The sequence below is a fragment of the Nonomuraea sp. NPDC054003 genome, assembly GCF_055585125.1.
Window position 1 is genome coordinate 500,069 of record NZ_JBVJKR010000003.1, and the last position, 55,093, is coordinate 555,161.

Sequence of the window (55,093 nt, forward strand, 5' to 3'; positions counted from 1 at the left end):
CTGTTGCGCTTCTACGACAGCGCCGTCGCCCTGGTCCGGCCCAAGGTCGCGGGGTGGCGGCGCATCTGGGAGACCACGGTCGCCGCCGGGACCCGGGACACCGCCGAGGTGCTCGACGCCCTCGGCCGAGGCGACGGCATCCACCTGCGGCACGCCATGCTCCTGGAGGCGCCGCCGCAGGAGCGCTGGGGCATGTGCGGCCACCTGCGCGCCCACGACGTCACCCGCCCCATCGTCCACGCCCCCGTCCATCCCTCCACGCACCCACCCATCAAGCCCTCCGCGCACTCACCCGTCTCTCAACCCACGCACTCACCCGTCGATCCACCCGCTCACGCGCCCGTCCATCCGCCCGTGCGCCCGGCGTCCGGCCGTGATGCTTGACGGGTCTGAAGGGCCGGGCGTGATGCCTGACGGGGCCGAGGGGCCGGGCGCGGTGACCCTGCATGACGTGGCGCGGGAGGCGGGGGTCTCCGTCGCCACCGCGTCCCGCGCGCTCAACGGCAGCGCGCGCAACGTCCGCACCGAGAACGCCTCCCGGGTCCGGGCCGCCGCGGCCAAGCTCAACTACCGGCCGCACCTGTCGGCGCAGGCCATCGCCAGGGGCCAGACCAGGACCGCGGCCCTGGTCGTGGGCGACGTGGCCGACCCGTACTTCTCCGCCATCGCCGCCGGGGTCACCGAGGCCGCGGAGGCGGCCGGGCTGATCGTCACCATGGCGGTGGCCGGCCGTTCCCCCGAACGCGAGCTGGAGATCATCCGCACGCTGCGCGGCCAGCGCCCCCGCCTGATCGCCGTCGCCGGCAGCCGCATCGACGGCGCCGCGACCAGGGCCGCGCTCTCCGGCGAGCTGGAGGCGTACCGGTCCGCCGGGGGCCGCGTCGTCATGATCAGCCAGCGCGACCTGCCGTTCGACACGGTGACCATCGACAACGCGGGCGGCGCGTACCAGCTCGCCCGCGCGCTGGCGGCGGCCGGTTACCGGCGGTTCGCGCTGTTCCGCGCGCCCGTCACCGTGCGCACCTCGCGTGACCGGTGCGCCGGCTTCCTGGCGGGACTGCGCGAGCTGGGCCTGGCCGTCGAGGACCGGTTCGTGGTCGAGACCGAGTTCACCCGCGCCGGCGGCTACGAGGCCGCGCGCCGCCTCGCCGAGCGCGGCCTGGACGGGGTGGAGGTGGTCTTCGCCGTCACCGACGTGATGGCGATCGGCGCCATGTCCGCCTTCCGCGACGCCGGCCTCGTCCCCGGCAGGGACATCGGCGTCGCGGGTTTCGACGACATCGACTCCGCCGTGGACGTGACGCCCGCGCTCACCACCGTGGCCGTGCCGCTGCGCGAGGTGGGGCTCACCGCGATGCGGGTCGCCCTGGCGGACGACCCGGGGCCGGTGAGCGTGCAGACCTCGACGACGGTGCTGCTCCGCGAGAGCACCCCGGTACGCTCCCGGACCCGCTGACGTCTCCGGCCGTGCCGCAAGAAAAGGGGTACGGTGCCCTGACGGTGGCAGAAAGGCAGACATGCGGAAATTTGTGATCATGGGGGTGCAGGGGAGCGGCAAGGGGACGCAGGCGGCGATGCTCTGCGACGACCTCGACCTCGTGCACATCAACGTGGGCAACATCTTCCGCTGGCACGTCAAGAACCACACCAAGATCGGCGCCCAGGTCCGCCGCCTCGTCGCGGCCGGTGAGCTGGTCGGCGACGACCTGGTGGAGGACGTCGTCCGCGAGCGGCTCCAGCAGCACGACTGGAACTTCGGCTTCGTCGTCGACGGCTTCCCGCGCAACCGGCGGCAGACCGAGTTCTTCCTGGAGAGCTACGACATCGACGGCGTCATCCTGCTCGACCTGCCGGACGACGAGGTGCGCCGCCGGGTGCTGGCCCGCCGCCTGTGCTCGCGCTGCGGCATGGACTACAACCTCATCGCGCACCGCCCCGAGACCGAGGGCCGGTGCGACGTGTGCGGCGGCGAGCTGGTCACCCGCGCCGACGACACGCCGGAGGCCCTGGCCCGGCGGCTGCGCGACTACCACGGCAAGACCGACCCGGTGATCGACCTGTTCCGCCGCAAGGAGTACGTGGTGGTGGTCGACGCGCGCGACGACCAGGCGACGGTCCAGCAGACGATCAGGGACCGCCTCGGGCTGCCCGCCTACCGCGCCGGTTCGAGGACCTGAGCCGGGAACGGTCATCAGGTGGCCGCGCCGGGCGCGCTCTCGTGCCCCGGGAGGCCGCGGGTGCGGCGGCGGGCCTTCATCTCGGCCTCGTAGACGTGCGTGCGCCCGCCCACCAGCCGGTCGCGGGCCTCCGCCTCCAGCCGCTGGAACGTCGCGTAGTAGCCGGCGTCGTACTCCTCGACGACCTGGAACGTCCACCGGCCTTCCAGCACGTTCAGCCCGATCAGCTCCCGTTCGATGCGCCCGGCCAGCTCGCCGTGCCCGGCGCCGCGCAGCAGCTCGGCCACCTCGTCGAGGGCGTTGTCGGCGCCGCCGGTGAGCTGGTGGAAGGCGTAGAGGTGGCCACGCGCCCGGTGGATCTTCTCCAGGGCCTCGCTGAACAGGCCGAGCGCCTCGACGACCTCGTCGGTCACGCCCGGCGGCCGCCGGTGCGCGGGGTCGGGGTCTCCGCTGACGTGCTGATCTGCCATGTCCTGGCGCTACCCGCTAGAGGCCCGCCAGCACGTCCGGCCGGTTGGTGATGATGCCGTCCACCCGGTACGAGACGAGCCGCCGCATGATCTCCGGGTCGTCCACCGTCCAGGTGAAGACCTGCATGCCGAGCTCCTGGACCGCCTCCACGTAGCCGGGGGTGAGGTCCCGGTACGGCGGGTTGACCTGGCCCGCGAACTCGGCGAGCCCCGCCAGCTCGTCTGCCGTGGGCGTGCCGAGCAGGCCGACCGGCACGTCCGGCATCAGCCGGTGGAAGGTCCGCATCGAGTCCCAGTCGAACGACTCCACCACCACCGGGCCCGGCCACGAGCGGCGCAGCTCCAGCACCGTGCGGCGCTCGATGCCGGGATAGAGCTCCGGGGCCTTGATCTCCAGCAGCAGGCCGAGGCCGGTGCGGTTCATCGCCTTCAGCGCCTGCCGGAGGGTCGGCACCCGCGTGCCCGCGAACGAGGGGCCGAACCACGAGCCGGCGTCCAGCCGGCGGATCTCGGCGAGGGTGAAGTCGCCCACCCGCCACGGCGACCGGTCGGGGAACACGGACTCCACGTCGGTGGTGCGGGTGAGCGTGGTGTCGTGCATGAGGATCAGCGCGCGGTCCTTGGTCTCCTGGACGTCGAGCTCGAACATGTCGGCGCCCTGCCGGGCGGCCAGCTTGAGAGCGCCGATCGTGTTCTCGGGAGCGTAGGCGGAGGCCCCGCGGTGGGCGACGTTGGAGACCCCGGCGGGCGGCGCGGCACCGGCCGGGACGGTGAACGGGCTGGTGACCAGGCTGGTGACCATGGCCAGGGCCACCAGGACGGTCATGAGGACGGTGCGTGTGCTTCGGGACATGGGTCTCCTCGATAGCGGGGAGTCGCCTACGCACCGAACCTGACGTGCCGTCATGACGAAGTGTTGACGCGGAAGTGGACGTCCGATGGACCTTGCGGATCAGCTCTCCGTCAAGAGCGGCCGCACCACGTACCTCATCGTGGCCCAGACCACGTACAGCAGCGGCGCGAGCGCCAGCAGCAGGCCGAGCACCGGCTTGAGCAGCACCACCGCGACCGCGAGCGCGAGCACCGCGAGCGTCGGCGCCGTCAGGTACCAGCGGCGGGCCACCAGGTACAGGCACGGCCGCACCAGCTCGCGCACCCGGCGCGGCGACTCAGCCACCACCACCAGCACCGCCACCGTCACGGCCACGACCAGCGCGGCCCCGGTGGCGAAGAACGGCACCAGGGCCGCACCCCACGAGGCGCCGGCGACCACCACCGCGTCGACCGCGAGCACGCTCACCGCGACCGCGCCCGCCAGCCACGCGGCCAGCGCGCGCGTCGCGGCCCGCCGGTAGCCGGACCAGAAGGCGCGCAGCACCGCCGTCGAGCCGTCGTCCAGCAGGGCGAAGCACTGGAACGCGCCCGCCAGCGCCGGCGCGCACACCGCCGACAGCACCGCGAAGAACGGCCACGACAGCAGCGGGTCGCGCACCAGCGCCAGCGCGGCCAGCAGCGGCGCGCACGACAGCGCCAGCAGCACGTTCGTCATCAGCCCGACGTAGACGGTGCCGAAGACCTTCTCGTACGTCTCCTGCCGAGCCGGACGCAGCAGGCCGCGCGCCGCGCTCATCCTTTCAACCCGCTCGTCGCGATGCCTTGGATGAAGTAGCGCTGCCCGAACAGGAAGATGACCATGACCGGCAGCACCGACAGCACCGCGCCCGTCATGATCATGGCGTAGTCGGCCTGGTACTGCCCGACGAAGGAGCGCAGGCCGAGCTGCACGGTCCACAGCTCGTTGCTCGTCAGGTAGATGAACGGCCCCATGTAGTCGTTCCAGGTGCTGACGAACGTGAGCAGGGCCAGGCTCGCCAGCGCCGGCTTGGAGAGCGGCAGGATGATCCGCCGGTAGATGCCGTACTCGCTGAGCCCGTCGATCCGCGCGGCCTGACACAGCTCGTCCGGGATCGACATGTAGTACTGCCGCATCAGGAAGACGCCGAACGCGCCGAACGCCTGCAGCAGGATGATCGACAGGTGCGTGTTGATCAGGTCGGCCCGCTGCATCATGATGTACTGCGGCACCATGTAGGCCTGCCACGGCACCGCGATCGTGGCGATGTAGGCCAGGAAGAGCCCGTCCCGGCCGGGGAAGCTCACCTTGGAGAAGCCGTAGGCGGCGAAGCTGCCGGTCAGCACCTGCAGAAACGTGATGACGACCGACAGGTAGAGCGAGTTGCCCAGGTAGGTCGCCATCGGGATCTGCTCCCAGATCTCCACGTAGTTCGACCAGCGGAACTCCCGCGGGATCCACTCGATGGGGATCGTGAAGACCTCGTTGTTCCGCTTCAGCGACGAGGTGACCATCCACCCGAGCGGCAGCAGCACCAGCAGCGTCACCGCGACGAGCGACACGTACGCCAGCGTCCTGCGGAAGATCCTGGGCCCGCGCGGCGGCGGGCCGGCCTGGCTCGCGCCGGGGCCGGCGGCCGGGGGAGCCTCGCGCAGCGTGGTCATCAGGAGCTCCTCCGTTCGTTGATGCGGAACTGGACGACGGTCACGGTGAACACCAGGAGGAACAGCACCAGCGCGATCGCCGACGAGTAGCCGAACTCGCCCTCCCTGATGCCCTCACGGAAGATGAGCTGGGCCAGCACCAGCGTGCTGCGGCCCGGCCCGCCGTCGGTCATGACCACGATCAGGTCGAGCACCTTGAAGCTCTGGATGGTCAGCATGACCAGCACGAAGAACGTGGTCGGCCGCAGCGACGGGAGCGTGATGCGCCAGAACCGCTGCCAGGCGTTGGCCCCGTCGACCATGGCGGCCTCGTAGTACTCCTTGGGGATCGTCTGCAGACCGGCCAGATAGAGCACCATGTAGTAGCCCATGTCCCGCCACACGCTGGTGGCGATGACCGCGGGCATCGCCCAGTCGGTGCTCGCGACCCAGCGCGGCGGGTCCTGGACGCCGATCGCCTCCAGGAACAGGTTGACCGGCCCCGCCGTGGGGTTGAACAGCATGTTCCAGACCACGGCCACCGCGACCAGCGAGGTGACGTACGGGAAGAACGCCGCGGTGCGGAAGAACTCGACGCCGCGCAGCCTGCGGTTCAGCGCCATGGCCAGCCCGAGGGCGGCGGCGAGGGTCAGCGGGATGTGGCCGGCCGAGTAGTAGATGGTGTTGCGGAGCGCCACGTGGAAGTTCTCGTCGTTCCACAGCCGCGCGAAGTTCTCCAGCCCCACCCATTCGGGGTCGTTGGCGGAGTCCCATTCCATGAACGCCAGCGCGAACGCGGCGAGCACCGGGACGAGCGTGAACAGGGCGAAACCCAGGAAGTTCGGCAGGATGAAGCTCCACCCGATCAGGGTGTCGCGCCAGGCCCGCCGACGGCGGGGCGCCTGCGATCCGCCCGGCGCCGGGTGCGTCATTACGTGCGCCATGGTGTCCCTCTATGGCTCCTTTCGCGAAGACTCCTTCGCGAACCTGATGCGGGAGCGGCGGGCGCCCCCCTGCGCCCGCCACGGCGTCCCTTAGTTGAGGACTTCGCTCTTGACGCGGTCGTTCATCGACTTGATCCCCTCGGCCACCGACTTGTCGCCGACCATGATCAGCTGGTGCTCCTCGTTGAGGATGGTGTCGACGTCGGAGGTCTTGTCGCTCACCGGCATCTCCAGCACGACCTTGTCCGGCTCGAACGCCTTCTTCGACAGGTCGTCGGCCGGCATGCCCTTGAGGCCGAAGTACGCCTCGGTGATCGCCGGGTCCTGCAGCGCGGGCACCACGCCCACCTTGGTGATCGCCTCCGCGCCGGCCTTGCTCGCGGCGAACTGGACGAACTTCCTGGCCAGGTCGGCGTTCTCGCTCCGCTTGTTCACCGCGAACGCCGTCGGCGAGCCGAACGTGGTGACATCGGTGGCGCCCGGCCGCTGCGGCATCGGGGCCAGCGCCCAGTCGACCTGGCTCTCGCCCTTCTCCTTGGCCTCAAGAATGCCGGAGATGTACCAGGTGCCCATGGGCATCATGGCCGTCGCGGCGGTCTCGAACATGGTCCGGTAGTCGGCCTGCTGGGCCGTGGCGGTGCCGAAGTCCAGCGCGTTGCCGCCCTTCTGCAGCGACAGCGCCATGTTGTACTGGTCGGCGAAGAAGTTGTAGTCGCCGCTGAGCTGGTCGCCGCCGGTCTGGGCCGCCGAGATCGCCTGGATCACCGACCGCCAGGTGTGGTGGTAGGTGCCGTAGACCTTCTGGTTACCGTCGCCCTGGCTGAGCTGCTGGGCGTACTTGGCGTAGTCGTCCCAGGTGATGGGGCCGTCGAGCTTGATGTTCGCCTTGTCGAACATGGCCTTGTTGTAGTAGAGCAGCCAGAAGTCCTGGCGGTACGGCAGCGCGAAGTAGCTGTCGTTGACGTTGAACGCGTCCAGGCCGGCGAGCTTGGAGGTGTCGGTCGACTTGACCATGTCCGTGATGTCGAGGAGCTGCCCGCGGGCGGAGTAGCGCGAGTAGTCCGTCACGTTCTTCATGGTGATCACATCGGTCTTGTCGCCACCGGCCAGCATCGTGGTGACCTTCTCGGGATAGTCGTCCGCGAGAATGTCGGCCGGCTTCACCGTGACCCCGGGGTTCGCCTTCTCGAAGGCGTCGAACAGGGCGGTGAACTCCGGCGTCTTGGCGAGGTTCCACACGGTGATCGTGAGGGTGGTGCTCCCGCCGCCTTCGGCGGTCTCACCGGAGCCGCCGCCACCGCACGCGGCGACCGCGAGGGCGAGCGCGGCGGCCACTCCCGCGGTCTTCACAAGATGGCGGCGCACTCTGGCCTTGGGGGGGTTCGAAGGGATCATTGATCCGGTCTCCTTCCATGAAGCCGGGCTCAGGCGCTCACGCTGATCTCGTCGGCTGTGACCGGCGCCCGTGGCGGCAGGCCGGACAGGTAGCGTTCGAGCTCGTCGAGGGCGCTCTCACTCATCCGCCGGGTCTCTGATCCCAGAGATCCGGCGACGTGGGGGGTGATCATGACGTTGTGCAGGTCGTACAACGGCGAGTCGGCAGGCAGCGGCTCCGGGTCGGTGACGTCGAGGATCGCGTCGAGCCGCCCCGTCACGCACTCGCTCTCCAGAGCGGCGGTGTCGAGCACGGACCCACGCGCCGTGTTGATGACGGTCGCGCCGTCCCTCAGCAGGGCGAGCTCCGCCGCCCCGATCAGGTGACGCGTTTCGGGCAGCGCGGGCACGTGCAGGGTGAGCACGTCGCAGCGCCGCAGCAGGTCGGGCAGCTCGACCAGCCTGCCGCCGGCCGCGCGCACCTCGGCCGGGTCGGCGTACGGGTCGGCCACCAGGATGTCGACCTCCAGGCCGCGAAGCCTTTCGGTGACCCTGCGGCCCACCCGCGAGAAGCCGACGACGCCGATCGTGCGCCCGCGGTTGGACAGCTCGCCGCGCCCGGCCGCGTAGGACCAGTCGTCGCGATGTTTGCGCGCGTCGTGGGCCAGGAACGGGGCCTTCTTGCCCGCGAAGATGATCGCGGCGAGGGTGAACTCGGCGACCGGTATCGCGTTCTCGTCGGCGGCGTTGGTCACGAGTATCCCGCGCCGCCATACCTCGTCGGTGACGAAGGAGCGTACCGTGCCCGCGCAATGGAAGATCGCCCGGAGCTCCGGCGCACCGGCCAGCAGCTCCTTCGTCAGCGGCGGGCAGCCCCACGAGGTGACGAGCACCTCGACCTCGCGCAGCCTGCGCCGTACGAGCGGGTCGTCGAAGTTCATGGTCGAGATAGGATCGGTGAGTTCGACGAGTTCGTGCAACCGTCGTAACTGCGGCTCCTGAAACTGCACCCCGAAGTGCGCAGGATCCATGACCAGCAGGGCCTGTGGTCGACGACGGTCTCTCACCCGGGTCCTTTCGGCAGCAAGCGCTTACCAGTGTCGCTGATCATGTCCGATCATTTCAATCACGTCAAGATCTCTTTAGGGCGCTATACGATCGTTATCGATCGTCAAGGTCAGGCTCGGCGGCGCATTTCGGCGTGAAGGCTGATCGAAGTGAGCGCTTTTGATCAGTGTTTGCTTGACGTGTTCGCTCGGTGATGCCAGCATCGCCTGAACTCATCGCTGACTGGGAGGCCCGATGCGCTGGCTGCGGGAGCTGGACGACCGGAAACTCTCGCCCCACACCGGCTGGACCCGCGACCACTGGGCGGCGCTGGCCGACCACCTCCTGCTGTCGGCGCGGCGCCACGCGTCCCCGTCCCACGCGCGGATCTCCTTCCCCGGCGAGCCGGGCGGCTATGGCCCCGACGTGGACGGGCTGGAAGGCTTCGCGCGCACGTTCCTGGCCGCCGGGTTCCGGGTGGCCGGCGAGGGTGGCCGCGACCCGCACGGCCACCTGGAGTGGTACGCGCGCGGCCTGGCCGCCGGCACCGACCCGGGCTCCCCCGAGCGGTGGGTGCGGCTGGACGAGCACGACCAGGCCAAGGTCGAGGCCGCCTCCATCGCGCTGGTCCTCCACCTGACCAGGCCGTGGCTGTGGGACCGGCTCGACGACGGCGTCCGGGAGCGGGTGGTCGCCTATCTGGCCCCGGCGATCGGGTCCTGGTATCCGCCGATCAACTGGGTGTGGTTCCAGATCGTGGTCGAGCAGTTCCTCGCCTCCGTCGGCGGGCCGTGCTCTCCCGCCGACATCGAGGCCGGGCTCGCGCTCACCGACGGGTTCGCCCGCGAGCAGGGCTGGTACGCCGACGGCGACAAACGCGCCTACGACCACTACGTCGGCTGGGCGCTGCACTTCTACCCGCTGCTGTGGACCGAGATGGCCGCCGGCGACCCGGCCGCCGACACCCGCCGCCCCGCCTACCTGTCCAGGCTGGAGCGCTTCCTGCGCGACGCCGTCCACCTCGTCGGCGCCGACGGGTCGCCGCTCATCCAGGGCCGCAGCCTCACCTACCGGTTCGCCGCCGCCGCCCCGTTCTGGGCGGGCGCCAGGGCCGGCGTCGGGTCACCCGGCCTGCTGCGCCGCGCCACCTCCGGCATCGTCCGCCACTTCGCCGAGCACGGCGCCCCCGATGACGACGGCCTGCTGACGCTCGGCTGGCACGGCCCGTGGCGGCCGATCGCCCAGTCCTACTCCGGCACCGGCTCGCCCTACTGGGCCGCCAAGGGCCTGTACGGCCTGGCGCTGCCCGCCGACCACCCCGTGTGGACCGCCGTCGAGGAGCCGCTGCCGGTGGAGGAGGGCGACTTCCAGCTCGCGATCCGGTCACCCGGCTGGCTGGTCTCCGGCACCCGCGCCGACGGCGTCGTCCGCGTCGTCAACCACGGCACCGACCACGCGCTGCCCGGCGACCAGCTGTCCGACTCCCCGCTCTACGCCCGCCTGGGCTACTCCACCGCCACCTCGCCCGTCCTGGCCGGCCCGCACGCCGCCGACCCGCTCGACCAGTCGGTCACCCTCCTCGACCCGTCGGGCCGGCCCAGCCACCGCACCGGCTTCGACGCCCTCCTCGCCGACCGCCTCCCCACCGGCACCGCGCTCGGCGCCTCCCGCTGGCGGGCCCACTGGGTCGAGCCCGGCCTGGACGCCCCGGACCACGGCTCGGGCCGCGCCGGCGCCGTCACCCCCGGCCCGACGCTCACGGTCGTGTCCGCGCTGCGCGGCCCCTGGGAGGTCCGGCTCGTCCAGGTGGCCGCCCCATGCACGTCTCCTCTGCGGATCGGCGGCTGGCCGGTCTCGTCGGCCTCCGACTCCCTGATCGTCCCCGGCCCCGGCCTCGACCTGGCGGACGTCACCCGCGCCGACGACGCCACCCCGCTGTCCCCGGAGACCTTCATCCCCTGGTGCGGCACCACCGCCGCCGCCGAGCCCGGCCGCTGGTACGTCGCCGGCGTCCACCTCGGCACGGCCGCCTCCCCGGCCCCCGAGATCGCCTGGACCGCCACCACCGCCCGCATCACCTGGCCGGACGGCGTCACCGACACCCTCGACCTTCCCGCCCTCCTCCGCTGACGGGACGGCGGTCAGGCGGAGGAGGAGGAGCGCACGATCAGCCGGGGCTCGACGACCACGCGGTGAGCCGGGCGGTGCGGGTCCCGGTCGGCCAGACGGGCCGCCAGCAGCGCGAACGCCGCACGCCCGATGGCCGCCTTCGGCGGACGCACCGCCGACAGCGGCGGGTCGCACAGCTCGGCCACCTCGTCGTCGTACGTGACCACCCCCAGGTCTCCTGGCACCCGCAGGCCGCGTTCCTGGCAGCGCTCGACCAGGCCGATCGCCTCCGGATCCGGATGGACGAGCAGCGCCGTGGTGCCCGTGGCGAGGCAGGCGTCGAGGATTTGGTCCAGGGCCGCCGTCCAGCCGGGATCACGCCGGTCGACCACGGTCAGGTCGGGGGCGCCCTCCAGGCCGAGCTCCTCGCTCGCCTGCCGCCACCCGCGCCGCACGTGCGGCGCGGTCGGGCTCTGCTCGGTGGTGATGACGCCGATCCGGCGGTGCCCGAGCGCGGCCAGGTGGCGCACGGCCATGGCCGCCCCGAGCGCGTGGTCGCTGACGACGGACTCCATGGCCTCCTGGTAGGGACCGATGGTGGCGGCGCGTTCGACGAGGACGACGGGGACGGGCGCCTGGCGCAGCCACCGCACCAGCTCCTCGCCGTCGTCGCCGGTGGTCGTGGGCGCGACGAGCAGCCCGTCCACGCCCACGAACTCCACCAGCCACGACAGCTGCCGCCGCTCGTCGGCCGCCTGGTAGGAGGCGCCGCGCAGGACGATCCTGGCCCCGGCCGCCGCCGCGGCCTGCCGGACGCCGCGGATCACGTCGGGCCAGTAGTAGTCGAGCGACGGCACGACCATCCCGATCGTGAGCCGCCGCGCCTCGCCGCCGTTCTCCTCGGGGACGGGCTGCGGCGGCGCGGCCCCTTCCGGCTCGCCGACGAGCGCGCCGCCGTGCAGCACGGCCCCGCCGCGCACCCGCCGGATCACCCCCTGGGAGGCGAGCAGCGCGATGTCGCGGCGGATGGTGATGGCGGAGACGTCCAGCTCCTCGGCCAGGTCGGTGACGCGCACCACGCCGCGCTGCCGCAGCAGCTCGACCACCTGGGCGCGGCGCTCGTCCGGCAGCGGCGCCGGCGAACCGGTCCCGGTCATCCCCGCACCCCCACCCGCACCAGGACCGACCCTTCGGCGGTGCCGGGCAGGGCCAGCTCCAGCCGGGTCAGCCGGTCGCCCCACACCGCGGTGAGCATCGGGTCGTCCAGCTCGCGCACGGTCAGCGAACCGGCCGCCCGCTCCGGGTCCCACGTGAGGACCGCGGCCCGCCCGCCGCCGGGCGGCCGCACCTCCACCTCCCCGGGCCCGTCCTGCCGCACCTCGCCGGCCAGCAGGAACCGCAGCGCGCTCGGCTCCCCGTCGCCGGTGAAGCGCCAGGCGTCCTCGATCGTCACCTCGCCGGACGAGCGGTCGAGCAGCGCCGTCCGCCACCACCGCTCCAGCCCGCCGACCGGGTAGGCGGCCGCGAGGTCCAGCCGTACCCGGAAGAGGCCGGGCTCGTCGGCCACCTCGACGTCCCTGGCCCGGTAGGACGCGCCCGCACGCTGCGGCGTGCCGCGGACCTCGGGCACGTTGTGCCAGTCACCGCGCATCGTCCAGATCGCGTAGCGGTCGGGCCCGAACGTCTGGGCGGTGTACGTGGGCCGCCCCGCGTCGACCACGGCCGGCACCCCGTCGACGGCCACGATCACGGAACCGACGTCGTTGTGGTTGTGGTTCTCCGCGTTGTGCCCGCCCTTGACCACGAGCGCGAGCCCCCGGTCGGTGCCGCCGGCCGCGCGCGCGACGCCCATCTGGGTGCCCGGCAGCCACGCGGAGGCGACCAGCGGCGGCCCGGCGGCCTCGGCCGCCAGCCACGCCGGGTCGCCCAGCGCGGTCATGACCCGCCCCAGCTCGGCGGCGGGGGAGACGGCGGCGGCGCGCTGGGCGGCCGCGTGACGGACCCCCTCGGGATCGCCGACCCGCCGCGCCCACCGGTGGAGCACGTCCCAGGGCTGGCCGGCGGGCGGCCGCGCGCGGGCGTCGGCGACGTTCACGTACCACCCGCCGCCCAGATGCATCAGGTACGGGAAGCGCACGGTCGCGCGGACCACCGGCGCCCCGGCCGCGTCGAGCACCCCCGAGGTGGCGTGCGCCAGCACGTCGAGCGCCTCCAGCGCGCGGCAGGCGCCGTTCCACCAGTATTCGTAGCCCTCGTCCACCGACCCGTCGGGAGGCAGCGCCGCCAGATAGCGGTCGACGCCCTCGACGGCCAGCGCGACCTGCAGCGCCCGCTCCTCGCCCGGCTCGGCCAGGCGCAGCGCGGCGACCAGCACGTTGCCGCAGATCCACGGGCACCAGTTGTGGACGTGACCGTCGAGTCCGAGCCAGTGCCAGTCGCGCCGCCGGGTGAAGGGCTCCAGCACCCGCGCCCGCACCTCGGCGCGCACCCGCTCGCGCACGCCGGGGAAGCGCTCGTCCAGCCGCTCGCCGATCGCCTGGTCGGCCCAGGCGAGCTGGGCGGCCACGTCGCCGGCGCCGAGGTCGAGGCAGGGGACGGCCGGGTCCGGCAGCACGGCGCCGCGCGGCCGGCAGGACTCCTCGTGCGCCGGCCAGCACCACGAGCTCTGCTCGCACAGCAGCACGATCCCGTCGGCGGCCTCGGCCAGCCACCCGTCGTCGCCGGTGGCCGCCGCCATGAGCACGGCCCGGGTCAGCCGGTCCTGGCGGTCGAACACGTTGCGCTCGTAGACCGTGCGGTCGCCGTCCTGGAAGTAGCGCGCGTACTGCGAGGCGAGCGGCTGCGGCCACGGAGAGCCGCGCTCGGCCTCCGCCCGCTCGCGCACCGGCTCCAGCGCCCGCCGCGCCGGCTCGCCCGCCAGGTCGGGGGCGGGCAGCGCGCGGCCGGGATCCAGCAGGACGCGGGCCAGCGCGCCCGGAGAGGCGGCCGCTCCCCAGAGGCTGAGCAGTGGGCCGGGACGGGCGGTCTCCGCGGCCCGGAGGGGCGGGCCGGTCGCCGTGTTCGTCATAGTCCCTCCTCGGGAGCCACCTCATAGTACCGATCGAACCTGATCGAAGATGATTCACCCGCGAACCTCCATGGAGCAAGTGATCGAACCCTTACACTCCTCTGGATCATGAAAAGAAAACTGTGGGCCGCCGTGGCGGCGCTCGTCCTCGTAGCCGCGTGGGGCTGCTACGAGCTGGTCAACGCACGCACGTTCCAGCTCGCGGGGAAGCTGGTCGACCGGGTGGAGACGGCGGAGAAGGTCGTCGCGCTCACCTTCGACGACGGTCCCGACGAGCACACGCAGGAGATCATCGACGTGCTCGCGAAGGAGCGGGTGCGTGCCACGTTCTTCGTCGTCGGATCGGAGCTGCGCGCCCGCCCCGAGCACGCCGCCGCGCTGGTGCGGGCCGGCCACCAGCTCGGCAACCACACGTTCACGCACCGCAGGATGGTGTTCGTGTCCGGCTCGACCGTGGCCGAAGAGGTGGAGCCGACCGACGCGCTCATCCGCGCCGCCGGGCAGCGCGGCGACATCCCGTTCCGGCCGCCCACCGGCAAGAAGCTGCTCGCGCTCCCTCTCTACCTGGCCGAACGGGAGCGGGTCACGGTGATGTGGGACGTCGAGCCCGACTCGGGCCGCACCCCCACCGCGGAGCGGATCGTGGCCGAGGTCCGCGAGCAGGTGCGGCCGGGCTCGATCGTGCTGCTCCATCCCTGGTACGAGAGCGGCGCCCGGACCCGGGAGGCCATCGGCGGCGTCGTCTCGGGGCTGCGGGCCGACGGGTACCGGTTCGTGACCGTGGCCGAACTGCTCCGCCAGGAGTGAAAGCCGGAACCGAGGGGAAGAGGGGAGCCTTCGCGGACGGGAGGCCGGATGGGGACGAGCGCCGAGCGGCGGGTGGAACGGGTGGCCAGGGAGGCCCTCGGGCTGGACGAGCTGCGGCCCGGCCAGCCCGAGGCGATGGCGGCGCTGACGGAGGGCCGCGACACGCTCGTGGTCATGCCGACGGGAGGCGGCAAGTCGGCCGTCTACCAGGTCCCCGCGCTGCTGCTGGACGGGCCGACGCTGGTGGTGTCGCCGCTGATCGCGCTCCAGCGCGACCAGGTGGAGGCGCTGCGCGAGCGTGACGAGCAGGCGGTCAGGCTGGACGCCGGCACCTCGAAGGGCGAGCGGGAGTCGTCGTTCGAGTCGCTGCGCGCGGGCGAGACCGAGTTCCTGTTCTGCGCGCCCGAGCAGCTCGCCAGGCCCGACGTGGTGCGCGAGCTGGCCGCGGCGAAGCCGTCCCTGCTGGTGGTGGACGAGGCCCACTGCGTCTCGGCCTGGGGCCACGACTTCCGGCCCGACTACCTGCGGCTGGGCGCCGTCGCCGACGCTCTCGGCCGGCCGGTCGTGGCCGCGCTGACCGCGACGGCCGCGCCCCCGGTGCGGGCCGAGATCGTCGAACGGCTCCGCATGCGCGACCCGCTGGAGGTGGTGTGCGGCTTCGACCGCCCCAACATCAGCCTGGAGGTACGGGGGACCACCGGCGACGGCGAGGACGTGGCCGAGGCCGTCGAGGCGCTGGCCAAGCCAGGACTCGTCTACACCGCCACCCGCAAGCGGGCCGCCGAGCTGGCCGGACTCCTGGGCGAGCGGGGCGTGCGGGCGGCCGCCTACCACGCCGGGATGCGGCGGGCCGACCGCGACGCCGTCCAGGAGGCGTTCATGGCCGGGGAGCTCGACGTGGTGGTGGCCACCAACGCGTTCGGCATGGGCATCGACAAGCCGGACGTCCGGTTCGTGGTGCACGCCCAGGTGCCCGGCTCGCTCGACTCGTACTACCAGGAGATCGGCAGGGCGGGCAGGGACGGCGAGCCCGCCGCGGCGGCGCTGTTCTACCGGGCGGAGGATCTGGGGATGCAGCGGTTCTTCACCGGCGGGCTGCCGGACGAGGACGCGCTGGCCGCGGTCGCCCGCGCCATCGGCGAGGAGGGCGGGCGGACCGACCGCAAGCACCTGCGCGAACGGCTCGGCATCACCGCCCGCCGCGTCACGTCGCTGCTGAACCTGCTGGAGAAGGCGGGCGCGGTCCGGCTCGGCACCCGCTCCGTCGCCGCCGCCGAGGACGCGCCCGCCCCGGAGGAGGCGGCACGGGCCGCCCGCGAGGTCGCCGAGCGGCACCGGGAGGTGGAGCGCACCCGGCTGGAGATGATGCGCCGCTACGCCGAGACCCGCGACTGCCGCCGCGGCTTCCTGCTCGGCTACTTCGGCGAGCGGCTGCCCGGCCCGTGCGGCGCCTGCGACACCTGCCTGGCCGGCACCGCGTCCCACCCGGAGCCGGCCGGCGACGTCCGGTTCCCGATGCACGCCCGCGTCGAGCACGTCGAGTGGGGGCCGGGCGAGGTCATCCGCCGTGAGGAGGACCGGCTGACCGTGCTGTTCCACGAGGGCGGCTACCGCGAGCTGCTGCTGTCGGCCGTCACGGAGGAGGGCCTGCTGCGCGAGGCCGGGTGACCGGGCATCCCGCCCGGTCGTGCACCATGGAGACGTGACCGTAGCAGAAGGCACCGCGCTCGGCAGGCTGGCCGGGCTGGTGGAGTGCGGCGGGGTGGTGGTGCTCAGCGGGGCGGGCCTGTCCACCGAGTCGGGCATCCCCGACTACCGCGGCCCGACCGGCCGGTCCCGCAACGCCCAGCCGATGACCTACCAGCGCTTCGTCGGCAGCGAGCAGGCGCGCCGCCGCTACTGGGCGCGCAGCCACGTCGGCTGGCGGCAGATCGGCGCCGCACTCCCCAACGCCGGGCACCGGGCGGTCGCCGCGCTGGAGCGGCGCGGCCTCCTGGCCGGCATCGTCACCCAGAACGTCGACGGGCTCCACCAGGCGGCCGGGGCGCGGCAGGTGATCGAGCTGCACGGAGGCCTGGACCGGGTGGTCTGCCTGTCCTGCCGCGAGCGCACCCCTCGGGCGGAGCTCGACCTGCGGCTGCGCGCCGCCAACCCCGGCTGGGCGGCCGACGCGGGGCAGATCAACCCCGACGGCGACGCGGTGCTCAGCGACGAACAGGTCGAGGGCTTCCGGCTGGTCGGCTGCCGCTCGTGCGACGGCGTGCTCAAGCCCGACGTGGTGTTCTTCGGCGAGAACGTGCCGCGCCCGCGCGTCGAGCGGTGCTTCGAGCTCGTCGGGTCGGCGCGGGCGCTGCTCGTGCTCGGCTCGTCGCTGGCCATCCGCTCCGGCCTGCGCTTCGTGGACCGGGCCGCCGCGCTCGGCCTGCCCATCGCGATCGTCAACAAGGGGGCCACGGGCGGCGACCACCACGCCACCTTCACCGTCGACGCCCCGCTCGGCGCCACCCTCACCGCTCTCACCGCGACCACGTCGCCGCTGCGGGCACAATAGGGTCATGCCCGCCACCTGCCACTGCGGCCTGCCCGCCGCCTACGCCGACTGCTGCGGCCGGTTCCACCGCGGCGAGGCCGCCGCCGCGACGGCCGAGCAGCTGATGCGCTCGCGGTTCGCCGCGTTCAGCGTCCGCGACTCCGCCTACCTGATGCGCACCTGGCACCCGGCGAGCCGCCCGCCCGGCATCGACCTGGAGCGGAAGACGCGCTGGGTGCGGCTGGAGATCCTGGAGACCACCGGGGGCAGCGTCGTCCACACCGAGGGCACGGTCCGCTTCCGCGCCCACTACGTCCACCGCGGCAAGCCGGGCGAGATGGAGGAGCACAGCCGGTTCGTCCGCCACGAAGGCCGCTGGGTCTACTCCGGCGCCCTCTAGGAGGCCCGCCCGCGCCGCCCCGGCCGGTCCCTGCGGGTGAGCGCGGGCACCAGCCCCTGCGGCAGGAACAGCACGACTCCGATCAGCACCAGCGCGTACACCGCGTACGACAGCACGCTCGGCGCGTAGGTCGGCATCCCCGGCAGCGCGGCCAGCCGGTCGAGCCCCTGCACGAGCAGGGTGATCGCGCTCGCCCCCGCCAGCGCGCCCCACACCGTGCCCAGCCCGCCCACGACCGCCATGACGATGTACTGGATCGAGATCAGCACCGGGAACGACCCCGGCGCCACGTATCCGGTGTAGAAGCAGTAGATGCCGCCCGCCAGCCCCGCGAACGCGGCCGACAGCGCGAACACGACCAGCTTGTAGCGGCCCACCGGGATGCCGGAGGAGGCGGCGGCCGTCTCGCTGGTGGCCAGCGCACGCAGCGCCCGTCCGGGCCGCGAGGCGATGACGTGGTGCGTGACCAGCATGACCAGCCCCAGCGCCGTCCACGTCAGCCAGGCGTACGCGGCCGCGCTGTCCATCTCCCACGACCCGATGCCGAACTGCGGGATGCCCTGCAGCCCGATGTCGCCTCCGGTGAACTCCAGCTGCCCCGCCAGCGACAGCAGGATGAGCTGCACCGCCAGCGTCGCGAACGCCAGATGGTGGCCGCGCAGCCGCAGCAGCGGCATCCCGATCAGCACCGCGAAGACGGCCGCCATCAGCGGCGCGGCCACCAGCCCCAGCAGCGGCGGGAACCCGTTCAGCGCCAGCAGAGCCGCCGTGTACGCGCCGACGCCGTAGAACGCGCCCTGCCCGAGCGAGACCTGCCCGGCGAACCCCATCAGCAGCGACACCCCGACGGTCACGATGGCCGCCAGCCCGAGCAGCACGTAGACGGCCAGCGCGCTGTCGTCGAGCACCAGCGGCAACCCCAGCGCGACGGCCACAGCCAGAGCCGCGGCGGCGATCCTCCTCACACCGCCTCCTCATGGATGGCCGACCGGCGGCTCGCCTGCACGATCATGACCACGAGCATGAGCCCGAGCGCCACCTCCAGCTGGTGGGAGCCGTACCCGTACCCGGCGGCCATCGTCTCGGCCACCCCCAGCAGCAGCGCCCCGCCGAGCGCGACGACCGGGCGGGTGAGCGCGCCGAACACGGCCGCGGCGAACGCGTTCACGATCAGCGTCACGTCCGTGTCGAACGAGATCGGCCGCAGCGGCGTGATCAGCACCCCGGCGAGCCCGCCGAGCAGCCCGCCGAGGGCGAACGCCAGCAGCCCCATCCGCCGGGTGTCGATGCCGACCACGCGGGCCGCGTACGGGTTGGAGGCGCACGCGGTCAGCGCCTTGCCCAGGTAGGTGCGCCCGAAGAAGAGCGCGAGCAGCACGAACGTGGCGGCGGTGACGGCGATGACGAGCAGGTGCTGCGTCTGGATCCGGGCCCCGGCGATCGTCACCGACCCAGCCAGCCCCGGCGCCGAGCGCGGCTGGTCGCCCCAGAGCACGATCTCGACCGCGTACGCGAGCACCCCGACCCCGAGCGTGATGATCAGCGACGAGAGCGGCGTGGTGCCCGGCCGGCCGATCGCGGCCAGCCCGGTCAGCAGCCCGGCCACGCCGGCCAGCAGGACCGCCGCCGCCTCGCTCACCCCGTGCGGCACCCCGAGCCCGAGCAGCGAGGACGTGCACAGCCCCGCGACCACGGCGAACGTGCCCTGCGCGAAGTTGACCACCCCGGTCACCCGGTGGATGGCGACCAGCCCGCTGGCGATGAGCGCGATCGCGCACCCCACGGCCAGCCCGTTCAGCAGGTACGTCAGGAACGCGCTCATGTGATCGCCCCGCCCAGGTAGGCGCTGGCCACCCGCGGGTCGTCCGCCAGCTCCGCGCACGCCCCCTCCGCACGCACCTGGCCCGATTCGAGCACGTACGCGCGCGAGCACAGCTCGAACGCCAGCCGCGCGTTCTGCTCGATGAGGAGCACCGCCAGCCCCTGCTCCCGGTTGAGCGTGGCCAGGTGGGCGGCCAGGTCGGCGGTGATGTTCGGGGCCAGGCCGAGCGACAGCTCGTCCACCACGAGCACCTGCGGCCGGGACATCAGCGCCCGCCCGACGGCCACCATCTGCTGCTCGCCGCCGGACAGCACGCCCGCCCGCCGCCCGGCCAGCTCGGCCAGGCGCGGCAGCAGGTCGTAGACGGGGGCCGGGTCGCGCTGCCCGGAACGCCAGCCGCCCAGCGCCAGGTTGTCGGCGACCGACATATCCGGAAAAAGCTGGCGACCCTCCGGCACCAGCGCCAGCCTGCCCTCCACCCGCACCGTGCCAGAAACCGTGCCCGACGCCGGAGCCAGCAGCCCGGCCAGCGTGTTGGCCAGCGTCGACTTGCCCGCCCCGTTCGGGCCGAGCAGCGCCACCATCTCGCCCTTGCCCACCGCGAGCGTGACGTGGTCGAGCGCGATCGCCGTGCCGTACGAGACCACCAGGTCCGTGACGTCGATCATGAGGCCTGTCCGAGGTAGGCGGCGAGCACGAGCGGGTCCTCGCGGATCTCGGCCGGCGGGCCGTCGGCGATGACCCGCCCCAGGTCGAGCACCACGACGCGGTCGGCCAGCCGGGTCACGAACCCCACGTCGTGCTCGATGAGCAGGATCGTCAGCCCGTCCGCGCGCAGCTCCTCCACCAGCGCGGCCAGCCGCTCCCGCTCGTGCCCGCGCAGCCCGGAGGCGGGCTCGTCGAGCAGCAGCAGCCGGGGCCGCGCGCACAGCGCGCGGGCCAGCTGCAGCGCCCGCTGCTGGCCGATCGGCAGCCGGTCGGCCGGCCGTCCCGCCCACTCGGCCAGCCCCACCCGCGCCAGCGCCGCGTCCGCCTCGCGGCCGATCTCCCGCTCGTCGCGCCGGTGGCGGGGCAGCCGCAGCGCCGCCGACACGAACCCCGACCGGGTACGGCCGTGCATGCCGACCATGACGTTCTCCCGGACCGTCATGCCGCGGAACACCCGCGCGCCCTGGAAGACGATCGACATGCCGAGCCGGGCCCGCCGGTGCGGCGCCAGCCGGTCCACCCGGTGCCCGAGGAAGGCGATCTCCCCGTGGTCGGCCGCCAGGTGGCCGGTGACGAGGTTGAACAGCGTCGACTTGCCCGCCCCGTTCGGCCCGATGATGGCGCACAGCTCGCCCTCGGCCACGGCGAGCGAGACGTCCCGCACGGCGTAGACGCCGCCGAAGGAGCGCGACACCCCGGTGACCGCCAGCACCCGCTACCCCAGCCCGGCGACAGTCTTGGTCAGCTGCTCCCGCGCCCACTCGGTCGGCACGAACGCGCCGTCCCGCACCGTGTTGACCGAGATGTACTCGGGCGTCAGGCCGGAGTGGTCGGTGGGGGAGTAGCGGAAGCGGCCGTTCGGGGTGATCAGGTCCATCGTCTCCAGCGCCTGCTGGACCTTCTCCTTGTCGGTGCCGCCCGCCTTCCTGATCGCCTCGAACAGCAGCAGGCTCGCGCTGTAGCCGTCCTGCGCGAACTGCGGCGGCGGGTAGCCGTGCTTCTCCTGGTAGGGCTTCGCCATCTGCTCGATGACTTGCTTCTGCTTGCCGTCCGGCAGGTGCTCGCCCACCACGCCGATCGCGCTCTGCACCGTCATGCCCTCGGCGGCCTCGCCCATCGGCTCCAGCCACAGCTTGCTGGCCTGCGACGCGGTCAGGAACAGCGGCGTCTTCAGCCCGGACGCCGCGTACTGCTTGGCCGCGGTCACGCCCGGCGCGCCCGAGCCCCAGAACACCAGCGCCTCCGCCTCCGAGTCGCGCACGTGCTGGAACACCGGGCTGAAGTCGGCGGTGGTGGTCTCGTACGGCTCGTCCACCGCGATCGTGACCCCGTACTTCGGCGCGAGCGCGACCATGGACTCGTGCCCGGAGACCGAGTAGGCGCTCTTGGAGTCCCAGGCCACCGCGATCGTCTTGATGCCCTCCGCCTGGATGTACTGCAGGTAGCGCTCGGCGTACATGCTCGACAGCGCGGGCGTGACGAAGATGTACGACTTGATCGGCTCGACCTGCTCGACGGCCGGGGCCAGTGACAGGTAGGGCATCTTCTCGCGCTGCGCGAGCGGCTCGATGGCCAGCGCCGAGTTGGAGAACACCGGGCCGATGAGCGCGTCGATCTCGCCCTTGATCTGGTTGTAGGCCACGATGCCCTGGTCCGGCGCGGTCTTGTCGTCCCGCACGACCAGCTCGACCTGCCGCCCGAGCAGCCCGCCCTGCGCGTTGACCTGCTCGACGGCCAGCTCGACCGCCTTCTTGTCCTCGCTGCCGAGCGGCGTGTAGTTGCCGGTGAGCGAGACGATGAGGCCGACCCGGATCGGGTCCTGGGCGCCGGAGCCGCCGCCGTCACCACCGCCGTTGCCGCCGCACGCGGCGAGCGCCACGGCGAGACTTGCCAGGAACGGTAGAAGCTTGCGCATCAGGACCTCCTGGTGGGAGTGGCCCGAATGTAGGCAGGTACATTACGGCTGTCAAGACAATGCCTAACATTGCGGCGGAGCGGGCTGTGGTGGAACGGGACGGCGGCGTGCGGCCGCAATCGGTGATCCTGACCTTTCTCGGCGATCACGTGTACGGCCGACGCTCCTGCGTGTTCTCCGGCAGCTTCATCGAGGCGTTCGGCCGGGTCGGCATCTCCGAGGAGGCCACCCGGTCCACCCTCACCCGGATGGTCCGGCGCGGCCTGCTGCGCCGCCAGCGCGCGGGGCGGCGCATGTACTTCGGGCTCACCCCGACCAGCGCCGAGGTGCTCAAGGACGGCGAGCGGCGGATCTGGCACACCGGCGTGGTCAACGACGCCGCCGGCGACCGGTGGACGCTGGTCGGCTTCTCGCTGCCGGAGTCGTGGCAGCGGCAGCGGCACGAACTGCGCTCGCGGCTGATCTGGGCCGGGTTCGGCCCGCTGCAGAACGGGCTGTGGATCGCTCCAGGCGAGGTCGACGCCTCCGGCCTGATCGACGACCTGGCCGGCGTGAAGGTGTTCTCCGCCGAGCCCCGGCATCCCACCGACATGCAGGCGCTGGTGGCCGACGCCTACGACCTGGCGGGGCTGGGCCGGCGCTACGAGGGGTTCCTGCGCCGGTGGGACCGGCCCGACCCGGTGCCGGCCGCGCCCGACGACCTGGCCCGCTCGCTGCTGCTGCTCACCGAGTGGCTGCAGATCATCAGGACCGACCCCCGGCTGCCGCTGCGCCACCTGCCGCCCGACTGGCCCGCCGAGAAGGCCCAGCGGCTCTGCCACGCGCTGCACCGGCGGTTCAAGCCGGAGGCGACGGCGATCGCCGACGAGCTCCTCGACACCGTTCCCGATCTATGTTGGGCAGAACCGTGACAGCCGTTGCATAGTGGCCTAACTTGATGGCGAGAACGTCGAGGAGCGCGATGCGGAATCAGGGGCTGGGCTCGTGGCCGGCACGCAGGACCCGGATGACGCCCGACGGGGTGGCTCTCACGTACCGGGATGACCGGCGCACCTACCGCGAGCTGGCCACGCGGGTGGACCGGCTCGCGTCGGCGCTGCGCGCGCTCGGCGCGCGGCGCGGCGACCGGATCGCCTACCTGGGCGCCAACCACCCGGCGCTGGTCGAGACGTTCTTCGCGGCCGGGGCGCTGGGCGCGGTCTTCGTGCCGCTCAACACCCGCCTGGCCGCGCCCGAGCTGGACTACGTCCTGCGCGACGCCGGCGCGGAGATCCTGCTGCTCGGCGAGGGCCACGACGGTGCCGGGCTGCCCGGTCGGCACATCGGGGCGGGGGAGTACGAGGACCTGGTGGACTCGGGCGACCCCGCGCCGCTCGACGAGCCCGTGGCCCAGGACGACATGTGCCTGATCATGTACACCTCGGGCACCACCGGGCGGCCCAAGGGCGCCGTGCTCACCCACGCCAACCTCATCTGGAACACCTTCAACCTGCTCGTGGACGTGCCCTTCCGGCATGACGAGGTGACGCTGATCAGCGCCCCGATGTTCCACATCGCCGCGCTCGCCCAGACGCTCGTCCCCACCGTGCTCAAGGGCGGCCGGGTCGTCCTGGAGCCGTCCTTCGACGTCGGCCGCACCTTCGACCTCGTCGAGGCCGAACGCGTCACGGTCATGTTCGGCGTGCCCGCCATGTTCACCTTCCTCGCCCAGTCGGACCGCTGGCCGCACGCCGACCTGACGAGCCTGCGCCACCTGTTGTGCGGCGGGGCCCCGGTGCCCGAGCCGCTCATCCGCCTCTACCAGGACCGCGGGCTCACGTTCCTGCAGGGCTACGGCATGACCGAGACCGCGCCCGGCGCGCTGTTCCTGGCCGCCGAGCAGTCGATCGCCAAGGCGGGCACGGCCGGCGTCCCGTGCTTCTTCTCCGACGTCAAGCTGGTCGCCCCCGACGGCTCTCCCGCCGCGCCCGGCAGTCCGGGCGAGGTGTACGTGCAGGGCCCGAACGTCACGCCCGGCTACTGGAAGCGGCCCGAGGAGACCGCCGAGGTGCTGTCGGACGACGGCTGGTTCCGCTCCGGCGACGTCGGGGTGGCCGACGAGGACGGGTACGTGCGCATCTCCGACCGGATCGGCGACATGTTCATCTCCGGCGGCGAGAACGTCTACCCGGCCGAGGTGGAGAGCGCCCTTTACAGCCATCCCGCGGTCGCCGAGGTCGCCGTCATCGGCGTCCCCGACGACAAGTGGGGCGAGGTCGGCAAGGCCCTCGTCGTGCTCCGCGCCGGCACGGGCGCGCGGGCCGACGAGCTGATCGCCCACCTGTACGGGCGGCTGGCCCGCTACAAGATCCCGAAACACGTGGAGTTCGTGCCCGAGCTGCCCAGGAACGCGGCCGGCAAGCTGCTCAAGACCCGGATCAGAGCCCTTTACGGCGAGGCCGGCTCCGGCCCGCCCGATCCCCGTGACACGAGGAGATGACCCCGCATGCGCACCTCACCGCCGTTCCGCGCGGACCACGTCGGCAGCCTGCTGCGACCCCAGCGGCTGCTCCAAGCCAGGGAGACCCTGTCCGGGGAGGCGCTGCGCGAGATCGAGGACGAGGCGATCCGCGAGGTCGTGCGCAGGCAGGAGGAGATCGGCCTGCAGTCGGCCACCGACGGCGAGTTCCGGCGCGCCTCCTGGCACATGGACTTCATCTACCGGCTCGGCGGCATCGGCCAGGCCTCGGACGAGCACATCACGGTCCGCTTCCACAACGAGCGGGGCGACATCGAGTTCACCCCCGCCGCTCTGCGCGTGCACGACAGGATCCGGCTGGAGGAGCCGATCTTCGCCGGAGACTTCGCGTTCCTGCGCGACACCGCCACCACCGCGGTGCCCAAGCTGACCATCCCGTCGCCCAGCATGGTCCACTACCGCGGCGGCCCCGCCGCCATCGACCCGGACGTCTACCCGGACGTGGAGGAGTTCTGGGCCGACCTCAGCGCCGCCTACGCCGAGCAGGTGCGCCGCATCGGCGAGCTGGGCTGCACCTACCTGCAGTTCGACGACACCAGCCTGGCCTACCTGAACGACCCCGCCCAGCGCGCCGAACTGGCCGGACGCGGTGACGACGCCGATCACATGCACCTGCGCTACATCAAGCAGATCAACGCCGCGCTCGCCGCCAAGCCCGAGGGCATGACCATCACCACCCACATGTGCCGCGGCAACTTCCGCTCCTCGTGGGCCGCCGCCGGGGGCTACGACTTCGTGGCCGAGGCGCTCTTCTCCGAGCTGGCCGTCGACGGGTTCTTCCTGGAGTTCGACGACGAGCGCTCGGGCGGCTTCGAGCCGCTGCGGTTCGTGCCGCCGGGCAAGATGGTGGTCCTCGGGCTCGTCACCACCAAGCGTGGCGAACTGGAGTCGAAGGACACCCTCAAGCGCCGCATCGACGAGGCCGCCAAGTTCGTCGACCTCGACCAGATCTGCCTCTCGCCGCAGTGCGGCTTCTCCTCGACGGTGGAGGGCAACGTGCTCACGTCCGACCAGCAGTTCGCCAAGCTGGCGCTGATCGCGGAGACCGCCCGGGAGGTGTGGGGCTGACGGCCGGTCCGGACGCCCCCGCCATCCCTTTTTCGATGAGGGTACGGCTGGACGCCGTTATCTTCTCTGTGAACGAGAGGGTGTTCATTTATCCGTTTTTATTGTGATTAATTTCTTGAGGTACTCCGCCGCCGGGCAACGGGCCGATCTGACCCGCACCCTCCCTGACCGGGCCCCGCCACCGGGGCCCGGTCTTCCCGTGCGCGTCAGAGGCGGGGCTCCGCGCGGTTGAGCACGACCACCACCACGGGGCGCCCGGCCTTCCCGGCGCAAGGGCCGGCGGCGTGTTCGGCGGGCGCGGCGAAAGGGCGGGCGTTGACGAGGCGCCCGCACTCGGGACCGCCGGACTGCCGGTCGCACGAGGGGCGGGCCGGGAGGCCGAGCGCGGTCATCAGCGCGTGGGCGCCGGTGTTGGTGAGGCTGACCGGAGGTCCTGCCACGGCCTCCGGGCGCGCACCGCGGGCGGCCTTGCCGCGCCGGGGCGGTGGCTCGCCCCTGGCCCGGAGCAGGCCGAGCATGGTGAGGAGCACGACGAAGCCGCCGATGACGCCGGCGACCTCGTCGGCCGCGTCCGTGCCGCGCACGAGGACGGTGACGCCCAGATACACCAGCCCGACCGAGGCCAGGACGGCGGTGAAGACCTTTATCGCTCGATTTTTACAGTTTTTCGGCATCGGAATCGTGTCTCGGCTTTCCCTTTAAGCGGTCGTTTCACCGTGATCTGACGAGGGTCAGCCGAGTTTCGCCGAAGTGTGGTCGTCACGATTCCGCAACGTTGAAAGTTGTACGAGAAATGCTGGGCGACATTTCGAGAAATGTCAGGTTGTCGAGCATGAAAGGGCGGGCGCGGTATTCGTGCCGTTCCATGACGCCAGGAAACCGAAACTCGTCGACCCGCCGGGGGAGAGGAGGGCGTTCCAGCCGACGTGCGTCACGGTCACGTTCGCGCCGGAGGCCGCCAGGGTGCCGTTCCAGATCTGGGTGACGCGCTGCCCGTCGGCGAACGTCCACGACACCCGCCACCCGCTCGTCGCGGCGGCGCCCGTGTTGGTGACCGTCACCTCGCCCTGGAACCCGCCCTGCCACTGGTTCGTGTTCCGGTACACGGCGGTGCAGCCGCCCGGCGGCGTGACGGTGGGGGTAACAGTGGGCGTGACGGTGGGCGTGACTGTCGGCGTGACCGTCGGCTGCGGGCCGGACAGGACGTCCACCAGCGCCGGGTACCACCGGTCGGCGATCTTGCGGTCGCCCGCCGCGTTCGGGTGCACCCCGTCGTAGGTGTCGGCGCTCGTGCTGAACCCCGTCCACTGGTCGACCACCACCACCGGCGACTGCGAGGTGGAGATGCCCGCGGCCCAGGCCGGGATGGCGTTGTTGAAGGCCACGACCCGCTGCGCGCACTCGCCGCAGGTGCTCGGGTTCATCGGGATGATCTGCGCGACCAGGATCCTCATCGCCGGGTTGCTCGCCCGCATCTGACCCACCAGCGTGGTGAACGCGCCGAGGATGGTGGCGGGCGCGACGTTGCTCCACACGTCGTTCGTGCCGAAGTGCATCAGCACGACGTCCGGCCTGGTGGCCGCCAGCCAGCCCGGCAGCTGGTTCTGGCGGGCCACGTTGGTGACGAGCGCGCCGCCGTGCCCCTCGTTGTCGCCGTCGTACGCGACCGAGCAGCCCTGCGGGGGGAGGGTGCCGACGAAGTCGACGTCCTGGTAACCGGTGTCCTGCAGCCGGTTCCACAGCAGCGCACGCCAGCAGCCGGGGGAGCCGGTGATCGAGTCGCCGAGAGGCATGATCCGGGTCGCGGCCGCGCCCGCCGCGGTCCCGTTCGCGGCCACGAGCATCGCCGCCACCAACGCCAGCACCGCCACCAGGATGACCCGCGCCCTCGCCATCGCCCGCTCCCGTCGTCGCCTCCGCAGATCGTAAGGAGCCCGATCCGCCCCGGAAAGGCGGCCGGCCACCGCAAGGGCGTGACCTGCGCGGATGGGCGGGGAAGCGCTGTAACTTTCAGGATCCGCGCCGGTGGGGAGGCCGTTCCCTCGTCCGGTTGACGGGTAAGGGGACCCGGAGTCATCGGAAAGGGGGACTGATGATGAGCGGCATGGGCGACTGGGCCAAGAAGGCCGAAGACCTGGCCAAGAAGAACCCGGACAAGGCCGACGAGATCCTCGAGCGCGGCGAGCAGGCCGCCAGCGAGAAGACCGGCGGCAAGTACGACGAGCAGATAGGCAAGGGCGTGGACGCCGCGCAGCGCCGCTACGGCGGCGGCAAGGGCGAGGGCGAGGACCAGCCCGACCAGCAGCAGGGCTGACGACCCTCCGGGACCCACCCTTTCCACGGTGGGTTCCGGCCTGTCCGGGACCCCGGGAACGGGCCGTCACAGCGAGGAGAGCCGGTGAGCACTGTCACGGTCTTACCTGTATGGCTACAAGGCGGACGGCGCTTCCTCGCCGCCGTCGAGCGCGGAGATCACCGACCCGAGAAGATGTCCTCCGGCAGCAGCGCCGACACCAGGAAGCTGGGCACGTCCACGAGCTGGCTGACCCGCAGGTCCACCGCCACGCTGCAGATCGCGTACGCCTGCTGCCTGTCGAATCCCCGTTCCCCGAGGTGGTCGATCATCTCCAGGAGGGCGTTGCGTGCCGCCAGGGTGAGGTCTTCGGCGGCCACCTCGCCGTCCCGGCTGACCGACATGCCGGTGGTGGCGTAGAAGGAGCGCGGGGCGGCGAAGGGGGCCGCGACCCAGTAGTCCGAGCGGGCGAACCGGGGCCCGCGGATGCCCTTGGCCGCGGCCTCGCCGGTGTGGACGGTGAAGCGGACGCGCAGGGTGGCGCGCATCTCGATGGCGGTGCCGCAGGTCTCGCTGTCGCCCTGGGCGTAGTGGGCGTCGCCGGCGGAGAAGAGGGCGCCGGGCGTGTCCACCGGGATGTAGAGGCGGCTGCCCGCGCCGAGCTGCTTGATGTCGACGTTGCCCGCCTGCTCGCGGGGCGGGATGGTGCGCAGGGCGCGGGTGGCGATGGCCGGGTCGCGGGGGACGGCGCCGTCGGCCGACGGCGGGAGGACGAAGCCGCCGCGCTCCATCGACGCCTGCTCGCGGGCGGCGGTCCTGGCGAGGCTCTGGTGACCGGGGGACAGGCCGATGGTGCCCATGAAGGGCGCGGCGGGGATGCGGACGCCCGGCAGGCCGGGGGAGTACGCCCAGCCGTCCGACAGGTGCCAGCGCACGATGTACGGGTCGGGGAACACGTCGCGGAGGAAGCCGAAGCCGGGGACCTGCACCGTGTAGCCGTAGGTGCCGGGCACGACCTCCAGGATCTCGATCTCCAGCAGGTCGCCAGGCTGGGCGCCGTCGACGTAGACGGGGCCGGTGAGCGGGTGGACGACGTCGAGGTCGGGGGAGCCGACGGTCTTCAGGGTGGCGTCGGGGCCCATCTGGCCGTCGAAGGCGTCGCGGGTCTCCATGACGACCTCGTCGCCCGGCTGGACACGCAGGATGGGCGGGATGTCGGGATGCCACCGGTTGTGGCCGGTGGCCGGCTCCTCGGCGAGGGTGCGGTTCGGGTCGATGCGGATCTCGTGGACGGCCATGTCAGGACCCCCTCAGGGTACGGGGACGGCGGGGATGGTCACCGGGCCGGGCAGCGGGTTCAGCACGTCGGCCTGGGAGACGCCCGCCGGCAGGACGACGTCGAGCGCCTTCGGCACCGCGCCAGGGGCGGACGAGCAGATGGGCTCGGCGCCGCCGGGCGCGCACACGCCGAACTGGAACGGCTGCGGCGTGGGGGCGAAGCCCCTGGCCTGGTCGGCGCTGAAGCCGTCCTGGCCGGTGAGCACGACGGCGAAGCGCCAGCCCGGGCCCGGCGTGCCGAACGACGCCCGGGGCAGCGCGACGGTGATCGTCCTGGTGGCGCCCGAGGCGCGCACCGCGGCGCCCGGCACCGCGGTCCCGCCGGCCGTCACCCACACGGGCGCGGCGAACCCCTGCGCCTCCACCCGCTGCGTCCACGGGTCGGCGAGGCGGTGGTTGCGCTGCGGGAACGCGGCCTCGGCCGACCGCTCGGCCACCTGCGGGTCCTGGACGTAGACGTCGAGCAGCTGGGCGCCCATCTGGTTGCCGAAGGTCGGGGTGAGGTCGCGTACCTCCGCCCGGAGGTAGACGGTGGTCTCGTCGGTGATCACCTGGAAGCGGCGCAGGTCGAACGCGCCGTCGTGGAAGTCGGGCGAGGTCGGGTAGGCGTACGTGCCGGGCCCGTGGTCGTCGCCGTCCGGGTCGGTCACGTTGAGCACGGTCGTGGCCCCGGTGATGTCGCCGACGACCGAGCGGCGGGCGTAGGTGGTGCGGTCGTCCGCGGTCGCCGTGACGACCAGCGCGACCTCGCCGAACGAGACCGGCGCCGCGGCGGTGAACGAGCCGTCGGTACGGGCGCGTACCGACACCAGGCGGGCGGGGGCGCCCGTGTCGACCGGGGTGGCGGCGACGTCGACCCGCGCTCCCGGCGCGGTGGTGCCGGTGACGGTGACGGAGGTGCCGGAGGGGGTCGCGCCGTCCTCGGGGGCGGTGACCGTGAGCGGGACGGTTCCCGGCATGCCGCGGTCGGCGTAGCGGCGGCGGACCACCTCGGGCTGCTCCAGCGGGCGGCCCTCGGCGAGTGACAGGATCAGTCGCAGCTCCTGGGCCTGCGCCCAGGTCAGCGGCGAGGCCGAACCCGCGGGCCCGCCGGCTGTGAAGCCGATGGAGGCGGTCGCCGGGTCGGACCCGTACGGGGAGGCGGGCAGCGCGGGGTTCTCCCACGTCTGCTCGGGGACGAGGCCGGTGCCGGACGCCATGGCGTGCATGGCGTCCAGCAGCGATCGGGCGGTGGCCCGGTCGCCGGTCTGCAGCGCGTGCTCGGCGCGCTCGCCGGACAGGACGGGCCACAGGTGGCCGGAGCCGGTGTTCGTGGTGGGCCACGGGCTGCCGGTGGGCGCGCAGGCGGTCGGGTCGGGTTCGTAGCAGTCGCCGTAGCCGTCCTCGGTGCCCTCGGTGCCGGAGCCGTACCGGTACCAGCCGGGGCCGTTCGGCGTGGTCCGCCGGATGACCCGGTCCACCACCTGGAGACTGGCCAGCACGTCCGGGTCGCCGGGCGGCAGGACGCCGAGCCTGGTCAGCTCCAGGAAGCCCGCGTCGACGACCCGCCGCTGGTCCTCGGTCGGCGCGCCGTTGCCCAGGTTGTAGGTGTCGGCGGCGTCCGGGTCGCCGTGGCGCGACAGCCGCAGGAAGTAGCGGTCCGCGTACGGGCCCGTCGTGGTCACGGTCCAGCCCTTGACCGAGCGGGCGAAGTGGTCGGCGGTCGCCCGGTAGAGCCTGGCCCTGGCCGGGTCGTCCTGCCGGGAGGCGATCTCCCCTGCGGCGACCAGCCCGGCGATCTGGGAGGCGATCGTGGACGGGGAGTGGCCCGACTGCTCCTCCCACCGCTCCACGCCGAACGCCGGCCCGTGCGCGACCACGAAGTCGGCCGCCGCCCGCACCCGGGGCCACAGCTTCCGGTCGCCGGAGAGCCCCGCCTGGTAGGCCATGAGGATCGGGAACGCCGTCTCGTCGAGCTGGTCGCCGCCCGAGTCGGGGGCGAGCCTCCCGTTGATCAGCGAGTTGCGCGGCATCCGGCCGTCGGGCAGTTGCTGGCGCTCGAACAGGAAGCGGGTCACGGCCCGCGCCGTGGCCAGGTCCCCGGCGGTGAGGAACCCGGTGAACGTCTCATACGCGTCGCGGGCGAACACCTGGCGGTACGAGCCGAAGTAGACGGCCCGGCCGCCCACCTCGGCGCCCGCGTCGACGGCCTGCCCCCACGGGCTGCCCAGCGAGGCGACGACCGCGCCGGGGAACGTCTTGTCCTCGCTGGCCTTGAGCACGTTCGCCGACAGCCGGTAGCGGTCGGCCAGCGGTCCCGGCGGGCGCCGCAGCCCGGCGTCGTAGACCGTCCAGCCCGCCTCGTACCGGGCCAGCGTCGCCGCGAAGGGACGCCCGGCCGCGTCGCCCGCGGTGCGCAGCGCGGCGGCCTTGGTGCGGCCGAAGCCGAGCGCGAACGTCACCTCGCCCGACCGGTCGAGCGGCAGCCGGGCCGCGGCCACCACGTTGCCGTCCGGGGCGGCGGTGTACGGGGTGAGCGAGCGTGCGCCGTCGAGCTGGACGGCGCCGTCGCTCCCGGTGCCCGCGTAGCCGACGCTCGCCTCCGGCAGCCGCCGCTCGGCGCGCAGGGCCAGGTGGGTGGGCACGGCGTAGTCGCGGCCGGGCGCGGACGTCACCGTGTTCACGTCGGAGACCACCGGCGCGCCGGTGGCGGCGTCGACCGTGCCGCTGTCGGCGCCGCCGTTCGCGGTCCCGCCGCCGCCGTTGCCGTTCACGCTCGCGTCCAGCAGCGCGTACAGCCGCAGGTTCGCGGGCCGCAGCCGGGCGCTGACCACGACGGCGTCCCGGTCCGGGTCGGTGACGTACGTGGTGGTCAGCCGGTAGCGGCCGGCCCTGCTCGTGGCGGTGACGGTGCAGGCCATGCCGGAACGGCTGGTGGTCACCTCATAAGTCGTGTCGCGGGACTGCAGCTCGGTGAACGTGCGGCCGTCGGTGACCGCGAACCGCATGGTCTCCACGTTCGTGTTGTCGATGGTGGGCTCGTACACGTCGGACAGCACGCCGCCCGCCACCGTGAACCAGACCTTGGACTCGCGGCCCGCGGACGTGCCGACGCAGTCCTTGCGCGCGAGCCCGAAGTGGGACGCCGAGCCGGGCCCGCCGGGCGCGGGGGCGGCGTGCGCGGGCAGAGGCGGCGCCCCGGCCAGCGAGGCGGCGACGACCAGGGCGAGCGCGAACCGGCGGACAGCAGCCATGCGAAGCTCCCTCTGGAACCGCACGCGCCCCGCCCCGTGCCTGGTAATCCCCTTTGCAGACAAGACCGTCACCGCCCGCGTGTCAACCCCGCGAGTGAGCCGCCACGCTGACGGGGCAGGGCGACCGTCATGAAGAAGACACTGCTGGCCACGGCGCTCGGCACCGCCGCCGCGGCCGCCCTGGGCGGGATCGCCACCAGATCGGGGCGGCCCTGGTTCCAGAAGCTCGACAAGCCCTCCTGGCAGCCGCCACCGGCCGCCTTCCCGCTGGTGTGGAACCCGCTGTACGCGCTCATCGCCTACGGCGGCGCCCGCGCCCTGGACCGGGCGGGCGACGAGCGCGCCGCCCTCGGCCGCACGCTGGCCGCCAACCTGGCGCTGAACGCCGCCTGGCCGGCGCTGTTCTTCGGCGTCCGCTCGCCGCGCCTGGCGTTGGCGGAGATCGTCGCGCTCAACGCCGCCAACGTGCTGCTCGTGCGCAAGGCCATGCGCGCCGACCGCACCGCGGGGCTGCTCCTGGTCCCGTACGCGACGTGGACGGCGTTCGCCACCGCCCTGAACGCGGAGATCGTCCGGAAGAACCCCGAGTAAAGAGCAGTAGATTCAAACATTAAGTAGCCAATCCCTCACTATGGGTACTGATCACTTCGGATGATCACATCACCGCCCGCAGGGGGATGCATGTACAAGTACGCCATGACCGCACTAGCCACCGCCGCCACCAGCGTGCTGCTGGTGGCGGGTCCCGCGGCAGCCGAGGACGCCGGCCAGTGCGCCGGCTCCGTTCCGAAATCCGGCTCCGCGGGCGGCGTGACCGCTCCGGCCCACACCGCGGAGACCCAGCGGTTCGTCGAGAAGCTGGTCCAGGTGGTCCAGCCGGGCCCGGCGGCACCAGTGCTGGACGAGTCGGGCGCCAAGGCGCTGCTCGGCCAGCTCGCCTGCCAGTCGGGCGCCGACGGCCACGTCGCGCGGACGGCCGACAACGAGGAGGAGAACTGCATCAGGTACCGGGTGGGCCCCGGCTGGTCGCCGAACTGGCCGATGCTCGACGCACTCGGCGTCAGGGATCTCATCGAGCGGTCGTCGGGCACCGCCTCGGTCTGCGTCGGCGACCCGTCGATGCTGCCCGGCACCACGGCCGTCCAGCCGCAGCCCGGCCCGCAGGCCGGGTCCGCTTCGCAGGCCCTGTCCGACGACCCGACCCCGGCCCCGGCCGCGCCGGGCGCCGACGCTCAGCCGCAGCCCGAGCCCCAGGCCCAGCCGCGGCCTGAGGTTCAGCAGCAGGTCCAGGTCCAGCCGCAGGTCCAGTGGCAGGGCCGGGGGCAGCAGCGGGCCCAGGCCCAGGTGCAGCCGTACCAGTACTCGCAGGTCTACGTGCAGCCGAACGGGCAGTCGCTGATGGAGAGCCTCGGCATCGGCCTGCTGCTGCGCGGCATGGTCGACGACGACTGACGGCCGCGGCCGGGCGCCGGGTTCGGCGCACCCGGCGCCTGACACCGTACGGGTGACAAGGTCAGGCGACAGGTGAAGAGAACCGGCGCCCGCTGAGGCCATACGCTGCTGCGCATGGTGAATCGGGTGATCGACGGCCGATTCGAGCTCGTGGAGCGGCTCGGCGGCGGGGGCATGGGGCTGGTGTGGCGGGCCTGGGACCAGGCGCTGCACCGGGAGGTCGCGCTCAAGGAAGTGCGGCCGCCCGACCCCGCCCTGGGCGACCCCGACCCCGCCCGGGACCGCGAGCTGCGCGCCAGGGTGCTGCGCGAGGCCCGCGCCCTGGCCCGGCTCAACCACCCGCACGTCGTCACCATCCACCACATCGTCGACACCGGCGAAGACGGCTTCCCCTGGCTGGTCATGGAGCTGGTGACCGGCGGCTCGCTGCAGGACCGGCTGTCCGACGGGCCGATGGCCCCGGCGGAGACGGCCCGGCTGGGGCGTGAGGTGCTGTCCGCGTTACGCGCCGCGCACGCCGTCGGCATCCTGCACCGTGACGTCAAGCCGGGAAACGTCCTGCTCCGCCCCGACGGGCGCTCGGTCCTCACCGACTTCGGCATCGCCGCCGTGCGGGAGTCGCCCGGGCTGACCGCGACCGGCTCGTTCATCGGCTCGCCCGAGTACATGGCGCCCGAGCGCATCAACGGCCACGAGGGCGACCCCGCCTCCGACCTGTGGTCGCTCGGCATGCTCCTGTACGTGGCCGTCGAGGGTCGCCACCCCCTGCGGCGCGCCACTCCGCTGGCCACCCTGGCCGCGGTGCTCAACCAGGAGGTGCCGGCGCCGGAGCGGGCGGGCGGCCTGACCCCGGTGCTGTTCGCCCTGCTCAACCGCGACCCCGCCGCCAGGCCAGGCCCCGACGCCCTGGACCGCATGCTCGCCGCCCACGACGCCCCGCCCCAGAACTTCTCCCCCCACCCCGGCCCGCCCTTGGCCCACCCACCCCACCGCCCACCACCGACCGGCTTACCGTCCGGCCCGCCGTCAGGCGTATCGTCCGGCCCGTTCTCAGGTCCCCCGTCCGGCCCGCACCGGCCGGCCGGTCCCGCGTATCCTGGCTCGCACGGCGCCCCCGGTTATCCGGGCGCGCCAGGGCATCCCGGCGCGCCCGGGTATCACGGCGCGCCCGGTGGGCCCGCGTATCCCGGCTCGGCCAGGCCGTCCGGCCCGCAGTGGAACACCGAGCCGCCCTCGGTGACCGCGCCCACCAGGGCGTCCCGGCGCAGGAGTCAGGTGACGACGTCGATCGTCGCCGGGGTGGCGGCGGTGTCGGTGGCGGCGGTCGTGGTGTGGGTGTTGCCGCCCGGCCATCGCGGCGGCGCCTCCGAGAGCCCCGCCGCCGACAGACGGACGAGCGCCGCCGAAGAGACCCCGGCCACGGAACGGACCTCGGCGGAGACCAGCACGGAACCGACCCCGGCGGAGACCGGCACGGAATCGGCCCCGGCGGAGACCGAGGAGCGCGAGCCCGTCAACCTGCTCACCCCCGCCGGGATGCGCCGTCTCGTCGCCGACCTGAAGCCGGTCATGGGCGGCACCCAGGTGGTCGACCTGACCGTCTACCCCACGTACGCGATCGCCGGCGCCCCGGTCAAGGGCCGCAAGACGGTCTACGACCGGTACACCTACCGCGACGGCGTGGCCACCAAGGACGGCCCCGGCTCCACGGTCAGCAAACCCATCGTGGACCTGCGGAAGTACAACTGGGACGCGCTGCCCGCCCTGATCCGCAGGGCGAACAGGGAGCTCGGGGTCAAGAAGCCCACCACCCGCTACATCATCGTCGACGCCGCCTTCCACGAGACGGGCGCGATCCGGGTCTACGTCTCCGACGAGTACCACGCCAGCGGCTACCTGGCCGCCGACCCGACGGGCAAGGTGATCGCGAAGTACCCCGCCGGCGGATGAAGCGGTTAGTTCCCGGCGAACACGGGCACCTCATCGGCCATGGCGGAGCACGGGTTCGTGGTGATCGGCAACGCGGCGGCCGGCGGCGTCGACGGGACGGCGCGCGAGGAGGTGCTGGACGCTCTGTCGGGTGACGTGGTGGTGTGCGACGTCGAGCGGCCGGGCGACATCGAGCGCGCGCTGGCGGAGCATCCCGGCAGGGTCCCGGTGGTGCTGGGCGGCGACGGGACCGTGCACGCCGTCGTGGCGGCGCTGCTGGCCAGGGGAGAGCTGGCCACCCGCCCGATCGGGCTGGTGCCGCTGGGCACCGGCAACGACCTGGCCCGCGCGCTGGGCATCCCGCTCGACGCGCGCGAGGCGGCCCGCGCGCTGTCAGACGGCCGGGAGCGGACGCTGGACCTGCTGGTCGACGACGAGGGCGGCATCGTGGTGAACGCCGTGCACGTCGGCGTCGGGGCGCACGCCTCCGAGCACGCGGCCGCGCTCAAGCCCTTGCTGCGCAGGGCCGCGTACGCGGTGGGCGCGCTGGTCGCCGGGGCGCGCAGCAAGGGGTGGCGGCTGCGGGTGAAGGTGGACGGCGAGCCGGTCACCGACGGGCGGCGGCGGGTGCTCATGGTGGGGATCGGCAACGGCGTCTCGATCGGCGGCGGCACCCCGCTCGCCCCGCACGCCCGCCCCGACGACGGCCTGGCCGACGTGGTGATCTCGTACGCGGTCTCGCCGCTGGCCAGGCTGGCCTTCGGCGTCCTGCTGCGCCGGGGCAGGCATCCGGAACGCGCCGACGTGATCACCGTCAGGGGCAGGGGCATCACCGTCGAGGGCGAGCCGGTCGCGGCCAACGCCGACGGCGAGCTCCTCCCGCCGGCCCCGCACCGCGCCTGGACGCTCCGCCCCGCGGCCTGGAGCGTGATCGTCCCCAAGGAGGGCTGAACCCTGGCGAGGCGGCGCGGGATCGATCACAGTGGAGGCATCCGGATACTCACCTCCAGGGGGATCGCGTGAGCGAGCCGACGCAGCCGCCGATGTACATGCGCAGGGACGGCTTCGGTCCCGCGCCCGAGCTGTCCGCCCTGCGCGCGGAGGGCGTCAGCCGGATCGGCACCCCGTTCGGGGTCGACGCCTGGATGGTCACCCGCCACGCCGACATCCGCGAGGTGCTGGGCGACGCGGAGCGCTTCCCGATCGCCTTCTTCGGCCTGCCGCAGCTGCCCGGCGCGCCGGAGCTGTCGGAGGAGCAGCTCGCCACCCTGCGCGCCGGCAACCTGCTGCAGCTGAACCCGCCCGACCACACCCGGATACGCCGGATGCTGGCGCCCGAGTTCACCATCCGCCGGATGCGCCGTCTGGAGCCGCGCATCGCCGGCATCGTCGCCGAGCACCTGGACGCGATGGAGGCGGCCGGCCCGCCCGCCGACCTGGTCCGGTCGTTCGCGCTGCCGATCCCGTCGCTGGTCATCTGCGAGCTGCTCGGCGTCCCGTACGAGGATCGGGAGGGTTTCCAGCGGCGCACCAGCCGCATGCTCGACATGTCGACCCCGCCGGAGGAGGCGCTGGCAGTCCGGCTGGAGTCGCGCGCGTACATGGCCGGGCTGGTCGCCCGCGAGCGGGCCGAGCCGGGCGACGACCTGATCGGCACGCTGGTGCGGGAGCACGGCGACGACCTCAGCGACGACGAGCTGATCGGCATCGGCGGGCTGCTGCTGCTCGCCGGGCACGAGACCACCTCCAACATGCTCGCGCTGGGCACGCTCGCCCTGCTGCGCCACCCCGGCCAGCTCGACCTGCTGCGCGAGGAGCCCGCCAGGATCGACGCCGCCGTCGAGGAGCTGCTGCGCTGGCTGAGCATCGTGCATTCCGGCACGCTCAAGCTGACCGCCACGGAGGTCGAGATCGCCGGGCGGCGGATCGGCCCCGGCGAGCTGGTGGTGTGCGCGCTCCCGGCCGCCAACCGCGACCCCGGCCTGGCCGCCGACCCGGACACGCTGGACCTGTCGCGCGGCGAGCCCGGCCACCTGGCCTTCGGTCACGGCGTGCACCACTGCCTGGGCGCCCCGCTGGCCCGGATGGAGATGCGCATCGCCTTCCCGGCCCTGCTGGAGCGCTTCCCCACGCTCAGGGAGGCGGAGCCGGCCCCGGTCTTCCGCACCATGCACATCGTCCACGGCCTGACGTCCCTGCACGTCGCCTGGTAGCGGTCAGGCGGGCGTGATCGGGAAGTTGTGGCGGAACACGTTGCCCGGGTCGTACGCGGCCTTCACCTGCCGCAGCCTGGCCAGGGTCGCCGGCGGGAACGCCCTGGTCAGCAGCTTGTCCTCGAAGCGCGGCTCGAAGCTGAGGTAGGCGGCCGTCACGCCCAGCCCGTCCCACGCCCGCTCGGCCCGCGCCGCCCGCGCCGCGGAGATCACGCCGTTGACCGAGAAGTTCTGGGTGCGGTGGGCGTAGGCGGTGGCGCCGGGGGCGACGTCGTTGACGGCGCCGCCGACCGAGCGCACCTGGACCATGGTGAGCAGCCGCTGCTCGAACATCTCCGCCAGCCGCCCCGAGGTGTCCGCGTCGAGGTGGTCCACCAGGGCGGAGTGGCCGCGCAGGCCGCCCTGCTGCCCGGTGTGCCGGTTGCGGTGCGGCGCGACGACAGCCGCGTACGGGGCGAGCTGCGCCTGCTGCTGGAGCACCGGCGCCACCTCCAGGAACGGCTCCAGCGCCGCCACCGCCGCGTCGGCGTCGTCGCCGGCCCACACGGCGAACGTCTGGGCCAGCGCAGAGTAGCCCTGCTGCCCCGGGAACACGGTGGTGAACGGGGTCAGCTTCCGCGGGCTCGCCTCCACGGCCCGCCCCCAGCGCTCCAGGAACGCGGCCGTGTCCGAGGCGTCGTGCACGAAGACCGCGAACACCACGTCGGACAGCTCGGTCGCCTCGATGTCGAACGAGGTGACGACGCCCAGGTTGCCGCCCGCGCCGCGCAGCGCCCAGAACAGGTCAGGGTGGTGCTCCGGGTCCGCCCGGACGGTCCGGCCGTCGGCCAGCACCACGTCGGCGCCCACCACGTGGTCGATCGTCAGCCCGTAGGAACGGGCCAGGAAGCCCTGCCCGCCGGCCGTGGCCAGCCCGCCCACGCCGACGTCCCCGTAGTCGCCCGAGCTGATCGCCAGCCCGTGCGGGCTCAGCGCGCTCGCCACGTCGCCCCAGCGGGCGCCGGCGCCGACGCGCACCAGCCTCCGCTCGCGGTCGAGGACCTCGACCGCGTCCAGCGCGCCGACGTCGACGACGATCCCGCCGTCGTTGGTGGACCGCCCGCTGATCCCGTGCCCCCCGCTGCGCACGGCCAGCGGCACGTCCTGGCTCCGCGCGTACGTGAGAGCCTCGGCCACCTGCCCGGCCGTGGCGGGGCGGAGCACCAGCCCGGGGGAGCCGGTCCAGATGTAGGAGGAGCGGACGCGCTCGTACTCGCGGTCGCCGGGCTCCACCGCGGTGCCCGCCAGCGAGGCGGGCACCGCGTCGTAGTCGATGCCGGGACGGCGCAGCGCGAGCGCCCGGGGAGGCCGCGCGGGGCCGGTCGTGACGCCGCGGGCGGCGCGTTCGGCGGCGACGGCCTCGCGCAGCGCCGGCGCCACCTCCCGGCCGAAGCGCTCGATGGCGGCCGGGTCGTCGCCGGGCAGGATGAACGTGCTGATCCCGTCCTCGACGGCCAGCGGCCGCAGCCGCTCCACCCACTCCTCGACGGAATCGCCGGCGAACTCGCCCGTGAGGTTGAGCAGGCGGCGGATCTCGCGCGGGTCGCGGCCCGCCCCGTCCGCTGCCTCGTCGATGATCTTGTTGCCGGCGGTGAGGTCCTCCGGCGTGGCGTAGCCGAGGCTGGGCAGCCACCCGTCCGCCTTCGCGCCGACCAGCCGCAGCATCCTCGGCTTGTACGCGCCCAGCCAGATCGGCACGTCGTGGGCCGGCGCCGGGCCCCGCTTGGCGCCCTTGACCGTGTAGTGGGCGCCGTCGACCCGCAGCGGGCGCCGCTCGTCGGCGTCCCACACGCCGCGGATCACGTCGATGGCCTCGCTGAGCGCGTCCACCGCCTGGCCGGGGCTCAGCCGCCGGCCGCCCATGGCCTCGATCGCGTCCCAGAACCCGCCCGCGCCCAGGCCGAGCTCGACCCGCCCGCCTGACAGCAGGTCCAGGCTCGCCACGGACCTGGCCAGCACCGCCGGCGGGCGCAGCGGCAGGTTGAGCACGTTGCCGGACAGGTGGACGCGCTCGGTGCGCGCCGCCACCCAGCTCATCAGCGTCCAGGTGTCCAGGAAGGTCGCCTGGTACGGGTGGTCCTGGAACGTCACCAGGTCCAGGCCCGCCTCCTCGCTCAGCCGCGCCAGCTCGACGGCCAGCTCGGGCCGGCCGTTCTGCGGGGTGATGAACGACCCGAAGCGTAGGTCGTGGCCGTAGTCGGGCATCCCGTCCTCCATATGGTAGATGTGTCAACCTTATTCGGGATGGATGACATGTCAACCTTTGTGACGTAGGCTGGTGGCATGACAGCCGACCTGGCCGCGTGGCGTGCTTACAGCACCGTGCACACCCAGCTCGCGGCTCACCTCTCCCGCGAGCTGACCCGGGCCACCGGGCTGTCCGAAGCCGACTACCAGGTCCTCGACGCGCTGCTCGACGCCCCCGGCGGCCGGATGCGCGCGCTGGAGCTGCGCTGGGTGCTGCAGTGGGAGAAGAGCCGGCTGTCCCACCAGGTCGGCCGGATGGCCAAGCGCGGCCTCCTGGGGCGCGAGTCGTGCGCCGAGGACGCGCGCGGCTGGGACATCGCGCTCACCCCCGAGGGGCGCGAGGCGGCCGCCCGCGCCCGGCAGGTGCGCGACGACTCCGTCCGCCGCCTCGTCCTCGACGCCCTCGGCCCCGACCGGCTCGCCGGGCTGGAGGAGACGGCCGCTCTCCTGTCGGCCCGCCTGGAGAGGGCAGCGGAGGAGGACCCGTCCTGCCGCGCCGCCCGCGCCGAGGTCTTCCCCGGCGCCCCGTCAGTCGACTGAGCGCAGCAGGAGCAGCGCGATGTCGTCGAGGCGCTGGTCGACGTTGGACGAGGGGGCGATGAGGGCGTCCGCGAGCTCCTGCAGCGGCCGCCGGGCGAGCCTGCCGAGGTGCAGGGAGAGTTCGGCGATGGCGTCGTCCAGCAGCACGCCGGGCGCTTCGACCAGCCCGTCGGTGTAGAGGGCGAGCGTGCCGCCGGGCGGCAGCGCGACCTGCGAGGCCTCGTACTCGGCGTGCGGGTCGATGCCGAGCAGGAGCCCGGGGGCCGGCTCGATCAGCTGGGTCGCCCCGCCGTGGTGGTGCAGCAGCGCCGGCAGGTGGCCGGCGCTGGCCACGTCCAGCACCCTGTTGTGCAGGTCGAGGTTGATGTAGAGGCAGCTGGTGAACCGGTTCGGCGTCAGGTCGATGACCAGCCGGTTGGTGTGCGCGAGAATCTCGCCGGGATCGGCTCCCGAGGCCGCGTAGGCGTGGATCGCCGTGCGCACCTGCCCCATCAGCGCCGCCGCCGTCGGGTCGTGGCCCTGCACGTCGCCGATGACCGCCGCCGCGCACTCGCCACCCAGGCTGATCAGGTCGTAGAAGTCGCCGCCGATGTCCATGCCGCGGGTGGCGGGCAGGTAGCGGGCGGCCACGTCCAGCCCGTCGATGTGCGGCAGGCGGCGCGGGAGCAGGCTTTCCTGAAGGCTCTGTGCGAGACGGTGCTTGGCGTCGTACAGCTTGGCCCGGTCGAGCGCCTGGGCGACCAGCCCGGCGAGCGAGGTGAGGGTGGCGCGCTCGTCCTCGGTGAAGTGGTGCGGGCGTTCGTAGCCGATCACCAGCGTGCCGAACGACCGTCCCTGCGTGGTCAGCGGCAGCACCGCGCAGGCCGCGATGGGGTCGTCGACCGCCGGAGGGTAGACCTCACGCAGTTCCCGCCGGGAGGCGAAGAACCCCGGCTCGACGGCGTCGGCCGGGGAGCCTGCCGGGCTCGACCTGGTCGTCGACCACTCGTTGAACGTGTCGATGGTCTTCCGGCTCGTGCCACGGCTGCCGAGCAGGATCATCCGGCCGCTCTCGGCGGTCCGGATGGACAGGGACTGCGCGTTGAAGACCGGCAGCAGGTGGTCGCCCACCAGGTCGACGATCTCCTGCACGGTGGCCGCCTGGCTGAGCATGGCGGTCAGCTGCAGCATGCTGTGCAGCGTGGAACTGGCCGTCCTCCTGCTCCCGGCCAGCATCTGGTCCGGCATGAGATGCCCGGGGTCACGCGCCATGGTGCTGGGCGTGACGCGGACGCTGATGCCCATCGGCGCGGGATAGAGCTGGAAGGCCAGCCACTGCCCGCTGGGCCGCCGGGCGGTGAAGGAGGTGGCCTCCTGGCTGATCACCGCCGCCCGGTAGCGGTCCTCGTACTCGGGGGTGTTCAGCCACGGCAGCGCCTCCCAGGCGCGCCGGCCGAGCAGCTGGGAAGGCGAGTCGCCGAGCAGTTCGGCGGCCGACGGGGTGAGGAACGTGATCCGGCCTTCCAGGTTCAGCGCCAGGTAGCCTTCGGGCAGGCCGCTGAGGCAGTCCAGGGCGGCCATGCCGGCGTCGGGATCGAGCCGCCGCCCCCGCCGGGGCGAGATCACGCGCGGCCGGACGCGGGGCGTCACCGGCTGCCCGCGCCGCGCGGCGTCGCTCAGCACCGTGCCCATCCGGTGGCACGTCCGCTCGATCAGCTGCCGCCGTTCCTCGGTGAGCTCGGTCTGGCCCGGCGGCCAGGCCAGCAGCAGCGCCCCCCAGGCGGTGTCGCCGGCGCAGATGGGAGCGGCGGCCATCGAGAAGTCGTACGGCAGGGACAGCGCCGCACCGGGGTAGTCGCGGGCCAGCTCCTCCTGGTCGGCCAGCCAGACCAGCCGCCGCTCGCGCAGGGCCACCGCCGACGGCACGGGCCCGTTGACGCGCACTCTCGACCAGGCCCTGGCGATCGTGATGGGGAAGCCCTGCTCGGCGTCCATGAGCAGCAACTCCTGGTCCTCGTCGAGGAGGTAGAGCGCGCCGAGGTGGGCCCCGGTGGCGTCGATGACCGCCACGAGCAGGTCATGCAGCTGCCGCGCCTCCGGACCGGGAGCCGCCATGGGCTCGAACTCCTGTCGCACGCCGCTAGCCCGTCCGGCCCCCTGCGTGCGGAGCCCGTGGAAACGGTCCTCCGAAATCCCTCATACAGGCAGGATGCATCCATAAAGCATCAGCCAAACCTAAAATCTCGGGCGCCGTCATCCGGTTTCGCGGCCTTGAGGTCGGCTTTTCCGCAGGTCGATGGGTATGGGGCAGGTGGAGCTAGGGCATCGGGGGAGGCGTGAGGGGTTCGAGGCGGGTGCGGCGCGGGCGGGCCGTTCTGTCAGAGTGGACGTTCGCCGCCATGCTGCTCGTCGTCACCGTGGCCGTGCTCGGACTCGGCCTGCTGGTCGGGGCCGTCGACCGGCTGGTGCCGCTGCTCATCTTCCTGCCCGCGGTCATCTCCGGCGTGGGCAGTGTGGCGCAGACGACCACGGCGTCCGTGTGGGTGGTCGTGGTGATCGGCTTCGTCGTGGCGTCCGAGGGCGAGGGCATCGGCATGGACCTGGGCGCGATGACGTTCACGGCCCTGTTCGGCGTGTGGAGCGTGCTCAGCTGCCGCTACCGGATCGCGCGCGAGGAGGAGATCCACCGGCTGCGCTCGGCCGGCGCGGCGCTGCAGAGCCAGATCGTCCGCCCGCTGCCGGTGCGCACTGCCGACGTGGTCGTGGACGGGGTCTACGAGCCCGTGGAGGAGGACGCCACGGTCGGCGGCGACATGTACGAGGTCGTCGACACCGATCACGGCACCCGGGTGATGATCGCTGACGTGCAGGGCAAGGGGCTGCACGCGATCGGGGCGGCCATCGCGCTGCTGGGCGCGTTCCGGGAGGCGGCCCACCGGGAGCGGAGTCTGGCCGGGGTGGTGGAGGCGCTGGAGACCGCGGTGGTCAGGCACAACGAGGGCGCCCGGCGCACCGGCGAGCACGAGCGGTTCGTCACCGCCCTCGTGCTGCACATCGACGCCCGTGTGGAGGTGGAGGCGGTCAACTGCGGCCACATCGCCCCCTACCTGGTCGCCCACTCCCACGCCTGGCAGGCCGACCTGGGCGAGCCGGAGCTCCCTCTCGGCCTGGGCCGGCTGGCGGACAAGCGCCGCGAGGCGGTGCGTTTCGCCTTCCCGCTGGACGCGACGATGCTGCTGTGCACCGACGGGGTCACCGAGGCGCGCGACCCCCGCGGCGCCTTCTACCCGCTGGAGCCCCGGCTGCGGGCCTGGGCCAGGCGTTCTTCGTCGGCCCTCGCCGAGGCCCTGCTGGACGACCTGCACGCGTTCACCGCCGCCGACTTCGGCGACGACCTGGCCATCCTCACGTTGCGCAGGAGCGGGTCGGGGCGGCACTGATCAGGAGGGGTCGCTCTCCTCCGCGCCGGCGGGCCCGAGGTCGCGGTGGCGGAACATGTCGATCAACGCCTGGACCGGGATGCCGGCCTCGGTGTGGTGGCGCAGCTCGGCGCTCGGATTGATCTCGTAGCGGTTGCGGCGCCCCATCCGCTCGCGCATGAGGTATCCGGCGTCCTCCAGATCGGAGACGATGCCCTGGGCGGCGCGCTCGGTGATGCCGATCTTCGCGGCCATGTCGCGGAGCCGCACCTGGGGATCGGCGGACACGGCTATGAGCACCCGGGCGTGGTTGGTCAGGAACGTCCAGCCCGATCGCCGATCGACGACGCCGTTCATCGACTTGCGGCCCTCCTTGGGGCTCGATTTCCGTACCGGAACATTTTATACAGAAAACTTCTTCCTGTATTGTGTTGGCAGGAGGTTGGCCGGGTCGTGGCGAGGCCTAGGGACGAGGGGTCGGGTCGATGCGTGCGCTGGCGGGAGATGCGATGGTGATGAGTGGTGCCGGGCACGCCTACGTGCCGGCGGCTGAGCATCTGCTGTATGTCGACAGCCTGCTCCGCGTCACCTGCACGGTGATGCCGGGTCCCTCGCTGGTGCGGCTGGAGGGCGACATCGACGTCACCAACCGCGCGGAGGCGGTGTCCGCGCTGCAGCGCGCCCGGCGCATCGACGCCGACCTGATCGTGGACGTCGGCCGCGTCGGCTTCATCGACCTGGCGGGGCTGCGCTCGCTGCTCGGCCTCGCCGCGTGCGACGGCGTCGTCGTCCGCAACACCCCGCGGCAGATGCGCCGCCTGATCGACGTGCTCGGACTGCCCCCACTCGACTGACACCCGGCGACGCCCGCCCCGTGGGGGAGCGGGCGCCGGGGGAGAGTGTCTACTTCAGCGCCTCCGCCGGTCCGTGGCGGTGCTCGGCCTGGGCGGCGCGAGCCTGGGTCGGCGCGGCGGCGCCCATCGTGCCGGTGTCGAAGGCGTAGGTGGCCGCCAGGGTGGCGATCGCGTCGGAGTTCACGTCCAGCGCCTTGTCGCTGATGTTCTTGATCGTGTCGCAGGCCTGGTGGTAGCACGGGTCGAGCGGGATGCCCGCCGTGCCGCCGAAGATCGCGGCCTCCTCCGCCGTCTTGAGCACCTCGGCGCCGGTGAACAGGCCGCCGGCCGGGATGCCGACCGCGATGAACGGCCCGTAGTCCGAGCGGCCGGTGAACGCGGTCGCCTTGAACGGCTCGCCGCGATCGGCGAAGAACTTCTCGAAGTCCGCCTCGATCTGGTCGGATCCGGGAGGCCCGGCGGTGCCGAAGGCGTCGCCGTCACCGTCGTAGATGCCGAAGGTGTAGTTCGGCGAGGCGATCATGTCGAAGTTGAGGTACAGAGCGATCTTGGCCCGCTCCGCCTCCGTGAGGTTGGCCACGTAGTGCTCGGAGCCGAGCAGGCCGAACTCCTCGGCGCCCCAGAACGCGAAGCGCATCTTGTTCTTCGGCTTGAGCTTGGCCATCTGCAGCGCCACTTCGAGGGTGCCGGCGCTGCCCGAGCCGTTGTCGTTGATGCCGGGGCCCTCCTGCACGCTGTCGAGGTGCGCGCCGAGCATGACCACGTTGTCCGGGTCGCCCTTCCGGCTCTCCGCGATCACGTTGTACGTGGTCCGCGTCTCGGAGATCGGGTCCCAGTTCATCGTGACGGACGTGCCCTCGGCGGCGAGCTCCTGGCCGACGGCGAAGCTGGTGAAGAACGACGGGATCGTGATCCCGGGGCCGCCGAGCACCGGGTTCAGGTCGATCTCGGTGCGGCCTTCCTGGCCCTCGTTGAAGATGATGGCGCCGGTCGCGCCCGCGGCGATCGCGTTCTCCACCTTGACCCGGAAGTTGCAGGTGCCGCGCTGCATGAGCGCGATGCCGCCCGCGGTGAAGCCCTCGAAGTCGCTCGCCTCGCAGCCGGAGCTGGAGCTGTTGGGCTCGCCCGGCGGCAGGACCACGTCCACCGGCTGGACCTGGCCGCTCACCGAACCGGCGGGGGAGTCGCCCATGGCGATGTAGTCGCTGAAGAACCCGTAGGTGTAGGTCTCCTGCTCCGGCGCGGTCCGCTTGAGCACCGGCGGTGTCCGGTAACCCTCGAAGAGGAACTCGAACGGCTGGACCGTCACCTTGTAGCCGGCCAGGCGCAGCCGCAGGGCGACGTAGTCGCGGGAGGCGTCGTAGCCCTTGGTGCCCGACACGCGGGTGCCGTCGAACCTGTCGGCGATCGCCTGGAACACCTTGAGGTGCTTCTTGACGTTCTTGCCCGAGACAGCCTTGACGATCTTGCTTACGTTGTCGTGGGGTTTGGGGTGGGCTTGAGCCGGTCCGGCGGCGGCGACCGTGGAGAGCGCCACTGCGGCGGCGACCGCGCCGACCACGCATTTACGCAGGCGGGAACGCATGATTGCTCCTCAGAACCATGGGAGGTGACCCCGGGGTCAAAAAGCGCGCGTTCCCCGAACTTATTGATAAATCCGGCTATCGGGGAAGATGTGGCAATGCATCTGTTGCATCACGGAGTCAGAACGGGTCAGGAGGATTACCCGTCACCGTAGGGTGGGCGGCATGTCTCCGAGGATCGCCACCGCCAAGCGCGTGGAACTGCCCGAACTGCTCGACTTCCTCCGCCCCCGGCATCACGGCCTGCTCTCCACCGCACGGGCGGACGGGCGGCCCCAGCTTTCGCCCGTCGCCTGCGGCGTCGACGGCGACGGAAGGATCGTGATCTCCACGTACCCCGACCGGGCCAAGGCGCGCAACGCCCGCCGTGACGACCGGGTGTCCGTCTGCGTGCTGTCCGACGACTGGGACGGCCCGTACGTGCAGGTCGACGGGCGCGCGGAGGTGCTCGACATGCCCGAGGCGCTCGACGGCCTGGTCGAGTACTTCCGGTGCATCTCGGGCGAGCACCCCGACTGGGACGAGTACCGCGAGGCCATGCGCCGCCAGGACAAGTCGCTCATCCGCCTCCACATCGAGCGCTGGGGACCGATCGCCACCGGCGGCTTCCCCGCGCGGCTGGCCGGGTGACCTGGGTGTTCACCCTTGTGGTGACCCCGCGCCGAGGCGGAGACTGAAAATGACGGAGGGGGGACGTCATGATCGAAGTCAAGGGTCTCGACAAGCCGGACGAGCGCCGAGACTTCCCGCAGGGCCATCTGGAAGTGCTGGAGCTGAGCGGGCTCAGCTTCGGCGTGTCCACCTTCGAGCCCGGATGGCGCTGGTCGGAGTCGGTCAAGCCGATCGCCGGAACGGAGTCCTGCCAGATCCACCACAACGGGCTCGTGGTCCGCGGCCGCCTGTTGATCAGGATGGACGACGGCACCGAGACGGAGGTCGGGCCCGGCGAGCTCTTCGTCTGCACGCCGGGACACGACGCGTGGGTGATGGGTGACGAGCAGGTGATCGTCTACGACTTCGCGGGTGGTGCCGCTGAGTACGCCAAGGCAAAGGAGTCCTGAAAAATCCGGACACGTGGGGCCCTCTGGGGCTCCCGTGTTCTCCTACGCGGAGCGGCCCCCGGCGGTCCTCCGTCACGGCAGCCGGGTCACCAGGATCCCGTCGTCGTCGCTCCACAGCTCCGCGCCCGGAAGGAAGGTGACGTCGCCGAACGTCACCGGCACGTCACGCTCGCCCGCGCCGTCCTTGGCGCTCTTGCGTGGGTTGCTGCCCAGCGCCTTGACGCCCAGGTCGAGTTCGCGCAGCGCGGTGACGTCGCGCACCGCGCCGTTGATCACCACGCCCGCCCAGCCGTTGGCCACCGCGGACCCCGCGATCACGTCTCCCATCAGCGCCGTGCTCACCGAGCCGCCGCCGTCGACCACCAGCACCCGCCCCTCACCGGGCTCCGCCAGGGCCGCCTTGACCAGGGCGTTGTCCTGGTGGCAGCGCACGGTCGCGATCCGGCCGCGGAACGCGCGACGTCCCCCGTACTGACGCAGTTGCAGGTCGCAGGAGTCGAGCTCGTCGCCGCGCTCGTCGTACAGGTCGGCGGTGATGACGGTCATGGGGGCTCCTTCGACGGTCCGGTACGGCGACACAAGCTACAGCCCAGCGGGCGGCGTCCCGCTACCGGTGGTGGCGCCACGGCATGGCCAGGTCGGCGCCGCGCGGCGCGTGGACGCCGGTGTGCAGGCCGGAGGTCTGGATGGCGCGGCTGATGTCGGTCGGCGTGAGCAGGCCGACCAGGTGGCCGCCGGGATCGAGCACCACCGCCCGGCCGTCGGCGCAGCCCGTCATCCGGGGCAGCAGGTCCATCAGCGGCTCCTCCGGCGTGGACCTGGGCACCTCGCCGGGCGGGCAGGCGATGTCCGCCAGCCGGGTGGTGGCCCGCGCCTCGGGCGGCAACTGCCGGATGCGGTTCAGCGTGACCAGCCCCGCGAAGCCGCCACGCTCGTCCACCAGCGGATAGGTCGACAGGCGGCGGCTGAGCACCACCTCCTCGATCAGGTCCGCCACGGTCTCGTCGGGACGCGACACCACCGGGTCGCGGGACATCACCTCGCCCACCCGTACCCCGCGCAGCGCCACGCCGAGCTGCGCCTGCTGCTCCTCGGCGCTCGCGGCGTTGACCAGGAACAGGCCGATCAGCGCCAGCCAGATCCCGCCGAAGCCGGCCCCGACCGCCACCTGGAGGAAGCCGAGCGCGATCAGCACGTACCCGAACGTCCGCCCGGCCCGGGCGGCGGCGACGGCGGCCCTGCCGCGGTCGCCCCACCGCCACCACAGCGCGGCGCGCAGCACCCGGCCGCCGTCCAGCGGCGCGGCCGGGACCAGGTTGAAGACGGCCAGCAGCACGTTCACCGCCGCCAGATAGACGAACACGTCCCCGGCGAGCGACGGCCCGGCGGCGGCCCGGACCAGGACCGCCACCACACCGAACAGCAGGCCCGCCACCAGGCTCGTCAGCGGCCCCACCACCGCGATCTGCAGGTCGGCGCGGGGCGTCTTGGGCTCGCCGCGCAGCTCCGCCACCCCGCCGAGCAGCCACAGCGTGATCCGCGACACCCCGATGCCGTGACGCCCCGCCATCAGCGCGTGCGCCACCTCGTGGGCCAGCAGGGAGGCCATGAACAGCAGGGCGGCCACCACCCCTGCGGCCAGGTAGGCGGCCGTGGACAGGCCGGGGAAGGTCAGCGGGAACCGGCCGAAGGCCAGCCCGAACACCAGGATCGCGACGATGAGCAGCACGCTGAGGTTCATCCCGACCGGGACACCGCCGATCCGGCCGAGTGGGATCGTTGAGCGCATCTTCCCTCCAACGGAGCCGACGTCCGCCATGCGCCTACCCACGCCGCGACCGAGGTCACCGGCCCCGACCTGCTCCGATCCGGTTTCGGGACGGGAGCGCCGGGCAGGTCGCACCGGGTGACGAGACGACGTTTCACCCCGCTCGACAACACGTTGGTCCTGCTCACCCGCGGTTACGCCTGGCTGCCCGACCTGCTCCGGCGGACCCGCGGCGACGTGATGACCCGGGTCATGGGCAACCGGGCCACCGCCCTGCGCGGGCCGGAGGCGGTGCGGTTCCTGTACGACGAGCGCCACGTGCTGCGGCACGGCGCACTTCCCGAGCCGATCCAGGCCACCCTGCTCGGCAAGGGCGGGGTGCACTCGCTCGACGGCGCCGCCCACCGGGCGCGCAAGGCGCTCTTCATGTCCGTGCTGGCCGACCCCGAGTCGGTCGCCCGCCTGGTCCGCCACGTCGGCGACGCGTGGGACGAGACCGTCGCGACCTGGCCGGGACGCTCGCCCGTGGTGCTCTTCGACGAGGCCGCGGAGATCATCGCCAGGGGAGCCTGCCGCTGGGCGGGCGTGCCCGTGGCCGAGGCCGGCGTCAAGGCGGTCGCGGAGGACATGGTGGCCATGGTCGACGGGTTCGCCACGCCGGGGCCGCGCCACTGGCGGGCCAGGCGTGCCAGGAAACGCAGGGAGCGCTGGCTCACCCGGCTGTTCGACGACGCCCGCGCCGGCAAGGTCACCCTGCCCGCCGGCTCGCCCGCCGACCTCGTCGAACGCCACCACGACAACGAGGGGCAGCCGCTGCCGTCGCACGTCGCCGCGGTCGAGCTGATCAACCTCATCAGGCCGACCGTCGCCGTCGCCTGGTTCGTCGCCTTCGCCGGGCACGCGCTGCACCGCCGGCCGCACCTCAGGCAAGCGCTCGCCGATCCCGCGTACGCCGAGGCGTTCGCCCAGGAGGTCAGGCGCTTCTACCCGTTCGCCCCGTTCATCGGCGGCCGGGCGGCCGGCGACCTGACCTGGCGCGACCTCCGCATCCCCGAGGGCACGCTCGTCCTGCTCGACCTGTACGGGCAGAACCACGACGCCGGACTGTGGGAGGACCCGTACACCTTCGACCCCGGCCGGTTCGTCGAGTCGCCCCCGGGCCGCGACGACCTGGTGCCGCAGGGCGGCGGCGACCCGCACACCGGCCACCGGTGCCCCGGCGAGGCTGTCACCGTCGAACTGCTGAAGAGCCTCTCCGCGCGGCTGGCCGGCCTGGAGTACACCCTGCCGCCGCAGGACCTGACGATCCCGCTGCGGCGGATCCCCACCCGGCCGCGCAGCGGCGTCGTCATCGACGCCGTGCGGGTGCCGGCTCAGTCGAGGTCGACCACGACGGGCGCGTGATCGGACGGCCCCTTCCCCTTGCGGGCCTCGCGGTCCACGTACGCCGACCGCACCCGATCGGCGACGCCCGCGGCCGCGTACACCAGGTCGATGCGCATCCCCATGTCCTTGTGGAACATGCCCGCCCGGTAGTCCCAGTACGTGAACGGGTGCGGCCCCTTCATCGGCGTCGGCACCACGTCCCTGAGCCCGAGCGCGCGCAGCTCGGTCAGCGCCTGCCGCTCGGCCGGGGTGACATGGGTGGACCCGGCGAACACGGCCGGGTCCCACACGTCCGCATCCGTCGGCGCCACGTTGAAGTCGCCGCACGCCACCACCGCGCGCCCGGCCCGCAACTCCGCCCGCACCGCCTCGCCGAAGGCGGCGAACCAGGCCAGCTTGTACGTGTAGTGCGGCGAGTCGAGCGTGCGCCCGTTCGGCGCGTAGATCGACCAGACCCGCAGCCCTCCGCAGGTCGCGCCCACGGCCCGTGGTTCGGGCGTGACCGTGACGGTGCCCTTCGCCGAGTCGAAGCCCGGTTCGCCGGGGAAGCCGAGTGACACGTCCTCCAGCCCGATCCTGGAGAGCACCGCCACCCCGTTCCACCGGCCGTCGCCGTGAGCGGCCGTCGCGTACCCGAGCGCGGCCACCTCCCGCGCCGGGAAGCCGTCCGCCGGGCACTTCGTCTCCTGGAGGCAGACGATGTCGGGCTCCTTGTCGGCCAGCCAGTCGAGCAGGCGCGGCAGCCGGGCCTTGACCGAGTTCACGTTCCACGTCGCCAGGCGCATGGTGCCAGCTTGTCAGAGGCGAGGTAGCGTCGCGGGCGTGCGGCTGGAAGGAATGCCGGCGGGTCACCGGCTGCGTTACGGGCCCGCGGCCGAGGGCATCGAGCGGCTGGAGGCGTCGCTGGTGGGCGTGGCGTTCTCGCCGCACCGCCACGACACGTACGCGATCGGCGTGACGCTCGCCGGCGTGCAGACGTTCCGCTACCGGGGCGAGTCGCGTCACTGCCTGCCGGGGGAGTGGCACGTGCTCCATCCGGACGAGGTGCACGACGGGGCGGCGGGGACCGGCGACGGGTTCGGCTACCGGATCTTCTACATCGACCCGGCGCTGGTGCAGGAGGCGCTGGGCGGGGCGCCGCTGCCGTTCGTGGCCGACCCGGTCATCCGGGGGCGCGGCGTGCCCGCGTCGCTCGCGGCCTGCCTGGCCGGGCTTGACGAGCCGCTCGACGGCTTCGCGCGGGTGGAGGTCGGCGTGCTGGTCGCCGGGATGCTGGCCCGGTACGGGTCGGCACGGCACGGGTCGGCTCTGTACGGATCGGCGCGGTACGGGCGCCGGGGGCCGCTCCCGATGGCGGCGCTGGGCCGGGTGCGTGAGCTGATCGCGAGCGACCCGGTGGTGCGGCGGCCGGTCGAGGAGTTCGAGCGGGTGGCAGGGCTGGACCGGTGGACGATCGCGCGCCAGTTCAGGGCCGCGTACGGCACCAGCCCGACGCGCTTCCGCACCATGCGGCAGCTCGACCTGGTGCGGCGGCTGCTCCTGGCGGGCACGCCGGCGCGCGAGGCGGCGGTGGGGGCGGGCTTCGCCGACCAGGCCCACATGACCCGCATGTTCAAACGCGCGTACGGCCGCACCCCGGCCGCCTGGCGAGCCGCCCTCCCCTGACCTCCCGCGGACCCTCCGCACAGGCGGTCGCCCGATCGGGCGGGACCCGTCCGGTACGGGCGATCGCCCGAGCGGGTCGGCTCGCGGCTGGGTGGCGGGGGCGGTCGTCCGGTCAGGTCGGGTCCGGGTTGGGGGTCGCGGTGCGCTTTTCGAGGGCGTGGATGACGGCGGCCATGTCCTGGGCGCCGTGGCCGAGTGCGAGCGTCTCGCCGAAGAGCGCGTGGCAGACGTCCAGCAGGGGTGAGGCCAGTCCCCGTTCCCTGGCCGCCTCGGCGATCAGCCGGTTGTTCTTGAGCACGTCCGCGATCGCCGCCTGGGCGGTGAAGTCCTCCCGCACCAGCTTGGCCGCCTTGGTCCTGGACACGTCGCTGGCCATCGGCCCCGAGTCGAGCACCTCGCGCAGCCGGTGCACGTCCAGTCCGTGCCCGCGGGCGAAGTGCACCGCCTCCGCCAGCCCGGTGACCGTCGTGATCAGGAACACGTTGACGGCCAGCTTCATCAGCAGCGCCCCCGGCACCGGCCCGCAGTCGAAGGCCTCGGCGCACATCGGGCGCAGCAGCGGCCGTACCTCCTCGACCGTCCCGGCGCGCCCGGCGAGCATCGCCACCAGCCGCCCCTCCTCGGCGGGCCGGCGTGACCCGGAGACGGGGGACTCCACGTATCCGCCCCCGGCGGCCAGGACGTCGGCCTCCAGCCCTGCCGAGTAGCCGGGCGAGGTGGTGCCCATGTGCACGATGACGCGACCGGCCACGTTCCCGGCGAACCGCGGCGTACCCCGTCCCAGCACCGTGTCCATGGCGGACTCGTCGGCCAGCATGAGGATCGACACCCGCGCCCGCCGCAGCACCTCGTCGGGGCTCGCGGCCACCTCCGCCCCCGCCGCGCGGACCGGGTCGCAGCGTCCGGGGGTGCGGTTCCACACCACGAGGGGGATCCCGGCGCGTGCCAGGTTCACTGCCATGGGCTGCCCCATCAGGCCGAGCCCGAGGAAACCGACGTTCATGGGGCTTGTTGTAGCCGGAACGGCCGGTCCGGGTCTTGTACGGTTGTGACACCTCGCCACGCCGTGTCCGGCGGTGCCTTGATCGTACGGATGCGTGCATCTAGCCTCGTTCTGGGTGTTCAAACCTGTTCGGCTAGGGGGGCCACATGGCAAGAACGCGCAAAATCACTGTGGCGACGGCGGCGGTCGTACTCACCACATCCGCTCTGACCACGCCGGCGGCGGCCGCGAAACCGCCCCGCTGCCCGCTGATCTTCGGCCACGGGGGCTATCCCGACAACCCCGGCGCCAGCCTCAAGGACCGCATCCGCCAGGCCAACAACCCGAGCGCCGTGCGCCACATGCGGCGCTCCGGCGCCCAGGGCGTCGAGGCCGACGTCCAGCTCACCAAGCACGGCACCAAGGCCGTCATGTGGCACAACACCACCACCAACGGCCTGACCGGTCCCCGGCGGGCGATCACCGACCTGTGGTGGAGCACCGGCGACGGCAATCTCAGGTCCCGCCGGATCTCCCGCGGCCCCTACAAGGGCGAGAAGGTCTACACGCTGCGCGCCTGGCTGCAGCATGTCGCGTCGGTCCGCATGATCGCCCTCCTGGAGGTCAAGCCGGAGGCCAAGCGCGTCCTGGCCAGCAAGGCTCACTCCGCCGCCGCGTGGCGGGAGCTCTCCTACCCGCTCCTGGAGCGGCAGGACCTCCAGCCGATCATGGTCTACTCGACCGACCCGTGGATCCAGAACCAACTGGCCAAGCGCCACCCGTCGCTGCTCAAGGGCGAGCACGCGCGCTGGACCGACAGCGTCGTCTGGGACGAGCCGCCGCCCGGCTGGAAGGGCAACACCCACCGCTGGCAGAGCATTCTCAAGCTCCGCCCGATCAGCATCATGACCAACTACCCGCTGGAGTACCGCCGCTGGCTGGAGGGCCGGTGCGACTGACGGCTACCTGGCCGCGCTGAAGTCGTTCAGCTCGCGTACGGCACGGTCCATGTCGTCGGCGGTGCCGAGGCGCAGCAGCTTGGTGTAGAGGATGTCGCCGGCGGCGGCGCCGCGGCGGATCGCCAGCGCGCGGGCGGTCATCCGCGCCTGGATCTCGTTGACGATCACCTGCGGGTCGCCGCCCCAGCCGTACGCCGACAGGAACTGCCGCAGCCGCTTGGGCCTGGCCTCGAACGAGGTGAAGCCCTCCGCGGCGGCAACGTGCCGGGAGTGCAGCGGCACCCAGCTCAGCGCCATCCACGCCACGTCGGACTCCACCGAGACCGGGCCGGCGAAGTCCCAGTCGAAGAAGCCGGTCAGGCGGCCGTCGTGCCAGGCGGCGTTGAACGGGCTGGCGTCGTTGTGCGCGATGATCAGGCCGGGCCGCCAGCGCCCCCCGCCGCGCCAGGCCGCGTCCGGCGGCGGCACGAACCCCGCCACGGCCTTGTGGTAGTCACGCAGCCACCAGGCCACCTGCCGCAGCGCGTCCTCGGTGCGGGTCCACTCGGGCCACACCTGGCGGGTGCCCAGCGTCTCGCCTTCGAGGAAGGTCAGGACCTCCCGCCCCTGGCTGTCGACGCCGACCACGCGCGGCGCCCCGGCGAAGCCGACGCGCTCCAGGTGTCTCAGCAGCTCGTGGACGGCCGGGGTCCACGAGCGCA

At 72.9% G+C, this 55,093-nt stretch carries 52 protein-coding genes (2 of these 52 cut by a window edge); 25 read left to right on the top strand and 27 right to left on the bottom strand.

From position 1 onward, the window contains the following. From ACZ6YG_RS09895 to ACZ6YG_RS09905, 3 genes are all read left to right on the top strand, one after another. Positions 1–384, top strand: partial view of a cupin domain-containing protein gene (locus tag ACZ6YG_RS09895; RefSeq protein WP_466017703.1) — the 3' portion only. It extends 465 nt beyond the left edge of the window; 384 of the gene's 849 nt are visible here — the last part of the coding sequence; its start codon lies beyond the left edge, outside the window; it ends in the stop codon at positions 382–384. 22 nt (positions 385–406) lie between these two features. After that, on the top strand, positions 407–1,456 hold the full coding sequence (locus tag ACZ6YG_RS09900) for a LacI family DNA-binding transcriptional regulator (RefSeq protein ID WP_466017808.1): 1,050 nt from the start codon (positions 407–409) through the stop codon (positions 1,454–1,456). 61 nt (positions 1,457–1,517) lie between these two features. Beyond that, positions 1,518–2,177, top strand: coding sequence for an adenylate kinase family protein (locus ACZ6YG_RS09905; protein WP_148033305.1), 660 nt, complete (start codon positions 1,518–1,520; stop codon positions 2,175–2,177). 14 nt (positions 2,178–2,191) lie between these two features. On the opposite strand, the gene ACZ6YG_RS09910 is transcribed toward ACZ6YG_RS09905, so the two are convergent. From ACZ6YG_RS09910 to ACZ6YG_RS09940, 7 genes are all read right to left on the bottom strand, one after another. Next, on the bottom strand, positions 2,192–2,647 hold the full coding sequence (locus ACZ6YG_RS09910) for a hypothetical protein (protein ID WP_148033304.1): 456 nt from the start codon (positions 2,645–2,647) through the stop codon (positions 2,192–2,194). 16 nt (positions 2,648–2,663) lie between these two features. Continuing rightward, a complete protein-coding gene (locus ACZ6YG_RS09915) occupies positions 2,664–3,500 on the bottom strand; it encodes a glycerophosphodiester phosphodiesterase (RefSeq protein WP_219548531.1) in 837 nt (278 codons plus the stop codon). Between the two features lie 99 nt (positions 3,501–3,599). Further along, on the bottom strand, positions 3,600–4,277 hold the full coding sequence (locus tag ACZ6YG_RS09920; protein WP_466017704.1) for a hypothetical protein: 678 nt from the start codon (positions 4,275–4,277) through the stop codon (positions 3,600–3,602). Then, positions 4,274–5,164 (bottom strand): carbohydrate ABC transporter permease, encoded by an 891-nt coding sequence (locus ACZ6YG_RS09925; RefSeq protein WP_148033301.1) that lies wholly within the window; start codon positions 5,162–5,164, stop codon positions 4,274–4,276. Before ACZ6YG_RS09925 ends, ACZ6YG_RS09920 begins: the two co-directional genes overlap by 4 nt. Further along, complete coding sequence (locus ACZ6YG_RS09930; protein ID WP_271276947.1) at positions 5,164–6,087, bottom strand: carbohydrate ABC transporter permease; 924 nt, start codon at positions 6,085–6,087, stop codon at positions 5,164–5,166. The genes ACZ6YG_RS09925 and ACZ6YG_RS09930 overlap by 1 nt, the downstream gene beginning before the upstream one ends. A gap of 90 nt (positions 6,088–6,177) precedes the next feature. After that, positions 6,178–7,482 carry an ABC transporter substrate-binding protein gene (locus ACZ6YG_RS09935; RefSeq protein WP_364228534.1) on the bottom strand — a complete coding sequence of 435 codons (1,305 nt, stop codon included), beginning with the start codon at positions 7,480–7,482 and terminating at the stop codon, positions 6,178–6,180. 29 nt (positions 7,483–7,511) lie between these two features. Continuing rightward, positions 7,512–8,402: a hydroxyacid dehydrogenase gene (locus ACZ6YG_RS09940; protein ID WP_246640779.1), complete on the bottom strand. Its 891-nt coding sequence runs from the start codon at positions 8,400–8,402 to the stop codon at positions 7,512–7,514. A gap of 361 nt (positions 8,403–8,763) precedes the next feature. Here ACZ6YG_RS09940 and ACZ6YG_RS09945 point away from each other — a divergent pair, with 361 nt between their 5' ends. Then, on the top strand, positions 8,764–10,638 hold the full coding sequence (locus ACZ6YG_RS09945) for a DUF2264 domain-containing protein (protein ID WP_466017705.1): 1,875 nt from the start codon (positions 8,764–8,766) through the stop codon (positions 10,636–10,638). A gap of 11 nt (positions 10,639–10,649) precedes the next feature. Here the strand turns inward: ACZ6YG_RS09945 and ACZ6YG_RS09950 are convergent, their stop codons facing one another. Continuing rightward, positions 10,650–11,774, bottom strand: a complete 1,125-nt coding sequence (locus ACZ6YG_RS09950; RefSeq protein ID WP_271276950.1) for a substrate-binding domain-containing protein — start codon at positions 11,772–11,774, stop codon at positions 10,650–10,652. Further along, positions 11,771–13,684: a heparinase II/III domain-containing protein gene (locus ACZ6YG_RS09955; protein ID WP_466017706.1), complete on the bottom strand. Its 1,914-nt coding sequence runs from the start codon at positions 13,682–13,684 to the stop codon at positions 11,771–11,773. Before ACZ6YG_RS09955 ends, ACZ6YG_RS09950 begins: the two co-directional genes overlap by 4 nt. 108 nt (positions 13,685–13,792) lie before the next feature. On the opposite strand from ACZ6YG_RS09955, the gene ACZ6YG_RS09960 reads away from it, so the two are divergent. The 4 genes from ACZ6YG_RS09960 to ACZ6YG_RS09975 are packed head-to-tail and all read left to right on the top strand — an operon-like array spanning position 13,793 to position 17,421. Next, positions 13,793–14,491: a polysaccharide deacetylase family protein gene (locus ACZ6YG_RS09960; protein ID WP_466017707.1), complete on the top strand. Its 699-nt coding sequence runs from the start codon at positions 13,793–13,795 to the stop codon at positions 14,489–14,491. A gap of 48 nt (positions 14,492–14,539) precedes the next feature. Next, a complete protein-coding gene (locus ACZ6YG_RS09965) occupies positions 14,540–16,159 on the top strand; it encodes a RecQ family ATP-dependent DNA helicase (protein WP_466017708.1) in 1,620 nt (539 codons plus the stop codon). A gap of 34 nt (positions 16,160–16,193) precedes the next feature. Further along, positions 16,194–17,042 carry an NAD-dependent protein deacetylase gene (locus tag ACZ6YG_RS09970; protein ID WP_466017709.1) on the top strand — a complete coding sequence of 283 codons (849 nt, stop codon included), beginning with the start codon at positions 16,194–16,196 and terminating at the stop codon, positions 17,040–17,042. A 4-nt stretch (positions 17,043–17,046) separates the two neighbouring features. After that, positions 17,047–17,421: a YchJ family protein gene (locus ACZ6YG_RS09975; protein ID WP_148033292.1), complete on the top strand. Its 375-nt coding sequence runs from the start codon at positions 17,047–17,049 to the stop codon at positions 17,419–17,421. Here ACZ6YG_RS09975 and ACZ6YG_RS09980 read toward each other — a convergent pair. From ACZ6YG_RS09980 to ACZ6YG_RS10000, 5 genes are read right to left on the bottom strand one after another with little or no spacing between them, the layout of a single operon-like run. Beyond that, on the bottom strand, positions 17,418–18,386 hold the full coding sequence (locus tag ACZ6YG_RS09980; RefSeq protein ID WP_466017710.1) for a branched-chain amino acid ABC transporter permease: 969 nt from the start codon (positions 18,384–18,386) through the stop codon (positions 17,418–17,420). The genes ACZ6YG_RS09975 and ACZ6YG_RS09980 overlap by 4 nt on opposite strands. After that, positions 18,383–19,243 (bottom strand): branched-chain amino acid ABC transporter permease, encoded by an 861-nt coding sequence (locus ACZ6YG_RS09985; RefSeq protein WP_148033291.1) that lies wholly within the window; start codon positions 19,241–19,243, stop codon positions 18,383–18,385. Before ACZ6YG_RS09985 ends, ACZ6YG_RS09980 begins: the two co-directional genes overlap by 4 nt. Continuing rightward, positions 19,240–19,911: an ABC transporter ATP-binding protein gene (locus tag ACZ6YG_RS09990; RefSeq protein ID WP_466017711.1), complete on the bottom strand. Its 672-nt coding sequence runs from the start codon at positions 19,909–19,911 to the stop codon at positions 19,240–19,242. Before ACZ6YG_RS09990 ends, ACZ6YG_RS09985 begins: the two co-directional genes overlap by 4 nt. After that, positions 19,908–20,663, bottom strand: a complete 756-nt coding sequence (locus ACZ6YG_RS09995) for an ABC transporter ATP-binding protein (protein ID WP_148033289.1) — start codon at positions 20,661–20,663, stop codon at positions 19,908–19,910. Before ACZ6YG_RS09995 ends, ACZ6YG_RS09990 begins: the two co-directional genes overlap by 4 nt. Positions 20,664–20,666: 3 nt before the next feature. Beyond that, the gene (locus ACZ6YG_RS10000) at positions 20,667–21,866 is read right to left on the bottom strand and encodes an ABC transporter substrate-binding protein (RefSeq protein WP_466017712.1); all 1,200 of its coding nucleotides are present in this window, start codon (positions 21,864–21,866) and stop codon (positions 20,667–20,669) included. An 86-nt stretch (positions 21,867–21,952) separates the two neighbouring features. Here ACZ6YG_RS10000 and ACZ6YG_RS10005 point away from each other — a divergent pair, with 86 nt between their 5' ends. The 3 genes from ACZ6YG_RS10005 to ACZ6YG_RS10015 are packed head-to-tail and all read left to right on the top strand — an operon-like array spanning position 21,953 to position 25,452. After that, positions 21,953–22,777 carry a PaaX family transcriptional regulator gene (locus tag ACZ6YG_RS10005; protein WP_466017713.1) on the top strand — a complete coding sequence of 275 codons (825 nt, stop codon included), beginning with the start codon at positions 21,953–21,955 and terminating at the stop codon, positions 22,775–22,777. Between the two features lie 50 nt (positions 22,778–22,827). Next, the gene (locus ACZ6YG_RS10010) at positions 22,828–24,345 is read left to right on the top strand and encodes an acyl-CoA synthetase (protein WP_466017714.1); all 1,518 of its coding nucleotides are present in this window, start codon (positions 22,828–22,830) and stop codon (positions 24,343–24,345) included. A 6-nt stretch (positions 24,346–24,351) separates the two neighbouring features. Continuing rightward, a complete protein-coding gene (locus ACZ6YG_RS10015; RefSeq protein ID WP_466017715.1) occupies positions 24,352–25,452 on the top strand; it encodes a 5-methyltetrahydropteroyltriglutamate--homocysteine S-methyltransferase in 1,101 nt (366 codons plus the stop codon). A 206-nt stretch (positions 25,453–25,658) separates the two neighbouring features. On the opposite strand, the gene ACZ6YG_RS10020 is transcribed toward ACZ6YG_RS10015, so the two are convergent. Together ACZ6YG_RS10020 and ACZ6YG_RS10025 are read right to left on the bottom strand one after the other, a co-directional pair. After that, on the bottom strand, positions 25,659–26,126 hold the full coding sequence (locus ACZ6YG_RS10020) for a hypothetical protein (RefSeq protein WP_466017716.1): 468 nt from the start codon (positions 26,124–26,126) through the stop codon (positions 25,659–25,661). 144 nt (positions 26,127–26,270) lie between these two features. Further along, complete coding sequence (locus ACZ6YG_RS10025) at positions 26,271–27,347, bottom strand: cellulose binding domain-containing protein (RefSeq protein ID WP_466017717.1); 1,077 nt, start codon at positions 27,345–27,347, stop codon at positions 26,271–26,273. A 197-nt stretch (positions 27,348–27,544) separates the two neighbouring features. Here ACZ6YG_RS10025 and ACZ6YG_RS10030 point away from each other — a divergent pair, with 197 nt between their 5' ends. Further along, positions 27,545–27,766, top strand: a complete 222-nt coding sequence (locus ACZ6YG_RS10030) for an antitoxin (protein WP_271277899.1) — start codon at positions 27,545–27,547, stop codon at positions 27,764–27,766. Positions 27,767–27,924: 158 nt separating this feature from the next. Here the strand turns inward: ACZ6YG_RS10030 and ACZ6YG_RS10035 are convergent, their stop codons facing one another. Both ACZ6YG_RS10035 and ACZ6YG_RS10040 read right to left on the bottom strand, forming a co-directional pair. Then, entirely contained in the window at positions 27,925–29,043 is a 1,119-nt protein-coding gene (locus tag ACZ6YG_RS10035) for an acetamidase/formamidase family protein (protein WP_466017718.1), read from the bottom strand. 12 nt (positions 29,044–29,055) lie between these two features. After that, positions 29,056–32,316: a glucodextranase DOMON-like domain-containing protein gene (locus ACZ6YG_RS10040; RefSeq protein WP_466017719.1), complete on the bottom strand. Its 3,261-nt coding sequence runs from the start codon at positions 32,314–32,316 to the stop codon at positions 29,056–29,058. 129 nt (positions 32,317–32,445) lie between these two features. On the opposite strand from ACZ6YG_RS10040, the gene ACZ6YG_RS10045 reads away from it, so the two are divergent. The 5 genes from ACZ6YG_RS10045 (at position 32,446) to ACZ6YG_RS10065 (ending at position 37,910) form a co-directional block, all read left to right on the top strand. Then, positions 32,446–32,907 (top strand): TspO/MBR family protein, encoded by a 462-nt coding sequence (locus tag ACZ6YG_RS10045; RefSeq protein WP_397198030.1) that lies wholly within the window; start codon positions 32,446–32,448, stop codon positions 32,905–32,907. A 105-nt stretch (positions 32,908–33,012) separates the two neighbouring features. After that, positions 33,013–33,768: a hypothetical protein gene (locus tag ACZ6YG_RS10050; RefSeq protein WP_466017720.1), complete on the top strand. Its 756-nt coding sequence runs from the start codon at positions 33,013–33,015 to the stop codon at positions 33,766–33,768. Between the two features lie 114 nt (positions 33,769–33,882). Further along, positions 33,883–35,718: a serine/threonine-protein kinase gene (locus tag ACZ6YG_RS10055; protein WP_466017721.1), complete on the top strand. Its 1,836-nt coding sequence runs from the start codon at positions 33,883–33,885 to the stop codon at positions 35,716–35,718. Positions 35,719–35,757: 39 nt separating this feature from the next. After that, positions 35,758–36,648, top strand: a complete 891-nt coding sequence (locus ACZ6YG_RS10060; RefSeq protein WP_397198026.1) for a diacylglycerol/lipid kinase family protein — start codon at positions 35,758–35,760, stop codon at positions 36,646–36,648. Between the two features lie 68 nt (positions 36,649–36,716). Then, positions 36,717–37,910 (top strand): cytochrome P450, encoded by a 1,194-nt coding sequence (locus ACZ6YG_RS10065; RefSeq protein ID WP_466017722.1) that lies wholly within the window; start codon positions 36,717–36,719, stop codon positions 37,908–37,910. Between the two features lie 3 nt (positions 37,911–37,913). Here the strand turns inward: ACZ6YG_RS10065 and ACZ6YG_RS10070 are convergent, their stop codons facing one another. Beyond that, entirely contained in the window at positions 37,914–40,154 is a 2,241-nt protein-coding gene (locus ACZ6YG_RS10070) for an LLM class flavin-dependent oxidoreductase (RefSeq protein WP_466017723.1), read from the bottom strand. Positions 40,155–40,232: 78 nt separating this feature from the next. On the opposite strand from ACZ6YG_RS10070, the gene ACZ6YG_RS10075 reads away from it, so the two are divergent. Continuing rightward, positions 40,233–40,736, top strand: coding sequence for a MarR family winged helix-turn-helix transcriptional regulator (locus ACZ6YG_RS10075; RefSeq protein ID WP_271277891.1), 504 nt, complete (start codon positions 40,233–40,235; stop codon positions 40,734–40,736). Here ACZ6YG_RS10075 and ACZ6YG_RS10080 read toward each other — a convergent pair. After that, entirely contained in the window at positions 40,725–42,830 is a 2,106-nt protein-coding gene (locus ACZ6YG_RS10080; RefSeq protein WP_466017724.1) for a SpoIIE family protein phosphatase, read from the bottom strand. The genes ACZ6YG_RS10075 and ACZ6YG_RS10080 overlap by 12 nt on opposite strands. Positions 42,831–43,051: 221 nt before the next feature. On the opposite strand from ACZ6YG_RS10080, the gene ACZ6YG_RS10085 reads away from it, so the two are divergent. Continuing rightward, on the top strand, positions 43,052–44,155 hold the full coding sequence (locus ACZ6YG_RS10085) for a PP2C family protein-serine/threonine phosphatase (protein WP_466017725.1): 1,104 nt from the start codon (positions 43,052–43,054) through the stop codon (positions 44,153–44,155). On the opposite strand, the gene ACZ6YG_RS10090 is transcribed toward ACZ6YG_RS10085, so the two are convergent. Beyond that, a complete protein-coding gene (locus tag ACZ6YG_RS10090; RefSeq protein ID WP_466017726.1) occupies positions 44,156–44,491 on the bottom strand; it encodes a helix-turn-helix transcriptional regulator in 336 nt (111 codons plus the stop codon). A gap of 152 nt (positions 44,492–44,643) precedes the next feature. Between ACZ6YG_RS10090 and ACZ6YG_RS10095 the strand changes: the two genes are divergently transcribed. Beyond that, positions 44,644–44,988 carry an STAS domain-containing protein gene (locus tag ACZ6YG_RS10095; protein ID WP_466017727.1) on the top strand — a complete coding sequence of 115 codons (345 nt, stop codon included), beginning with the start codon at positions 44,644–44,646 and terminating at the stop codon, positions 44,986–44,988. Between the two features lie 49 nt (positions 44,989–45,037). On the opposite strand, the gene ACZ6YG_RS10100 is transcribed toward ACZ6YG_RS10095, so the two are convergent. Continuing rightward, positions 45,038–46,573, bottom strand: a complete 1,536-nt coding sequence (locus ACZ6YG_RS10100; protein WP_466017728.1) for a M28 family metallopeptidase — start codon at positions 46,571–46,573, stop codon at positions 45,038–45,040. A 163-nt stretch (positions 46,574–46,736) separates the two neighbouring features. Between ACZ6YG_RS10100 and ACZ6YG_RS10105 the strand changes: the two genes are divergently transcribed. Together ACZ6YG_RS10105 and ACZ6YG_RS10110 are read left to right on the top strand one after the other, a co-directional pair. Then, complete coding sequence (locus tag ACZ6YG_RS10105; protein ID WP_466017729.1) at positions 46,737–47,201, top strand: PPOX class F420-dependent oxidoreductase; 465 nt, start codon at positions 46,737–46,739, stop codon at positions 47,199–47,201. A gap of 68 nt (positions 47,202–47,269) precedes the next feature. After that, positions 47,270–47,632, top strand: a complete 363-nt coding sequence (locus ACZ6YG_RS10110) for a cupin domain-containing protein (RefSeq protein WP_466017730.1) — start codon at positions 47,270–47,272, stop codon at positions 47,630–47,632. Between the two features lie 72 nt (positions 47,633–47,704). Here the strand turns inward: ACZ6YG_RS10110 and rraA are convergent, their stop codons facing one another. Beyond that, on the bottom strand, positions 47,705–48,178 hold the full coding sequence (gene rraA / locus ACZ6YG_RS10115) for a ribonuclease E activity regulator RraA (RefSeq protein WP_466017731.1): 474 nt from the start codon (positions 48,176–48,178) through the stop codon (positions 47,705–47,707). Between the two features lie 61 nt (positions 48,179–48,239). Further along, positions 48,240–49,421, bottom strand: a complete 1,182-nt coding sequence (locus ACZ6YG_RS10120; RefSeq protein ID WP_466017732.1) for a site-2 protease family protein — start codon at positions 49,419–49,421, stop codon at positions 48,240–48,242. A gap of 117 nt (positions 49,422–49,538) precedes the next feature. Between ACZ6YG_RS10120 and ACZ6YG_RS10125 the strand changes: the two genes are divergently transcribed. Further along, positions 49,539–50,804: a cytochrome P450 gene (locus tag ACZ6YG_RS10125; protein ID WP_261808740.1), complete on the top strand. Its 1,266-nt coding sequence runs from the start codon at positions 49,539–49,541 to the stop codon at positions 50,802–50,804. Here the strand turns inward: ACZ6YG_RS10125 and ACZ6YG_RS10130 are convergent. Continuing rightward, positions 50,774–51,571 (bottom strand): exodeoxyribonuclease III, encoded by a 798-nt coding sequence (locus tag ACZ6YG_RS10130; protein ID WP_466017733.1) that lies wholly within the window; start codon positions 51,569–51,571, stop codon positions 50,774–50,776. The genes ACZ6YG_RS10125 and ACZ6YG_RS10130 overlap by 31 nt on opposite strands. 37 nt (positions 51,572–51,608) lie before the next feature. Here ACZ6YG_RS10130 and ACZ6YG_RS10135 point away from each other — a divergent pair, with 37 nt between their 5' ends. Continuing rightward, positions 51,609–52,451, top strand: a complete 843-nt coding sequence (locus ACZ6YG_RS10135; RefSeq protein WP_466017734.1) for an AraC family transcriptional regulator — start codon at positions 51,609–51,611, stop codon at positions 52,449–52,451. A 112-nt stretch (positions 52,452–52,563) separates the two neighbouring features. Here the strand turns inward: ACZ6YG_RS10135 and ACZ6YG_RS10140 are convergent, their stop codons facing one another. Then, positions 52,564–53,454, bottom strand: coding sequence for an NAD(P)-dependent oxidoreductase (locus ACZ6YG_RS10140; RefSeq protein ID WP_466017735.1), 891 nt, complete (start codon positions 53,452–53,454; stop codon positions 52,564–52,566). A gap of 146 nt (positions 53,455–53,600) precedes the next feature. Between ACZ6YG_RS10140 and ACZ6YG_RS10145 the strand changes: the two genes are divergently transcribed. After that, positions 53,601–54,392 carry a glycerophosphodiester phosphodiesterase gene (locus ACZ6YG_RS10145; protein ID WP_148033266.1) on the top strand — a complete coding sequence of 264 codons (792 nt, stop codon included), beginning with the start codon at positions 53,601–53,603 and terminating at the stop codon, positions 54,390–54,392. Positions 54,393–54,395: 3 nt separating this feature from the next. Here the strand turns inward: ACZ6YG_RS10145 and ACZ6YG_RS10150 are convergent, their stop codons facing one another. After that, positions 54,396–55,093, bottom strand: the 3' portion of a protein-coding gene (locus ACZ6YG_RS10150) for a phosphotransferase (RefSeq protein WP_466017736.1). Its footprint extends 1 nt past the window's final position; only the last 698 of its 699 coding nucleotides appear in the window; its start codon straddles the right edge of the window (only 2 of its three bases are visible, at positions 55,092–55,093); the stop codon is at positions 54,396–54,398.

Excerpts from the sequence above, each read along its gene's own strand:
- ACZ6YG_RS10130 (WP_466017733.1), bottom strand. The coding sequence starts at position 51,571 with ATGCGCCTGGCGACGTGGAACGTGAACTCGGTCAAGGCCCGGCTGCCG.
- ACZ6YG_RS10105 (WP_466017729.1), top strand. The coding sequence starts at position 46,737 with ATGTCTCCGAGGATCGCCACCGCCAAGCGCGTGGAACTGCCCGAACTG.
- ACZ6YG_RS10070 (WP_466017723.1), bottom strand. The coding sequence starts at position 40,154 with ATGCCCGACTACGGCCACGACCTACGCTTCGGGTCGTTCATCACCCCG.
- ACZ6YG_RS09985 (WP_148033291.1), bottom strand. The coding sequence starts at position 19,243 with ATGAGCGCGTTCCTGACGTACCTGCTGAACGGGCTGGCCGTGGGGTGC.
- ACZ6YG_RS09960 (WP_466017707.1), top strand. The coding sequence starts at position 13,793 with ATGAAAAGAAAACTGTGGGCCGCCGTGGCGGCGCTCGTCCTCGTAGCC.
- ACZ6YG_RS09965 (WP_466017708.1), top strand. The coding sequence starts at position 14,540 with ATGGGGACGAGCGCCGAGCGGCGGGTGGAACGGGTGGCCAGGGAGGCC.
- ACZ6YG_RS10090 (WP_466017726.1), bottom strand. The coding sequence starts at position 44,491 with ATGAACGGCGTCGTCGATCGGCGATCGGGCTGGACGTTCCTGACCAAC.
- ACZ6YG_RS10045 (WP_397198030.1), top strand. The coding sequence starts at position 32,446 with ATGAAGAAGACACTGCTGGCCACGGCGCTCGGCACCGCCGCCGCGGCC.
- ACZ6YG_RS09925 (WP_148033301.1), bottom strand. The coding sequence starts at position 5,164 with ATGACCACGCTGCGCGAGGCTCCCCCGGCCGCCGGCCCCGGCGCGAGC.
- ACZ6YG_RS10110 (WP_466017730.1), top strand. The coding sequence starts at position 47,270 with ATGATCGAAGTCAAGGGTCTCGACAAGCCGGACGAGCGCCGAGACTTC.
- ACZ6YG_RS09975 (WP_148033292.1), top strand. The coding sequence starts at position 17,047 with ATGCCCGCCACCTGCCACTGCGGCCTGCCCGCCGCCTACGCCGACTGC.
- ACZ6YG_RS09920 (WP_466017704.1), bottom strand. The coding sequence starts at position 4,277 with ATGAGCGCGGCGCGCGGCCTGCTGCGTCCGGCTCGGCAGGAGACGTAC.
- ACZ6YG_RS09950 (WP_271276950.1), bottom strand. The coding sequence starts at position 11,774 with ATGACCGGGACCGGTTCGCCGGCGCCGCTGCCGGACGAGCGCCGCGCC.
- ACZ6YG_RS10020 (WP_466017716.1), bottom strand. The coding sequence starts at position 26,126 with ATGCCGAAAAACTGTAAAAATCGAGCGATAAAGGTCTTCACCGCCGTC.
- ACZ6YG_RS10025 (WP_466017717.1), bottom strand. The coding sequence starts at position 27,347 with ATGGCGAGGGCGCGGGTCATCCTGGTGGCGGTGCTGGCGTTGGTGGCG.
- ACZ6YG_RS10095 (WP_466017727.1), top strand. The coding sequence starts at position 44,644 with ATGGTGATGAGTGGTGCCGGGCACGCCTACGTGCCGGCGGCTGAGCAT.
- ACZ6YG_RS09930 (WP_271276947.1), bottom strand. The coding sequence starts at position 6,087 with ATGGCGCACGTAATGACGCACCCGGCGCCGGGCGGATCGCAGGCGCCC.
- ACZ6YG_RS10055 (WP_466017721.1), top strand. The coding sequence starts at position 33,883 with ATGGTGAATCGGGTGATCGACGGCCGATTCGAGCTCGTGGAGCGGCTC.
- ACZ6YG_RS09935 (WP_364228534.1), bottom strand. The coding sequence starts at position 7,482 with ATGATCCCTTCGAACCCCCCCAAGGCCAGAGTGCGCCGCCATCTTGTG.
- ACZ6YG_RS10145 (WP_148033266.1), top strand. The coding sequence starts at position 53,601 with ATGGCAAGAACGCGCAAAATCACTGTGGCGACGGCGGCGGTCGTACTC.
- ACZ6YG_RS10140 (WP_466017735.1), bottom strand. The coding sequence starts at position 53,454 with ATGAACGTCGGTTTCCTCGGGCTCGGCCTGATGGGGCAGCCCATGGCA.
- ACZ6YG_RS10030 (WP_271277899.1), top strand. The coding sequence starts at position 27,545 with ATGATGAGCGGCATGGGCGACTGGGCCAAGAAGGCCGAAGACCTGGCC.
- ACZ6YG_RS09915 (WP_219548531.1), bottom strand. The coding sequence starts at position 3,500 with ATGTCCCGAAGCACACGCACCGTCCTCATGACCGTCCTGGTGGCCCTG.
- ACZ6YG_RS10075 (WP_271277891.1), top strand. The coding sequence starts at position 40,233 with ATGACAGCCGACCTGGCCGCGTGGCGTGCTTACAGCACCGTGCACACC.
- ACZ6YG_RS09940 (WP_246640779.1), bottom strand. The coding sequence starts at position 8,402 with ATGAACTTCGACGACCCGCTCGTACGGCGCAGGCTGCGCGAGGTCGAG.
- ACZ6YG_RS10100 (WP_466017728.1), bottom strand. The coding sequence starts at position 46,573 with ATGCGTTCCCGCCTGCGTAAATGCGTGGTCGGCGCGGTCGCCGCCGCA.
- ACZ6YG_RS09900 (WP_466017808.1), top strand. The coding sequence starts at position 407 with ATGCCTGACGGGGCCGAGGGGCCGGGCGCGGTGACCCTGCATGACGTG.
- ACZ6YG_RS09910 (WP_148033304.1), bottom strand. The coding sequence starts at position 2,647 with ATGGCAGATCAGCACGTCAGCGGAGACCCCGACCCCGCGCACCGGCGG.
- rraA (WP_466017731.1), bottom strand. The coding sequence starts at position 48,178 with ATGACCGTCATCACCGCCGACCTGTACGACGAGCGCGGCGACGAGCTC.
- ACZ6YG_RS09990 (WP_466017711.1), bottom strand. The coding sequence starts at position 19,911 with ATGATCGACGTCACGGACCTGGTGGTCTCGTACGGCACGGCGATCGCG.
- ACZ6YG_RS09905 (WP_148033305.1), top strand. The coding sequence starts at position 1,518 with ATGCGGAAATTTGTGATCATGGGGGTGCAGGGGAGCGGCAAGGGGACG.
- ACZ6YG_RS10080 (WP_466017724.1), bottom strand. The coding sequence starts at position 42,830 with ATGGCGGCTCCCGGTCCGGAGGCGCGGCAGCTGCATGACCTGCTCGTG.
- ACZ6YG_RS10120 (WP_466017732.1), bottom strand. The coding sequence starts at position 49,421 with ATGCGCTCAACGATCCCACTCGGCCGGATCGGCGGTGTCCCGGTCGGG.
- ACZ6YG_RS09955 (WP_466017706.1), bottom strand. The coding sequence starts at position 13,684 with ATGACGAACACGGCGACCGGCCCGCCCCTCCGGGCCGCGGAGACCGCC.
- ACZ6YG_RS10000 (WP_466017712.1), bottom strand. The coding sequence starts at position 21,866 with ATGCGCAAGCTTCTACCGTTCCTGGCAAGTCTCGCCGTGGCGCTCGCC.
- ACZ6YG_RS10015 (WP_466017715.1), top strand. The coding sequence starts at position 24,352 with ATGCGCACCTCACCGCCGTTCCGCGCGGACCACGTCGGCAGCCTGCTG.
- ACZ6YG_RS10060 (WP_397198026.1), top strand. The coding sequence starts at position 35,758 with ATGGCGGAGCACGGGTTCGTGGTGATCGGCAACGCGGCGGCCGGCGGC.
- ACZ6YG_RS10050 (WP_466017720.1), top strand. The coding sequence starts at position 33,013 with ATGACCGCACTAGCCACCGCCGCCACCAGCGTGCTGCTGGTGGCGGGT.
- ACZ6YG_RS10010 (WP_466017714.1), top strand. The coding sequence starts at position 22,828 with ATGCGGAATCAGGGGCTGGGCTCGTGGCCGGCACGCAGGACCCGGATG.
- ACZ6YG_RS10035 (WP_466017718.1), bottom strand. The coding sequence starts at position 29,043 with ATGGCCGTCCACGAGATCCGCATCGACCCGAACCGCACCCTCGCCGAG.
- ACZ6YG_RS10040 (WP_466017719.1), bottom strand. The coding sequence starts at position 32,316 with ATGGCTGCTGTCCGCCGGTTCGCGCTCGCCCTGGTCGTCGCCGCCTCG.
- ACZ6YG_RS09945 (WP_466017705.1), top strand. The coding sequence starts at position 8,764 with ATGCGCTGGCTGCGGGAGCTGGACGACCGGAAACTCTCGCCCCACACC.